Source organism: Paenibacillus sp. FSL R10-2788, from assembly GCF_038003885.1.
Classification (GTDB): Bacteria; Bacillota; Bacilli; order Paenibacillales; family Paenibacillaceae; genus Paenibacillus_AQ; species Paenibacillus_AQ odorifer.
The window spans coordinates 1,326,445-1,383,549 of the sequence record NZ_JBBOQA010000001.1 but is presented as its reverse complement, the minus strand read 5'-3'; the positions used below and the strand labels follow the sequence as shown (position 1 = coordinate 1,383,549).

Below are 57,105 nucleotides of genomic sequence, written 5' to 3'. Positions count from 1 at the left end.
AAAATGCGAGTCGTCGGCTGGCAATCTGCTATCCGTGGGTTGGTTACCACATATTATGCCTACGTCGAAGGAGCTTCCGTAAACTAATTTCGCACGTTAGATCAGGGATCCTGTGCACAGGGAATTCACGGATTCTCCTCGAACCTTTCTCTTTGTCTCCATGCCCCAAGGATTCAAATCTTTTGGGTATGTTTTTATTTTTTTTCGTTTCACCTACGCCATTTTTCGTTCTGCCTCTACCGCAATCGACCAGATAAATCCAATTAACTCACGACCCACTGCTGCCATGGTTAAATTTCGGTGTTTCCCGCGTCTGACTAATTTTAAATACTTGCTGTGTAACCGTTCTTGGGCTTTCCACGACGTTTCATGGACATGAATACTCTGGCCCTCAAGACGCACTGCTAAATCTCCCTTGACGGCAGGGCGGTGACGGTAACTCCATGCGGACTCCACCAGTGCGCGCCGCACTCCGGAATTTCCGACTTTTGTAAGACTCCCTCTTTTGGTACTTGCTCCCGAGGAATATTCCCGTGGCACGAGTCCCAGGTAACTCATGAGCTGAGCCGGTGAACGAAAACGTTCGAAATTTCCAATCTCGACAACTAAAGTCATAGCTGTCAGCAGGGCGATTCCCCTCAGGCCTTGCAACGCTTGAATGACAGGTGCGTAAGGGCAGATCTGTGCTTCTTCTCGCATTGCGGCTTCAAGTCGCTTGATTCGCTCCTCCACTTCCCGGAGCTGTTGCAGGGATTCGGTAAATACCCGTTCTTGAGCTACATTATTAAACTTCAGCATAGAGAGCCATTCCCGGTACCTTTTGGTCCAGCGTTTTTTCATACCCTCTGGCTTGTGAATTTGGTGGCGCAATAGAAAATGAATGAGCCGTTGCCGAGCCCGATGTAGGTCTTGCCTAGCATCTTCTCGTGCACGAATGAGATCTCGTAAAGCTTCGAGTTCTGGCGTTGGCACATAGATCGCAGTCAATTCTCCAGCCCGGTGTAACTGAGCCAGTTTTTCTGCATCCCGTCGGTCGGTTTTTATGGCATCTCCGGGACGCTGTGGCATACGCGAAGGTGCAATTACCACACAGGAAATTCCCATCTTCGTCAACCAGCGGTATAAGTCGTACCCCGTAGGCCCGGCTTCATAGCAGACCTCCAGTGTAATCCCTGAACCTTTGAGTTTCCGAATCATTCGAGCCACTGCATCTGGGGTATGGGGGATGGCTCCATAATATCGTGCGGGTTCCCGACCCTCATCTGCAATCGCCACCGCAATTTTTTCTTTAGACACATCCAAACCGACGTATTTTATGGTATTCTTCATAGTAACAGCTCCTTTCGCATGTAGCTCTGTAATGGTTGTCCTTTTAACTTCCATTTTAACCTACGGTGTGCGAAACAGGGGCTGCCTTTCGTTCATCATAACTAATTAATTCCCGATCAAGATTTTTGCAGCACCAAAGGCAACTCGCTAAATTCCTTATAATTCGTAAAAATATAACTAGGCCTATGATCCGTAGCCGGCTGTCTGCCTCTCGGATTATACCAGCAGACCTTCCAGCCAGCCGCAAGCGCTCCTACTACATCATTAGCCCAGGTATCGCCTATATAAAGTGAATGGTCTGGTGAAGTGCCAGACTTCTGATTTACATGCAAAAAGAGTTGCGGATCTGGTTTGGCCAGACCTACAGCGTCAGAAATAAAAATCATCTCCTCGGGGATCATCTGATCCAGACCTAATCCGCGAATCTTTTTCATTTGATGATCTTTGGGTCCATTCGTAATGATGCCTACTTTATGACCAGCAGCAATGAACCTTTCCAATTGCTCCCGGACTCCATCTATCATTTGAATGGTGTACTGACGGCCAATGTATGCCGCTTGTACCGCCGTGGCTTGGTCACGATCAAGCTGTAGACCATACTCTGCAAAAGCAAGCTCCAATCGGCGTACCCTAGTCTCCTCCAGCGGAATTTCTCCACGTAAATACATAGGCCATAATACATCACTATGATGTCTTACTTTATAAAATAATTCCGCAAAGTCCAGACTGCTCTCATCCGGTTTAAGTACTTGACGCACCGCTTCTTTAAATGGAAGCAAATGATCATATAAGGTATCATCAAGGTCAAAAAAGATTGCCAACTTATTACTTGTATCCACTTTAACGCCCCTTACTCGTCTTTCTCTCTAGCTTTTAGAAAAAAAGGTTATAGGTATAAAAATCATCATCCCGAATGTAGCCATGCGCTTCATATAAACGCTGTGCCCCCACATTCGCCGTCATTGTTGTCATGGACAAGCCCTTCGTATTCGTAGCGAGCGCATGAGCTCTGGCACTTTCCAGCAGCTTGGAGCCGAGCCCATGTCCCCGCAGTTCTGTAGTTACATATAGATCATTCAATATCCAGAGACGCTCCATAGAGACCGATGAAAAAGAGGGATAGAGCTGAGTGAAGCCCCACGCTCTTTTCTCCTCGCCTTCTCCCTCCACCGCAATAAAGATTACCGATTCGTTCAGCTTCAATCGATCTGATAAAAAAGCACGTGCACCATCCAGATCAGAGACTGCCCCATAAAATACTCGATACTCATTAAACAATGGGATAAGCCGTTCCAAATCATCATAGATCACACGTTCAATACGATAGTTGTTCATCCTCATCGCTCACTTTCCGGCTTGGCCGTTTTAACGTTATTGTATATTTCAGCCGTACCGTGCACCATGGAGTGAACGCCAGATCATTTGGACAATTATTCTTATTCTTTGGAATCGTAGAACACATGCCGGGCACTGACTTTACCCTCTTCGATATCCAAGATTCCGAAGGAATACAGTTTCTCACGTCGTTTATCTGTTGGCGATCCTGGATTAAAGAGCAGAATCCCATTCTCTTCCCGCAATAAAGGCTGATGCGAATGACCAAAAAGAATACAATCCACCTTATCGTTCGCAAAAGCAAGCAGCGCATTCCCGTCCGTTCCTTTGCGGGAGTGTGGCGTATGCCCATGGACCATTCCGATCCGGACTCCCTCAAGCGTTAGCAGCTTACGCTCCCCGAAACGCTCAATGATCTCTATTCCATCGTTATTTCCAGCAATCCCTTCCACTGGAGCTAATTCAGCCAACAAATCGTAGATTCCCATACTCACCCAATCTCCAAGATGCAGAATCAAGTCTACATTCCGGAATTCAGCAACAAGCGCTTTGGGCAGAGACTTAGCCATTCTTGTCATATGTGTATCTGATACCACGCCTACTTTCATATAACTCAGCTCCTAATCTATCATACTCATCTCATATTCAAATAATTGTACGATTTGCTTAAACGAGAAGCAAGCTCTGTGACTTCTCCCACACAGAAAAGCCGGGTACACCCCACTAACACAGGGCATATCCGACTGCCATTAAGTAATTACGAAGAAATCATTTACGCTTACTACCTTCTACAGTATTTAGCATCCCAACTCAGTTCTCTCTATCCTGCCAATTCCATAATCTTACTTCTTCAACATGAATATTACTGACCCATTTTTCTTCCTTTAACTTGAGCAACTCTTTAACCGGACCGGTTACGACAGCTCCATACAGCCTAACTCCGTTCTTCTCCAGATAGCTAATGGAGTCATCCAGATCAATAAACGGAATTACCTTGTTGGCGATCGATTTATGCTCCTGCATTAAGTGCAGTGTCTTAAGGAAGTTCGCATTACGCAGTTCACCATCCCCATATGAGTCAACAGATGGAGAAACACTCGTGCGGCTAGTCACCCCTCCAAACCAACCCCACTTTTTCTTTGATTCTTGTGTCACCTTCATATCATCAGCATGCCAGATAGGCATACTTGGAAATCCTAAGGGATCATTTATTACTGGCTCTTGTGTCCTTGGACCTGTATCTGCTGCGAACCATAAAAGTTCAAGATTTTTATGCTGAAACTTCTTCAATAGCTCATCTGTCGTAAAAAATTGTTCAAAAGACAAATAGGCTTCTCCTACCGTACCTTCAGGGAGCTTCTCTAGTTTTTCCCACTCACTGCTGTCATCCATCCTATTTTCTGCAGACTGGTTCTCAATGGGATAGATAAAGTAATTACCTGTCCCACTGCGTTCATATGTCCATGAATAACTATAGATTCTAGGCCAGCCTAATAGAAACTTCATCGAATAATCTCCAACATTAATCCGCGCATCACCAATTTGTTTTATTATTTCACCCTGCAGATTCATACTAAAAAACGGTCCGGAATCGCTACTCAAATGGACGATCGTATTCGGCTGTGAAACAGCAATTGCGGAAGAAACGACATCACGGTAAGTCTCTCCTCTTTCTCCAGTGCTATAAAATACCGCTGTGATGATACTGCTGACAATCAAAAAAATCAAAAACGCAGAAATCACCGTTAAAGTATTCGATATACGTGCTTTCCACTTGCCACGGCGGATGATCTTTTTTTCTTTGCCGGGTCTGTTTCTTTTACCCTTTCCGAATTTTATGCTCTTCTCCTCATCTGGAGCCGGCTTTTCTTCGCCCATGAGTTCATCCAGATAAGCCTGGTAAGCTTCCATCTTCTCTAACTCACGCTCAACCTCATCCCTATCCTCATCAGCAAGAGTGCCTTCGCCATACCTTCTTAACTTCTCCTTAAACTCTTCACTCATGTTCATTTCTCCTCCGCTCTGCCTCACGCAGCTTCTGTCTGGCCCGAAAGATCAATATCTTATATTGGGACAAGCCCACATCCATAATGTCCGATGCTTCCCGATAACTCAGCCCATGAAAATCATGCAGCAGCAGTGCATTTCTCTGATTGTCCGGTAGCTCACTTACCGCTATCCTCATCTCTTCCCAACGTTCCTGATGAAGCAGTGTGCTTTCTGTGGTATCTGGATGAGCAAGCTTTTTGAAATAATCCTCACTCTGAACTGTACTGCGGCCTTCCTTTCGCTTGTAATCTACGAAGGCGTTATAAGCGACACGGAACAGCCATGGTTTAATCTTCTCTTCTTTACAATTCTCCAAATGTAGATAAGCGCGATAAAAGGTTTCTTGCATCAAATCTTCAGCCGCATAATGATCACCACAAAGGGAGCGCAAATAGCGGTAAATATCCATCACATACATCTGATATATTTCATCCAATGAATTTCGCTTCATGCACTCCCCCCTTAACCTAACCACGTATCCCAGCCTGAAAAGTTACAGATAAATTTAGCAACTAGTATGAATATACCAGTAAATCTATGGAAAAAAGCGAAAAAAGCCTGCTGGCAAGGAGTATTACTCCCGCCAACAGGCTTTTTAATTCACCAAGTTACTCTGCTTACAGAACAACTTCAACTTCTTTGAGCATTTCGCTAACGGATATTAAACCGCCACCGGACAAATACCAGTAGTTAGGATCCAAGTAGATGATCTTACCGTTTTTAAAGGCATTTGTATTCTTCACTAGATCGTTTTCAACTGCTTTTTTAGCTGAACCGGATTCACCGCCATCACTCTTCACAACCGCATCTCTGTCTACTACAAACAGATAATCCGGGTTCTTATCCGCTACATATTCGTAAGATACGCTTTGTCCGTGAGTGGATACTTCAATTTTATCATCAGCCTGTGCAAATCCGAACACATCATGGATAATCCCAAAACGGGAACCTGCACCGTAAGCACTGATTTTGCCTTCATTCGCAAGAATAACAAGTGCTTTTTTGCCATCAGCTGTTGCCTTCGTATTCAAAGCTTTGATGGAATCATTGATAGTCGCAAGCTCAGTTTCTACTTCTGCTTCTTTTCCAAAAATTTGACCCAGCATTTTCACGTTATTCGTAAAAGATTCCATATAGTTTGCATTATCTACAGCCACATACAGAGTAGGTGCAATTTTGCTGAATTCTTCATAAGAATCCTGTTGTCTGCCGGAAATGATGATCAGGTCCGGAGAAAGACTGTTTATTTTTTCGAAGTCAGGCTCTTTCAAACCACCAACATTCTCATATTTAGCATCGTTATATTTAGAGAGATAAGCCGGTACATTACTTTGAGGCACTCCAGTCACCTCTACGCCCAGTTTATCCAGCGTATCCAGTGTACCGAAGTCAAAAACAACCACTTTTTGCGGATTGCTTTTGATAGTTGTTTCGCCAAGCGCATGCTTGAAAGTAAGCTCAGTTGGTGCTGTAGTTGCTTCCGTTGTTGGTGCAGTAGTAGCCTCCGAATTGCCTGCCGCTGCTGTGTTGTTATTTGAAGTTGCTGCATTATTGGAGCCGCAAGCCGCCAAGATTACCGCAAGAAATACTGTCATAATCAGTAAAGATAAGTTCTTCTTCAATGTATTCACCCCTAATTTTTATAGTGAAGCTATTTGAATTATTCGCGTATGCGTTAAGAAGCTGGCGCCTTTCACTTCTTACGTTACGTCATAATAATATCCGCATAGTAATAGTTACCTTTTAGAAATAGACACCGATTTTTCGGCCTCCTATAGTTTCAATAGGAATGTCCATGTCATATACCTCTTTAAGAACTGCAGAATCTATAATTTCATCCGCTGTACCCGAGGAAGCTACTCTTCCATTTTTAAGCGCAACAATGTAGTCAGAGTAACAAGAAGCAAAGTTAATATCGTGGATAACGAGCACAATCGTCTTCCCCTTCTCGTCCACCAAGCGGCGAAGCACCTTCATAATTTGGACGGAATGCTTCATATCAAGGTTGTTGAGCGGTTCGTCGAGCAGAATGTACTCTGTATCCTGAGCCATGACCATGGCAATATATGCCCGCTGGCGTTGCCCTCCACTGAGCTGATCAATATATTTATCCTGCATCTCTTGGAGATCCATGTAAGCAATCGCTTCGTCAACGAACGCCCGATCCTCCGGACTCAGCTTCCCCTGTGAATACGGGAATCTCCCAAAAGAAACGAGCTCCTTCACAGTGAGGCGTACGCTAATATGATTGGACTGCTTTAACACCGATATTTTACGAGCAAGCTCATTACTTTTGCAGGTACCGATTTCCTTGCCTTCGATCAGCACCTCTCCTGCGTCTTTGGAGATAAGTCTGCTGATCATGGAGAGCAGTGTACTTTTACCCGCACCATTTGGTCCGATAAACGAGGTGATTGCGCCCTTTTTAATGGACAAGGACACATCATCAACGACGGTTACTCCGCCATAACGTTTGGTTAAATTTTTAACTTCTACCACGACTTATTCTCCTTTAACAGCAGATAGACGAAGTAGACGCCGCCTGCAAAATTGATAATCACACTAACCGTAGTATTGAATCCAAAAACACGTTCGACCAGGAACTGCCCGCCGACAAGCGCAACAATGCTCAACAGAATCGTTCCAGGAATCAGATAAGCATGCTTATAGGTACGGAACAACTGGTGTCCTACATTAGCTACCAACAAACCTAAGAAAGTGATTGGCCCCACTAAAGCCGTCGAGATCGAAACGTAGATAGATACAATAACTAGCAGCCTTTTGACTACATAGTCATAATTGATCCCCAGATTAATGGCTTCGTCTTTTCCAAGCGAAATAACATCCAAATACTTAACAAATCGCAGGAAGTACAACGTAGTTAGCGTCAGAACAATGGTGGAAAGAATCAATAGGTCACTGCTGACATTGTTGAAGCTGGCGAACATTTTCCCCTGTAGAATCAGGAATTCGTTCGGATCAATAAGCACTTCCATAAAAGAAGACGCGCTCTGGAACATCGTCCCCATGATCAGCCCTACCAGCAGCAGGAAATAAATATTTTGTCCTTCCCTACGGAACATTAGCTTATACAATACGCCTGAAAACAGGACCATGAGGCACGCAGAGAACAAGAAGTTGATGTTTTTATTCATAAAGGTCATATTCGATGAACCTAAGGCATAAACACCGAACGTCTGGATTAACATGTACAGGGAATCGAGCCCGAGAATACTTGGTGTCAAAATACGATTGTTCGTGATGCTCTGAAAAACTACGGTAGAGACAGCTATCACAGCTCCGGTAATCAGAATAGCCGCCAGCTTTCTTCCCCGGCTGGGCAGAACGTAGTCCCAATTTCCCAAAGCATGATACGTCATAAACAAGACGATGAGGGCGACAGCACTTATTGATAATATAGTTAGTTTTGTCTTCATCTCTAGTTCGCCTTTCTTCTCATCAGCAAGTAGATAAACAGACCACTACCGATGACGCCTACCGTGAGACTGATTGATATTTCATATGGATAGATAATGAGCCTGCCCAGAATATCGCAGAACAGGAGGAACACCGCTCCGAGAATGGCTGTATGCGCCAGACTTTTTTTGAGGTTATCCCCTATGTACAACGTTACAATGTTAGGTACTACTAGACCCAGAAATGGAATCGTACCTACGGTTAAAATGACAACAGAAGAGATTAACGCTACAATTACCAATCCCACGTTGACCACCGCTTTGTAGTTCATGCCAAGATTGACGGAAAAATCCTCGCCCATACCGGCTACCGTAAATTTATTAGCGAAGAGATACGCCAGAATGACAAGTGGAATGCTGATATAAATTAATTCGTATTGGCCTTTGATAATCGTCGAGAAATCCCCAAGCATCCAAGATGAGATATTCTGAATCAAATCATTTTTATACGCAAAAAATGTTGTAATCGAGCCTACAATGTTGCCGAACATGAGTCCGACCAGCGGGATAAAAATACTATCCTTGAACTTGATCCGATCCAGGATTCTCATAAAAATAAAGGTGCCCAATAGCGCAAAAACAAAAGCAACAAGCAATTTCTGCATTGGCGTTGCGCCTGTGAATAACATGAGGGATACGAGAATACCAAATTTTGCGGAATCCATCGTCCCGGCCGTAGTCGGTGAGACGAATTTATTGCGTGACAGCTGTTGCATAATTAATCCGGCAATACTCATGCTGACTCCAGCGATAATCAATGCGGCTAACCGGGGAATCCGGCTTACCAGCAAGGTCTGTGCTTGAGATTCCGTAAGATGAAAGAGATCTAATGGGGATATATCTTTAACGCCTATAAACAAAGATATAAATGAAAATACTATTAGAAGTAGGGACAAATATTTTAGTTTCATGAGTTGTTCCTTATCTGTTTAATAGTTTACAAATGCGATTTTATGATAATGATTTTCATTCGCAATGTTTTAAATTATACCTAAGCCCACTTTGAGGGTCAACCCTTTCATATACTTAAATTTAAAATAATTAAGACTTAGGCTTATCTGCTTAAGTTACATAAAAAAAGACACCCTAACGGGTGCCTCTTTAATCTCTGCCATATTTTTAGCGCGAAGCCATAGGATTTATTTAAATTTCTTCCAATCCTGATTACTGTTCTCCAGCAGATGTGCAAAATCATTCTCCAACCGCTTCTGCTCAGCCTTGCGCTGATCTTCCACTGCCTTACGGGCAGCTTCTTTACGGTCATTTTCCTCCGCTTTCAACGCATCAGATTGCGCCTTCAGCTTTCCTAGAACATCACTGCTTAGCAGGTCTTTTAACGTAGCAGGGCCATCATTCGTAGCGGCTCTTGGTGTGGTAGGCATTTTCTTTTTTTTAGCCACTGTCCATCATCCTTTCTAGTACTGAATTAAATTGGAATTTGTTTAAGTTATTGGTCTTTTCGTTTATAATGTTTACTAAGAGGTGAGCCCTATGAAGTCCAATGATTTATGTCCCCGGCTACAAAAAAGTATGGATATTATCGGCAGGCGTTGGACTGGTTTAATTATCTACCAGCTCCTTCAAGGACCCCAACGTTTCAATGTAATTGAAGCGGCATTGCCCATCAGTGGAAGACTGCTCTCCGAACGGCTCAAAGAGCTGGAACAGGAAGGGATCGTTCTTCGAGAAGTGTTCCCAGAGACCCCCGTGCGAATCCAATATTCTTTGACGGATAAAGGTCTTGCCCTGGAATCAGTCATCCGAGACTTACAGAGTTGGTCCAAAGAATGGGTCGATTGCGACACCGATAATCTAAATCCAACTCTCAAAATGTAAGCGTTTTATCTGGTATTTTAGACTTTAAGGCCTACAATGACTAAATCGCGCTCTATACCGTCAAGTTCAGCCACACCAGGCAGCATTCCCCACTCTTTAAAACCAAATTTTTTCAGCAAACCAAGGCTTGGATCATTATGTCCAAACACAAAGCCGACTAGATTCTTAATTCCGAGACTAGGGGCTTTCTCAATGGCCTCTGTCAGAAGAATTCTGCCAGCACCACCACCACGGAACTTTTCATTCACGTATACGCTGATTTCTGCTGTTGCATTATACGCTGGACGACCATAGAAGGATTGAAAACTGAACCATGCTGCAATTTCATCTCCTTGCTTCAGTACCCATAAGGGACGGTGATGGCTGTTATGCTCAAGAAACCATTTCTCCCGGTCTGCAACAGTAATGGGTTCCAGATCTGCAGTTACCATCCTCCCAGCAATCGTTGAGTTATAAATATCTACAATAGCTGCTAAGTCTGCAGATGTCGCATCTTCAATTCTGCTGTTCTCCCAATTCATCCCTTAATTCCTCCAAATGTGTTAATTAACTCAGGCCGACCTGCTCCTGGCTCCATTGCCACAGCCGTTCGGCCTCTATTGTATTCTGCGCTCTGGGAGACAGTTGTTTAATCTTTCTTCGATAATAATATTGACCGGTTACCTCTTCAAGATCAGGATCTGTAGCCAAATAAATCGCTGTATCGGCGCCTTGTTCAGGTGTTAAGAAAAAGTATGAGAGTAACTTAAGTACCGACTTGCCGAAGCCTGTCTGCCGGTTTACACCTATATTCGTCCCCACTGCACCTGGATGCAAGCAATTCACCGTCACCCTTGTTCCGTGAAGACGCGAAGCCAGCTCCCGCGTGAACAGAATATTGGCTAGCTTGGATCGGGCATAGGCTTTTGCAGGATTAAAACGGCGAGCCAGGGTTGGATCTTCATAATGGAGCGCACCTATTTTGTAAGCACCGGAGGCAACCACAATGATACGGCCTTGCTCTGCTGCCTGCAACGACTTAAGTAACAGATTTGTAAGTAGAAAATGCCCCAAATGATTTACGCCAAGATCCATCTCAAAGCCGTCCTTCGTAAGCTGACGCTTAATCGTGACTACCCCGGCGTTATTGATAAGTATGTCTAGCATCGGATATTTCATAGTAAATTCCTCAGCAAAGCTGCGAATGCTCTCAAGTGAAGCCAGATCACACAACATGAGCTCGATATCCTCGGAGTGGCTCTTTTGTTTGGCGGCAGCAAGTGCTTCTTCTCCCCGCTGGCGATTACGGCAAACCATAATGACTTTGGCTCCCTTGCGAGCCAGTTCAACTGTTGTAGCCAGCCCCATACCGGAATTCGCTCCGGTAACAAGTGCGATTGTTCCTCTCATTCCAAGAATCACTCCTCTCTCAACAACCGTACCCGAATAAGCTTTAGCCTAACCTTAGGAGAAGTATATTTAAAGATATGTTACACCAACTAGTAGGGTTAAGAAAAGCTTCATGTCATGATCAGCCAACGATAGTTATAGTTCGTCAGGTGCGTCTGGTCTATTTTTGATCTATAATAGGAATATTGCAGTTCTAATCGTGAAGTTGAAAGGGGAACACCAACTATGAATAATGCTCTGACAAGCCTAGAGCAGCAAATGGCGGGCGAAGGTCTGGATGCCCTGCTCGTAACAGATCCCAAGCATGTCTACTACTTAACCGGCTTCGCCAGCGATCCGCATGAACGTTTTCTGGGTCTGCTGCTGATACGCGGAGAAGAGCCTATGCTCATTCTGCCTGCATTGGATGCAGAAGCGGCTCAAGCGGCTTCTTCGGTCACCAAAATCCTAACTCACAGTGACACTGATAATCCCTATAACCTGCTAAAAGATTGTTTCGGCAGCAGCAAGCTTGGAACTCTTGGCATAGAGAAGGAACATTTCTCAGTAGCCCGTTTTGAACACCTAACCGCTGCTGTTCCAGCTGAACGGTTTAGTGATATTGGTCCATTGCTGCGCAGCATGCGCTCCAAAAAGACCCCGGATGAAGTTAAGCGCATGAAACATGCCGCTGAGCTAGTTGAGGAAGCCTTGCGCCGCGTTCTTACCCACGTAAAAACAGGTGTTACAGAAAACGATCTAGTAGCGGAGCTAGAATATCTAATGAAAAAGGTTGGCGCTTCCGGTCCTTCCTTCGACACTATGGTGCTTTCTGGTCCGAAAACTGCCCTACCTCACGGTGTTCCTGGCAACCGGGTCATTCAGCCAGGCGATTTCCTGATGTTTGATATCGGGGTGTATGCCGATGGTTATGCTTCTGATATTACACGTACCTTTGCAATTGAATCCGTGGACGACAAGCTAATCACTATTTATAACACTGTGCTGGCTGCCAACGAAGCTGGGATCGCTGCCTCCAATCCTGGAGCACCTTTCGGCTCAGTCGACAAAGCTGCACGTGATGTAATTGAGGAAGCTAGATTCGGGGAATATTTCTTGCACCGTGTCGGACACGGACTGGGTATGGATGTTCATGAATATCCATCACTTCACGGACAGAACGATGACATTATCGAGATCGGCAATGTGTTCACCGTTGAGCCAGGAATTTATGTGCCTGGACTAGCGGGTGTGCGTATCGAAGATGATCTGATTATTACAGCTGAAGGCGCAGAGACCTTAACAAGCTTCCCTAAGGAACTGACTATTCTTCATTTGTAGAAAAGAATTACAAGCCACGGTCAAAAACACAGAGCAGCGATTCCTCCAATAATGAGAGAATCGCCGCTCTGTGTTTTTTTAAATTCAAACCTGTGTTCCCCACATCCCGCGAACCAACTTAGCCTCTTTCACCATCCTGCCGATCAGCTCCGCGACTGTAGGAATATCTTGGATCATTCCTGTCACTTGACCTGCCCAGCCGATGCCCTCTTCTTTGATATCATCATAGATCCAGCGCTTGTTGGCTGCACCACTGATATATTCTTTTAATGCTTCATAGGTCGGTGTCACGCGCTCGATTTCAAGAATTTGATCAATGTAGTCACTACGCAACACTCGTGCGGGTGCTCCAATAGAACGTTTGATTACAACCGTATCCGACTCTGAGCTTTCTACTAAAGCTTTTTTATAAGAAACAGCCGCGTGCACACATTCCACTGTAGCAACGAAACGAGTGCCCATTTCGATTCCCTCAGCCCCAAGCGCATGAGCAGCCATCCATCCACGGCCATCTCCGATCCCTCCTGAAGCAATCACAGGGATATTAACCGCATCGACCACTTGAGGAACGAGCACCATGGTTCCAACATCGTCACGCCCTAAGTGACCCCCGCCCTCTTGCCCAACAACAATAACCGCAGAAGCGCCTAATTGTTCGGCCTTTTGGGCTTGTCTGCGTGAGGAGACGAGCACGAGCGTTTTAATATCGGTGGGCAGTAACATTTCCAGTATAGGGGCTGGATTCCCTCCAGTGAGGCTCACCACGGGAACCTGCTCGTCGATGGCGACCTGCACCCGGTCTTCATAACCAATCCCATGCATGCCGATAGCAAAATTAACACCAAATGGCTTGTCTGTTAGTGTTCGTACCCGCCGTATTTCTGCACGTAAGGCCTCAGCATCCGGAAGACTCATTGCTGTGACCTGACCCAGTCCACCGCTATTTGAAACCGCAGCCGCGAGGTCTGCATAACCTAAATAAGCAAGTCCTCCTTGAATAATAGGATATTCTATGTGCAATAACTCCGTAATACGGGTGTTCCATTTCATCTTCATCTACACCTTTCCTATCTTTAAGCAAAGCAGAATCACGGCAAATAAAAGGGCAACTCCCCCTGCCAGATAATCTATCTGCTGAAATTGCAGTCTTTTAAAAGAAGTCCTTCCTTTACCATTACCATAAGCACGCGCATCAATTGCATAGCTCAGCTGTTCAGCACGTTGAATCGTTGTGAAGAGCAGAGGAATAATGATCGGAATGTACGCGTATATCCGTTTAGGCAGTGACAATACTGTAAGATCATAACCTCTAGCCTTTTGTGCGAGAAGGATACGATCAAGCTCCTCCTTGAGGGTAGGGATAAAACGGATCGCAATCACTATCATTAAAGAGAACTGTTCTACGGGTACCCCCAATTTGGATAGAGGGGCAAGCAGCTTTTCCAGACCATAAGCTAAGTCCAGCGGCTTAGTAGTTAAGGTTAGAACTGAGGCTAACAAGATGAGCAATATAATACGCCATACAAAACGTAATCCTGTTCGCAGTCCCTCTTCAGTCACCTCGATAAAAAACCATGACCAGAGAACCGTCCCTTTGGTGAACACGGCATTGTAAACAAAAGTAAACAATAAAATAAATAATACCGACCGCAGCCCTCGCCAAAAAAAATGCACAGGAACTTTCGACAGTAACAACATTCCCAGTACAAAAAAGGTTGCAACAACATAACTAATCCCCGTTCCAAGCATCATAAAGCTAAGCATGAGTATCACGATACTTACAAGCTTTGTACGAGGATCTAAACGATGAAAAATCGAATGTGTCTCCACATATTGACCGACTAATACGGAATCAGCCATGCCCTTGCCCCCTCGAATGCCAAATCGGCAAAATCGCTTCGAGGATATCCTGCTCTTTACAGCTGGCAACTTCAATCTTCTGGTCAGATAATTCCTCCATTAGCTTCAAGAGCTGTACGGGTTCAGGCAAGGATAGTCCAAGTTCCAGCAGTAATTCTTCCTTTTCCAGAAACAATGTTCTGATATCATGATGCCCTTTTAACTGACCTTCATGAAAAACAATGACCTCATCCGAGTATTCGGCAACATCATCCATCTGATGCGAAACGAAGAGGATCGTGTGATTGTCTTGTTGCTGCCATTCCTTTAGTAGCTTCAGCAAAGACACTTGGCTAGCAGGATCGAGACCCGCTGTCGGTTCATCCAAAATCAGCAGCTTCGGATTTGTCATCAGTACAGAGGCAATAGCTACACGGCGCTTTTCACCACCGCTTAACTGGAATGGATTTAAGGGGAGAATTCCCTCAGGCAAACCCACTTGCGGCAAAATCGTTTCAATCGCCTCTGTAATTTGCTGACGTGAAGCGCCCTGTTGATTCAGAGCAAAAGCAAGCTCCTTATACACCGTTGTTTCGAATAGCTGATGCTCAGGATATTGAAAAACGAAACCCAACTCAGGGACAACCTTTAAGCGCCCTTTGGCATCTCTGCTGGCAGGCTGCTGATTAATCCAATAGTCTCCTTTTACGGTGGGAATCAAGCCCTTCAGCACTTTGACAAAGGTAGACTTTCCTGCGCCTGTTGGACCGATAATAGAAATCCATTTGCCCTCAGGAATAGTGCAGTTTATATTGTGCAAAGCCACATGATCGGCATAGTTCACACTTAGATTTTTTAATTGGTAGACCATTGTGATCGAATTATCCCCTTCCAATCGGCTGTTAGCGGTGCTGCTGAATGGAGCAATGTATGTACACGCACTGCGAAGGGCAGATGTAATTGATAGTCCGCAACAGGCATGGTTTCAAAAAAAGTCAGTGGATCGCCGTCAAACTCAAGTCGTCCTTGGTGCAGGAGCAATACGCGTTCTGCTGCAAGCACTTCCTCCATATGGTGGGTGATATGAATAAGGGTCAGGCCTTGACGATGCAGCTCTTGCATGATGGAAAGAACCTGCTGTCTTCCCTGAGGATCAAGCATTGAGGTAGCCTCATCAAAAATAATGACTTGCGGGCGCATCGCCAATATAGCTGCGATAGCGACACGTTGCTTTTGACCTCCAGATAGCTGATGTGGCATAGCCTCCAGATAATCCTCCATTTGAACGGCCTGCAAGGCATGATCCAATCGGCTGCGCATTTCTTCCCTCGGCACACGGATATTCTCCAAACCAAAAAGCACCTCATCCATAACGGTTGTGGTGATAAACTGATCCTCTGGATTCTGAAAAACAAAACCGATTTGCTGATGGATCTCCGCAAGATCCGTTGGTTTTGCCGTGTCCAAGCTCTTAAATTGTACAGCCCCTTTTCGTGGCAGCAGCAGTCCGTCCATGAGCTTTGCAATAGTGGATTTGCCAGAACCATTCGCGCCAACTATCGCCACAAACTCCCCTGCTTCTATCGTAAAGCTAATATCCTCCAGGAGAGGTTGTCCCTTTTTATAATAAAAACAAACTTGATCGAAGGTAAGCATTTATTCACTCCCCTTTTGAAGGTGCCAAGCAGCAAAAAATGCCTCAATGCTGTTCTCGGAAAATGCAGGTGCAGGCTTCTCCCATTTTGTCACTTTTGATCCATTCACAGCAAAGATTTCACCGGTTAAATCCGCGTCGGACTCCCTCAATAATGCAGTCACGAAGGAAGCGATAGCCTCCGGGTCACCTATTCTCCAAAAGTCAGGCAAAGGTTCATTCCGACTGGCATGTTTTTCCCTCAGATGGTCAATTATAGGTCTGGTCATATCCGTTAACGCCGCTGGAGAAATCGCATTGACCCTAATCTGGTCACGTTTCAGCTCTGCTGCGAGCGTCCACATCATGCCGAGTATTCCAGCCTTGGCTGCACTATAATTCACCTGACCCACGGAACCTGCTAGTCCAGCAGCAGAGGTCATCAACAGGATATCCCCACCTGTTTCACGCATATGCGGTAATACTCGTTGAATGCAATAATAAGTACCATTTAAATGCACATCCAGAACAGTCTTCCACTGTTCATCCGTCATACGTTGACATTTCTGATCCTGCACAATTCCCGCGTTAGCTATCAATACCTCGATACGACCGTATCGGGCAATGACCTCACCTACCATAGCAGTGACTGCGACTGGATCGGCTACATTAGCAGCGTACCCTAGTGCCTCTCCGCCTGCCTGGCGGATCTCGCGCACAACCTCATCAATTAAGACTTGTTTCGTACCATTTACAACCACTATATAACCTGACTTGCCAAGCTGCATGGCAATACTACGTCCGATCCCTCTTGTTGCACCAGTAATTAAGGCTACTCTATTCATCACTACACCTCTTTCACTGCAAAAGCTCCCGCAGCAATAACATCGCCAGCTTCTGTTGTAAGGATCACTTTCACAAAGCAGTCGTCAGCTGCAAAATCAAAAATCACGACACTATCGACCTCTATAGGCTTATGAAATTTCATATCATATTGAGTGATCCACTGTGTAGGGTGCTCAGCAATATACAAGGATTGAGCTAATCCCATAAGATACATCCCATGTGCGATGGGTCGCTCCAAACCAGCCTTAGCTGCGGCCTCTGCATCTAGATGTATAGGCGCCAAATCTTGGGAAGCAGCTGCATATTGCCGGATAGCCTCAGCAGTTATGCACTTTTTTATCATGATCATCACCTACCCGAATTAACACTGTTTCTGCGGTGACTATAAGCTCACCCTCACACCTACAAACCAGCGTATGTGTGTAAAAAGTCAGTTTACCCTGTCTTCCTTCTTTTTGCACCTCGCCCGTTAACGCTAATTCACAATCCAAAATCATCCCCGCCGTAATCGGCGCCCGATATGAAAATTTCTGAGTGCCGTGAAGCAAGGGTTCACCGATGATTAACCAAGGAATATCGAAGTCTTGCCAGAAAATAATAGGCATCGTCGTAGGAGCGATCAGCTTTCCATTTATCGTCTGCAAGGGTGCTTCAATACTCTGTGCGTAGTCCGAAATCCATTCAGCAGTCATATGGATCTGATGTCGGACACTGTTCATTCTATAACCTCCACGAGTGTTGCCAGACCTATCCCACCGCCGATTCCCAGAGTAGCAAGCCCTCGTTGGTAAGGGGCATTTTGCATTTCAGCACATAAGCGAGTCATTAAAATAGCCCCGGAAGCTCCGTATGGATGGCCTATTGCTAATGCCCCCCCGCCAAGATTGACCTTTTCCTGTGGAATTTGAAGCTCGTTCAGTGATGCCAATACTTGTGAAGCAAAAGCTTCGTTAAACTCTACAATATCTAAATCGGCAATGGTAAGCTTTTGGCGTTTTAACACCTTTTGCACAGCTGGTACAGGCCCCATCCCTAAATAGTTCGGATCTACACCCGCAGCTTGCGCATCCACGACCCGCAAAATAGGGGTAAGCTTAAGCTGCTGGCATTTCTCACGAGACATCATCAATAGAAGCGCTGCGCCATCATTAATAGGACAGGCATTTCCAGCAGTGACGGTACCCTTTTCTTCAAAAATTGGCGGCAGCTTTTGCAGCTTGTCCAGACTCGTATTTGCCCGAGGACATTCGTCGGTGTTCACCCACTGCCCCTCTACCTGAAGAGGTACTATCTCCTGCTGAAACCGGTCACTTTGCTGAGCATGAACCGCCTTTTGATGGCTTTTTAAGGCATATTGATCCTGCTCTTCTCGAGAAATCCCGTATTTCCTAGCTACATTCTCTGCAGCAATTCCCATATCCGGATCACCGTAAGAGCTAGGCGTAAAATGTGCACGGGTATACAGCTGTGGAACCCCCATTAACGTCTGTGGTTTAGCCATTTTCCATGGAGCACGGCTCGTACTTTCGACACCACCCGCTAAATAAATCTCACCAGCGCCGCTTTGAATCAGTCTTGCTGCTATATTAATTGCCTCTAGCCCAGATCCGCACTGACGATCCACGGTGACTCCCGGAACCGAAACAGGCAGCCCCGCTTCAAGCGCAGCTACCCGGGCAATATTACCTCCTGGGCCCACAACATTCCCAATAATGACATCATCGATCAGTTTTTTAGGCAAGTTCGTTTCGGCTACAATATGCTGAATAAGCGGCGCCAGTAATGCTTCCGGCTCAAGTGTACTTAATAAGCCACCCATTCTGCCAATCGGTGTACGTTTTGCCATGACAATTACTGCTTCTATCATACCATCGCTCTTTTCACATAGTCTTTCATCGCTTGCCGGGCAATTTTGCCACTGCTTGTATAGATAAATTCATCCAGGGTTAGCAGCTGCTTCGGCGCTTTGTAGCTTGCTAAATACTGGCGGCAATAATTCTTAATTTCGTCGACAGATAAGTGCTGCTCTCCGCTCCACTTCACGAGGGCTATCAGCTGTTCTCCCCAGTAATCGTCAGGCACGCCAAGCACCATCACTTCATCTATTTCCGGAAGAAACTCTAGCACCCTCTCTATTTCTTCTGGATAAACGTTCAGGCCTCCGGATATGATTTTATTCTTCAAACGTCCCGCCATATATAAATAACCAGCTTCGTCCTGATAAACATAGTCTTCTAAAATAAGCCATCCCTCTCTAAAAGCTGCTGCTGTCTCATTCGGCAATTGATGGTAGCCTAAAAATATCATATCACTACGCACATATAGCTGCCCAATCTCCCCAGGAGGGACTTCCCGGAACTGGTCATCACGAATGGAAATTTGCACCCCGGGATAAGGTTTGCCTACAGAGGTCGGATTATGCTCGGTCAGAACATTCAAATAACTAATATAACTCGCTTCTGAAGAACCGTAGGATTCATAAAGGCGCGCTCCACCAAACACTTCCATGCCCCTTTTCTTGGACAACTCCGACCACTTTGCACCTGAGCTAATAATCGCATCAATCTGTATCTGCCCAGGTACAGCCTGCAACATCATGGATTCGATCATTGTTGGTACGACGAACAGCACCACGCCCGGAATTTGCCGGCACAGCTCTAACACCTGCGTGGCACTAAATTTTTGTGTGATATGAAAGGTTGCTCCACAATATAGACTCTGCATTACGGCGAATAAGGATAGGGAATGCACAAATGGACCTGGTGCCAAAACATCCTTCATAGCTTCCAATTCAAAAGCTATATTCGAGACCTCAAAGCTTTTTAACCATGATAAATGGGTACGCATATAACCTTTAGGCAATCCGGTTGTGCCTGAAGTAAAGCCAATAAATAATAATTCATTCGTCTCATCCAACTCAGCCTCCGGCTTCAAGGCAGCCAGCCACTGATCATAGGAACCTGTTCGTTCATTTGAGAAGGTCAATGTTTGGATTACTTGATCCTTGAAAACCAGATTCTTTGCGGCTTCCGGCTCGGCAAAAATCATTGTCGGCTGGCACTGCTCTATAATAACCTGCAGTTCATTAGCACTCCATTTGGGATCTAAGGGAATGGGAACACAGCCCGCATAAATCGCCCCCAAGAAAACCTCAACAAATTCAATACGATTCGTAGACAAAATCGCGATTTTGTCATGCCTCAGACCCTTTTGCTGTAAGCCATTCGCGATTCTCCGCATCGTTTCTACTAATGTTGTATAGGTATGACTTGCTTGGTCATGGGTTAAGGCAATGCTGTCGGGCTGCTGTGCTGCATGACGCAGTATAGGAACTACTAGATTCATCCTTGATCACACCTGTTCGTAATTTCTGTGACTACCAATTATATACATTTTCTTCAATCGGACTGCCCCGCAAGTCCAGCCCAGACTAAAGTATATGTGTTAAGCGCCATCGCAGGCGCTCCTGTTAGACTAACCCGCTAGAATTGCTATGATAGCTTATTTTAGCTTTATATTATTTTTATGTACACATTTTCATGTAACTATTAAGTCCATCTTACAACTAAAAAAATAGCCAGCACGCATCGATTATGATCGGTACGCGCTGGCTGTATTGTTGTTTAGTCCTTCTTTTGAACGATCGATGGTGTACCCTCTTCAGCAAAAGTAAAGGTTCGGGCGATATATAAGATAGGTGTGCTTACTGCGGTTAGTAAGAACTTCGCTAGATAAGTTGTAAGCAAAATTTCAAGCCATACATTCCAGTCATACAAGCCCGCAAACGCAATGGTGCAAAAGATAAGTGTATCCACAAAGGAGCTAATCATCGTACTGCCGTTGGAACGAATCCACAGCTGACTTGAGGTGCTGTAATATTTACGAATCCAAGAGTACAACCGAACATCTAGGAACTGACTAATGAAGTAAGCAGTAAGACTACCCACAGCTAGTCGAGGCATCAGCCCAAAAATCGTCTCCAAAGAAGACTGAGCGATATCGGTCTCCTGTGGCTTAAATACTAGTACCATCTGCATAATGACTGTAGTCATAAGCAAGGTGAAGAAACCAAACCAGACCGCTTTACGTGCTTCCGCTCTTCCGTACTTCTCATTAAGCAAATCGCTGGTCATATACAAAGTGACATACATCGTATTTCCGAGTGTCATCACAATATCAAATGGCATAGCAATCGTCTTAGCTACCTGAATGTTAGCAATTACAGTAGCAATACCTACCCAGGCATACATTCCACTTTTCCCGAACAGGCGGTAACAGAGTAGAAAAAAGGCAAAATTGACAATAACAAATAAAACTCCCCACAACAAATTAAACATATTACTGAAACTCCTCCTAGTTTTGTTTACGCGGGATGGTTACGAACCGCGGCTTACATTATTAAATTTTTGGAACAAAACATTAATACTCTATCACAATAGCGCTTAACAATCCATAAAAATAATATTTTTATATGAAATTGGTAGTTCTAGTTCTTTTTTTTCGACAATTATCTAAAATAGTCAGCAATAATTCATTTTTTTCAGAAAAAAATGCTCTATAGGACAAAACTTTCACTATTCATCCAGAGGTTAATTCTATAGAATAGTATCAAACACCTTATTCCCGATCCATTTAGTAGAAATATGACATAACTATGGAATATATCTCGGGTCGCCAATTTCCAGCAGTTGGCATGGAGTATCTAGTGAAGACCAAAAAAAGAAATGACCTCACCGTCCATAAAAAAAGGAGAGAACGATATGTTTCGTATCAAGCATTCGATCAGTCGCAAATTCACGCGTTTATTATTTGTTGTTCTGTTGCTCACGTCTCTTTTGTTAAGCACCAGCTTCTACTTTATCTCCATCAATATCTTCAACAGCTATGTTATGCCACAGATTAACAAAATCCTTACTGCCGCTGCTCAGGACGTATATAAGAATCTCAACGTAATGCACGCCCAGCAAACCCTAAATAAGAACGATCAGTCTGCCACCAATCTCGAGTTCTATTTTCAGGAAAAGAGGAAACAACATGGAGTGGAAACCATTTTTCTGGTCAATCTGAAAGGGAAAGAAGCTGAGATTCTATCCGCAGATCACGATGCAAAATTGCAACGGGCAGAAAGTGTCACCGTATCCTCTGCAATGCAACAAGCCTCTAAAGGAAAAACTGGACTAAGCGATACATATAGCGACGCACATGGTATACATAAAACAGCTTATATCGGTATTCCCGGAAGTACGATGGTTATCGGTGTAAGCAGTGACGTAAGCTTCATTCAAGAAAAAACAGACAGTATTCTATGGACAAGTGCCGGAATCACACTTCTGACGTTGATCATCGGTCTAACTGGTGCATGGTTTATGAGTGTGCGTATAACACGTCCAATCTCAAAACTGGCAGCTTATAGTGCCCGGCTCGCAGAGGGAGATTTCACCGAAGAATTATCAGTTAAAGGAAATGACGAAGTTGCACAGTTGTCCGTAAGCTTCCAAGCGATGACCCAACGCCTGAAAGAAATGATCGGACATGTACTGGTAACCTCAAATACTGTCGTTGCAGATTCCAACTCTTTAAAAGAACGTGTTGAGATTCTCAATGATATGGCGGATCACTCCAGCTCATCGGTAGTAGAAATCGGCAAAGGTAGTACGACTATCGCTAGCAGTGCATCAGATAACTCGAGAGCAATGGAAGAAATCAATTTAGGCATTCAAAGTATTGCCTCAGCAGCGAATGAAGTCACGGAGCAAATCAGTGAGGCTTCCGCTGAAGCAAGTGGCGGTAATGAAATTGCCCAAAGTGCCGTGCTGCAAATGCGCCAGGTTGAACGTGCTTCCCTACAGTCGCTGGATCAATTACAAATCATGAATGAGCGTTCAGTAATGATCGGAGAAGTCGTTCACAGCATTACTGAAATTACGAAACAGATCCAAATGCTGTCGCTGAATGCTTCAATCGAAGCTGCACGTGCAGGAGAGCATGGACGCGGCTTTGCTGTTGTTGCGGGAGAAGTACGCAAGCTGTCTGAACAATCCCGTAACGCAAACGAACAGATCCGTGACTTCCTACTTGGGCTTCAAGAAGATATGAGCCGCTCCGTTACCGAGATGAACCACGTGAATTCTGAGGTTGCCTCTGGAGTCGGCAAGGTAGCAGAAGCAGGTGATGCCTTTAATCACCTCTTGATCCTTATCCAAAGCATCAATCACAGCATCCAATCCGTATCTGCGGCTACACAGCAAATCTCGGCAAGTACAGAAGAAGTCAGTGCTTCCGTCGAAGAAACTGCACAAATTACATCAAGATCGCAAGAAAGTGCGGACACACTCGCTGCTAACTCAGAGCGGCAGCGCGTCGAACTGGAAGGCCATGCAGAAACCGTAAAACATCTGTATGAGCAAGCCAAGAAACTCCAAGAAGCTGTGCAGCAATTTAAGATTTAACGCTTGTAAACTAAAAACCCCCGTTCACACGAAAGTGTTGAAGGGGGGTTTTTAGTTTATGGCTCGCTAGCGCTTGCTGAGGTCTCGTTTAGACTCGGCTGCATGCGCTAGGCTTGCGCGGAGCTCTCGCTTAGACTCAGGGTGCATGCGCTAGGCTTGCGCTAGGCTTGCGCGAAGCTCTCGCTTAGACTCGGCTACATGTACTAGTTTGCGCGAAGCTCTCGCTTAGACTCGGCTGCATGCGCTAGGCTTGCGCAAAGCTCTCGCTTAGACTCATCACGCCATTTGCTGCTGGCTTGCGGACTCAGATGCCGCTATTACTCGAAAAACTGCCATTTGGAGGCTTTTTCGGACTCGAGAGACGCTATGGCCTCATAATCAACCCAGACTCAGCCTTTTTTGTTCAAATAGCGCCTCTGGTGTCCGAAAACGCTCCAAAATAACCCTTTTTTCGCAAATAAGGTCTCCTGAGTCCGGAGCCAAGTTACTCACAGCAAATTACTTAAAGTTCATCCGTGGTGCTACCTACTGCAAATTACTCTAAGTTCCTCCGTGGATGCTACCTACTGCAAATTACTCTAAGTTCCTCCGTGGATGCTACCTACTGCAATAGAATCAGCTACATGCACTAGCTTGCGCGAAGCTCTCGCTTAGACTCATCACGCCATTTGCCGCTGGCTTGCGGACTCAGATGCCGCTATTACTCGAAAAACTGCCATTTGGTTACTTTTTCGGACTCGAGAGACGCTATGGCCTCATAATCAACCCAGACTCAGCCTATTTTGTTCAAATAGCGCCTCTGGTGTCCGAAAACGCTCCAAAATAACCCTTTTTTCGCAAATAAGGTCCCCTGAGTCCGGAGCCAAGTTACTCACTCAGTAAAAACTAGGTTACTCAGCTTTCATTCAGCTTTTATGGCTAAGCAAACATCACTCAACTTAGTGTCGCGGTGCCCAGAGGATGACCGATACACCGATCACACAAATACCTGCTCCGACCCAGTCATATACGTCTGGTGTCTTCTTGTCTACAAGCCATCCCCATAAGACCGCGAGCACGATAAACACCCCGCCGTAAGCCGCATACACTCTGCCGAAGGAAGGGAATTTCTGCAACGTAGGGATAATCCCATACGCTATCAGAATCAAGGACCCCACTAAGCCGTACCAAAGTGGCCTTGATTCTCTCAACCATAACCACACTAAATATCCGCCACCGATCTCAGCAAGGCCAGCAATTATAAATAGCAGAATGGCAAATAACATGTCATCCCTCTTCCCTGTCAATCTCCTTAAAACGCAAAGGTTACTCATAACAAATTGTACTCAAGGTTCACCCGTAGAGCTACCTACAGCAAATTACTCAAGGTTCATCCGAAGTGCTACCCACAGCAAACTATTCAAGGTTCACCCATGGAGCTACTTACACCAAATTACTCAAGGTTCATCCGTAGTACCACCTACACCAAATTACTCAAGATTCACCCGTGGAGCTCACATTAAATTGTGCTGGAGCAGCAATAAAACTAGCAGCAGCGCAACCTCCAGCAGCTCGTTCAGCGCGCCGTACACGTCGCCGGTGAGCCCGCCGAGCCGGCTGCTGATCCGCCGCGCAGCTGCGGTGCCGCAGGCCAAGGCCGCGACCGGCAGCAGCAGAGCTGCCGCCAGATGCAGCGGCCACGCGGCTAAGCCAGCGCCGAGCGCCAGTGGCGCAGCGGCGGCGGCCAGCGAGAGCAGCGCGGCGACTGCCAGCGCGCGCCGCTCATGCGAGGAAGCAAGGCCGGCGAAGTTCGCGGCCAGCCCCTCGTCTCCACGGGCAATGGGATAACGCACCATTGCCCGCACCATATACCAGCGGCTCCAGACCGCTGGTACCAAGAGCAGCGGCAGCTCGTAGTAGGCGTAGCCTTCGATTAGAGCTGCCAGCAAAGAAACTTTAAACAGCAGGAGCAGCACGCAGGCGAGTACGCCCATCGCACCCACACGGCTGTCCTTCATAATCTCCAAGGCACGCTCCCGTGGCCGATAGCTGAGCAGACCATCTGCGCTGTCCATCCAGCCATCAAGATGCAACCCGCCAGTGAGGCCTACCCACAGAATCAGAGTGAGCACAGCAGCTGGCCAAGCAGGTAAAAGCAATCCCGTCAGGGCTGCTCCAGCAGCTACACACAGCCCAATTGCTGCGCCTACCATGGGATAGAAGATTACACTGCGGCGCAGCAGTTCAGGAGAGAATCCCGGATCACCTTTTACAGGAAATCGGGATAAGAACTGAAAGGCAGCTACGGCCGCATCCCTGCGCTCCCTCATAAACGATACTCCCTGCTCTTAAGCTCAATCGGAATTCCAACAGTTACTAGAAAGACCTGTTCGCATTGCCGAGCGATCAGGGCGTTCATTCGTCCCGCCAGATCACGATACAATCGGCCAAGCGCATACTCCGGAACAATCCCGTCGCCAACCTCATTAGTGACCAGAATAAGCGTCCCTTGAAAAGAACGCACACTGTCTTCAAGTCTTGCTATCTCACTCTCAACAAGCTCTTGCCTATTTTCAAAACCTTCCACGGCCAATAATGCATTGGATAACCATAAGGTTAAACAATCTACGAGCACCGCTTTTTCACCCGATAATCGCTTTAGCAGATCTGGTAAATCATACGGTTCCTCAAGCGTCTCCCAAGCGTAACCACTTTCCATTCGTTGATGCTGATGCAGAGCAATCCGTTCCTTCATTTCGTCGTCAAAAGCCTGTCCGGTTGCTACATAGAAGGCCTGATCTGCCAGTGAATGCATCAATTTTTCTGCAAAACCACTTTTACCGCTACGTGCGCCTCCCGTTACAAGAATGCTCATCGTTGACCAGCTCCAGAGATGCCTGCACTTTCAAAGGTTGCCATTTCGCTCAAAATGCGGCAGATCGCCTCGATTAAATGAAGGCATAATACTCCCCCTGTTCCCTCACCCAATCGCAGACCGAGATTAAGCAGCGGTTCAAGTCCAAGCTGCTCCAGCATTAGCTTATGACCCCGTTCTCCTGATACATGAGAGGCTATCATATAAGCGATGGATTCAGGTGCAAGGGCTTTTGCCACAAGCGCTGCCGCCCCCGAAATAAAACCATCCAAAATGATAGGTGTCCGATTAGCAGCCGCACCAAGAATCAGTCCCGCCAAGCCAGCGATTTCCAGTCCGCCAACTTTAGATAATACATCCAACGGATCTGCTGAATTCGGTTGATTTACCTTTAAGGCGCGTTCCACCACTGCAATTTTATGTAGTAAACGTTCATCATCAATTCCCGTTCCTCGTCCCACAGCTACTTCAGGGGCTATTCCTTTGAGAGCACATAGAATGGCAGCACTAGCCGTAGTATTCCCAATGCCCATTTCGCCTGTTATAAAAATCTCCGTTCCGTTCTTAACCGCTTCCTGCGCAACTCTTATCCCAACAAGAAGAGCATTCATGGCATCCTCACGACTCATCGCAGGTCCCACAGCCATGTTATCCGTTCCCCGGCGCACTTTACGATCAATCAGATCGACATGACTAAGATCGCCGTTTATGCCAACATCAACAAACTGTACCTCTGCCCCAGCTTGACGTGCCAATACATTTACAGCCGCTCCACCGCTGAGAAAGTTATGGGCCATCTGCAGCGTGACTTCCTGTGGAAATGCGCTCACCCCTTCGCAGCACACCCCATGATCAGCAGCCATCACAACAACTGTTCGTTTGGTGAAACTAGGCTGCTCCGTACCCGAAATTCCAGCGAGCTTAACAGCTAGAGGTTCCAATTGTCCCAAACTGCCCGGAGGTTTGGTCAGAATGTTCAGCCGATGCTCCGCCTTGAGGATGGACTGATCATCAGCCGGAATGATTTGTTTAATTACGTCTTGAATATCTGAAAGCATATAATTACGACCTCCTATTAAATGTATCCGTATAACCTATTCTATCTCATATTCGCAGAAAAGCCCCCATCTATGATAGAGGGGGACTTCTAGAATTACAACTTCACTTTCATAAAATCTTCGATTCTCTCCAGCGCCTCCGTCAATTTTTGTAAGGAAGCGGCATAGGAGCAGCGGATATACCCCTCTCCGCCTGCTCCAAACACATGACCCGGAACCGCAGCGACACCGACCTCCCTGAGCAGCTGCAAAGCGAAGTCTTCTGATTTCATTCCGGTATGAGCGATGGAAGGAAAGGCATAAAAAGCGCCCGCCGGTTCGTGGCAAGGTAGTCCGATGGATCGAAATCCACTAACCAGCAGCTTTCTCCGCTCATCGAAGCATTGCTTCATGTGTTCCTTATGCTGCATTCCGTTGCGCAATGATTCAATCGCAGCAATTTGACCGAGCACCGGGGCACACATCGCAGTGTATTGATGGATTTTTAGCATCGCAGCAATTAATTCTCGATCGCCACAAGCATAACCAACTCTCCAGCCAGTCATTGCAAAAGCTTTGGAGAAGCCGCTAATCACAATCGTCCTTTCCAGCATCCCGGGAAGAGAGGCGATGCTGACATGCTGACTGTCATACGTAAGCTCGGCATAAATTTCATCTGAAATGACCAGTAGGTTATTCTCTTTTACAATCTGTGCAATAGGCAGCCAGTCTTCATAAGTCATTACTGCACCTGTAGGATTAGTCGGAAAATTCACCATAAGAAGCTTGGAACGCGGGGTAATCACCTTCCGTAACGCTTCAGCAGTAAGCTTAAACCCCTGCTCGGCCGAAGATTCTACCTCCACCGTAACCCCCCCGTTCAAATGGGTAATCGGCGAATATGCGATATAGCTCGGAGAAGGGACGATAATCTCATCCCCAGGTGTAATGAAAGCTCGTAATGCCAAGTCCACAGCCTCGCTGCTTCCCACCGTAACCATAATCTCATCGTTTGGCTCATAGCGAAGCTTGAAACTTGTGTGCAGATAAGAAGCGATCTCCTCTCTAAGCTCCAGTAAACCGGAATTTGGCGTATACATCGTTTCCCCATTGTTCAAGGCACGAATACAGGCAGCTCTTACATGCTCCGGTGTAACGAAATCTGGTTCCCCTACACCCAGCGATATAATATCCTGATTCCCCGTACTTAGGTCAAAAAAAGCCCGAATCCCCGATGGCGCAATCTCCCGCACTCGTGGAGCAATCCATTCATTATGCATGGCTGTACACCTCTTCTTTTGCACTCTTTTCCGTTAGGGAAAGGGAGATGATTTCGTCCAGTAGTCCGCTGAAGGTGTAGCCTGCCGCTTGCGCGCTTTTGGGTAAAAGACTGGCCTTCGTCATGCCTGGTAACGTATTCACCTCCAGCACATAAGGAATACCCTCTTTAAGCAGCATATCAACCCGTGCATACACGCTACATTTTAGTGCTTTATAACAGCTCAAGGCAGCCTCGCGTACCCGCTCATGCACTTCAGTAGGCAATTCAATGACCCGTTCATCTGCTCCGCCTTCTTCGTACTTAGCACTGTAATCGAACCACTCGGCATTTGCTGAGGTAATTCCCAGAATAGGCAGCAGCTCTCCGTTTAGAATAGAACAGGTGATTTCTTGGCCTTGAATGTAGCTTTCAATCAAAATCGCCTGATCACAGGCAAAAGCCTTCTGCACTGCGCACAACAGCTCCTCGCTGCTGCTCACTTTTTCCATTCCGATACTCGAGCCGCCTGAACATGGCTTCACCATAACCGGATATCCGAGCCGTTCCACCGCTTCAGCCGAATAATCCTTCATGCTGTCCCAGCATAGCCAATCTGCTGTGTTGACGCCTGCGCAGCGCATAAGCTTTTTGGAGAGATCTTTATCCATGCAAATGCTGCTAGACAAAACCCCGCTGCCCGTATACGGAATCCCCATCGTCTCCAGCGTTCCCTGAACCGTACCATCCTCGCCGTAAGCTCCATGAAGTGCAAGCAGTGCGATATCGATCCCTTTTGCCTGCTCAATAAGCTCCTCACGCTTGGTGATCACAATTGGAATAATTTCATATTTATTGGGGTCTAGATTCTTCAATATTTCTCTACCGCTATTCATGGATACCTCATACTCTGAGGATACCCCGCCCATAATTACGCCTACTTTCATCTCAAGCACCTCTTTATCCCATTAGTTGTCGAGCTGTTCTGCCAATAACCTCGATCCCCTTGCGGATATCCTCATCCGTCACTCTGGAGAAACCGATCCGTATCGTATTTTGCCCTTTACCGTCTGTGAAGAATATATCTCCTGCTGTAAAAATAACCCCTTGCTCATGACAGGCCGCCAACAGCGTCCTTGTATTAAAGCCCTCCGCGAAGGTTACAAAAAGATGCAGGCCACCGTCCCCTGACAGCGCCGTATAAGGAATAAAATCCTTGCAGCATTGCAGGGTTAATTCATACTTTCGTTTGTATTCCGCTCTGGCTTTTTTCAAATATTTCTCTAAATGGCCACCCAATAAATACTGATATAAAATGGATTGATCCAGCGTCGAGGTGTGAATGGTACGGGCGCGCTTGACGCTTTCGAGGGAATTAATCAACTCCTGATCCGCCAGCACCCAACCTACACGTAGTCCCGGAAATAATACCTTGGAGAAGCTGCCGAGATAAATCACGCTGTTGCCGCTGCCTGCTGCTGCGATAAGTGGAGCCACATGTGAGCCCGAATATCGTAATTCCTCGTTAAAACCATCCTCAATCACCGGGACTTGGTAGCGATTCATCAGCTTCATTAGCCGCTGTCTTTTCTCTGGAGACATTACAATTCCGGTCGGATTATGGTAAGAAGGGACGAAGTATGCACAGTCAAAAGCTTGCTGTTGCAATGCTTTCTCCAGCTCCGCCAAATCAATCCCATCACGCTCCATCGAAATCCCGGTGATCTCAAAACCGTTCAGCTTCAAATTTTTGATCGCTGTATGATGCGTCGGATTCTCACAAATGACCGAACCATTTTTTTTACTCAGAGCAGACAATACAATATCGAACCCCTCTGTAAAACCATTGGTGATCAATATATCCTTGCCCCTCATTTCAACGCCCTTGTGCTCCATATACTGCTTCAAATAGTCTATTAAAGGCTTATACCCTTTGGCATAGCCGTAATTTAGCAGAACGTTGCCTTCTACCGACATCCGATCCATAAAGGACCGCTTCACATTATCCAGATCAAAAAGACTCTCATCAGGCGCTATGCTGGTGAAGGAGATCGTCCCCTTCTCCGCTCGAATCCCGCGCTTCATGATATCCAGTTCCTCCGCCAGCACCGCGCGATCATTGAGACGTGACTTCCAGTCCATCGTCCAGGAAGAGATCGTTTCACTGCCGGGCGGCGTAGCTGCAACATAACTTCCTTGCCCTTGCACGGCATAAGCAAAGCCATCATCCTCAAGCCCTGCATAAGCAGAGATTACGGAGTTGCGGCTAACCTTAAGCAATGTGCTGAGCTCTCGTGTGGAGGGCAGCTTTTGATTGCCTTGCAGACCGCCTTTTATGATTAAGTGCTTCATATAGTCTTTAATTTGTATATACACCGGCCGTCCGGCTATGAGCTTAAAATCCTTAAACATCTCTCAATCGCCCCCATGACTATCATGGCACAATCACTCGCTTAAAAAAAGAACCACAGCCATGGGATTTTAATCCGGCTGTGGTTCTATGAGGGGACAAATGCCCAAAAATCAAGTTACAGATCTATGCTTCGATCACAAGCTCCCCTTCTCCAGCAGGGATCTCAAAACCATTTAAAAACCGGGTTAATATGTCCTCAGTAATCGGAAATGCGGCATTGGCGTCAAAACGTTCACTCCGGATAAGCAGTCTCTGACGTAATTCATCCGGCTGAACCTTTAAGTGAATCAGTTCCCACACGCCAGCATAATCCTCAATAAGTTGCTTGTAATCGTTCCGTCTCTGACGTTGCCAGAAGCTGAAATCGATGACAACATGATGTTTTGCCTGAAGCAGATTCACCAGCTCCCCCCGCAGTTTTATCTCCGACTCTTCTTTATAGAACTCATAATTCTGCTCTGGATAATCCACCCCGAAACGGCCGTGCGTGGCCCAAATATCTTCATCTATCGAAAGTCTGGCGAATCCCTCTTTCTCCAGCTTTTTAGCAAAAGTTGTTTTACCCGACCCCGCTACACCGCACATCATCACTACGATGGAAGCAACACTCGTACGCTTTTGCTGAAGCAATTTTTCAATAACTAACTTTTCGCTCAGCATTATAAATGCATCTCCCTTCCAATTGATGGTATACTCATCGTTACAAAATACTTTCTCAAGGGATAGTGATAAGGATATGGTGAAATCAGTCCAGCAGACCTCCTAAAATGAAAAACGAAATAATTTTAGGAGGTCATAATAAATGATTTTTAACCCGATTGTCATTGATAACTGGAGTAGAAAACCCTATTTTGAACATTATTTAAACAATGTCAGATGCACCTATAGCATGACCGTAAATATTGATATCACCCTTCTACTGTCAGAGCTTAAGCATAAGGGAATTAAGCTGTACCCAGCACTAATCCACATGATAACTACGGTGGTGAACCGTCATAGTGAATTCCGCACATGTTTTGATTCTGAAGGTAGATTAGGTTATTGGGATAGCTTGTCACCTAGTTTTACAATTTTCCATGATGATGATAAAACTTTCTCAAGCATCTGGACTTCGTACGGTGAACAGTTTAATGATTTCTATAACCGTTATCTCGATGATATGAAAATGTACGGAAGTGTGAAACAATTTATCGCTAAAGCAAACGAACCATCGAACACCTTCCCTATTTCCAGCATTCCGTGGGTCAGCTTCACGAGCTTTAACCTGAACGTGTATAACGAGGGAACCTACCTACTTCCCATCTTTACGATAGGGAAATATTTTCAGCAAGACAAAAAAATACTATTACCCATCTCGGGGCAATTCCACCATGCTGTGTGCGACGGTTACCATGCCAGCATGCTGTATAATGAATTACAATCACGTGCAGATACCTATACGGAATGGTTACCTAACCTCTAATTAACCACGTTATTCTGCTGACAGCAAACGATAGTTCAAACATAAAGGGTTCCACCTATTAGGTTTTCCTAATGATGTGGAACCCTTTTTTCATGTAATCATCCTTTTTCCACAATATCAGCTTTATCAGCTGACCATTGTCCATGCTGCCAGAGTATTTTTAGTACCATTACATTCCCTGGAGAAGGAGCCACTGCACTGTAGAATGTGAGGTCAGGAACTAACTGTGCAAGTAAATTCCTGATTACCCCCCCATGCGTCACTACCATTACTCTATTCGATGTAACCTCACTTTTTTTCTCCTTGATAGCACAGCATCCAAATGCAGCCATAGCAGCTTGACCTAGATCTAACAGGAAACTACGCAACCGTGCATCGAATTCTGTCCACGATTCTCCTTCTGGCGGTGTAACCTTTGAAGGATCATCAATCCAATGTCTATATAGAGAGTTATCTTTCAACTGCTCATAGGTGCAGCCTTCCCAAGCTCCGAAGTTCATTTCACGAAGCCGCTGATCGTAAATAGCGTCCTGCTCTAGTGAAGGTGCTACGAAAGCCAAGGTCTCCTGACATCTTAGCAAATCGCTACAGAACACACGCCAAAAACCACCTGATAACTCAGCCTGCATGCAGATCTGCTGCTGAAGTTGGGATAGCCGCTCACTTGCGTCAGGAAGCAATGGAAGATCCGTATGTCCCAGGTAACGATGCTCAACATTCCATTTCGTCTGCCCGTGTCGGATAAGCACTAGCTCAAGCTCTATAGAGGGAATTGCCATACCGACGCTCAGCCTCCAATCCATATCCATGCCGCAACCGCGCATAGACCTACAAATATTGAAGAGCAGAGCATCATCATCCGCGAGGTCTGGATAATATCATTTGGTTCCATCGTACGTACCGGATCACCCATATAAGCCCGAAAAGAAGCGACGCCATGATACACATTTTCGCCTCCGAGTCGGATGCCAAGTGCGCCAGCCACAGCTGATTCTGGATAACCGCTGTTAGGGCTTGGATGTAGATGTGCATCCCGCTTCACCATTTGCAGGCAACTACGCCAATCCAGACGAAGCATCCCTGCACATAGAGCCAAAAGTAATGCCGTAATCCGTGCCGGGATGAAGTTAGCAACATCATCGAGCCGGGCAGATGCCCAGCCGAGATCACGGTATTTATCGTTCTTATAACCAACCATTGAATCGAGTGTATTGACCGCCCGATAAGCCATAGCAAGCGGCGCACCGCCAATCAGCGCGTAGAAAAGTGGAGAAATAATCGCATCGACAATATTCTCTGCTACGGTCTCCACCGTTCCACGGACAATTTCAGGGGCGTCTAGCGAAGTCGTATCACGTCCCACGATCATCCCCAAAGCCTTGCGGGCAGCAGGGAGATCGCCCTTCTGCAATTCCACGTACACCGCCATTCCTGCATCTTTTAGTCCCTTGGAGGCAATCGTGGTTGAAATCAACCAAACCTCGGCTATCCAGACGAGCCAAGGTGAGATATATGACAGCAGCCATAGCAGGATGGCTGTCAGTGCCCAAGCACCGCCCGCCACACATAGCGGAAGTAACACCCCAGCTCTGCGCAGGCTTTGCGGGCGGGACCATAAACGACGGATCGCCCACTCCAGAGCCGTAATTGCTTTGCCCATACCAATTACGGGATGAGGCAGGTTACGCGGATCACCTACGATCCGGTCAATCACATAAGCCGCAAGCAACACCAAAGCGATTGTCACAGGCAATCACCTCTGAACAATCTTCTACTTCTCCAGCTATCCATTGTCATTAGCTGTCCTTCCTTGCCTGCACCGACAGCAGGCTGCCCGTCACAGCGCTATATATAAGCCGGCCGATAGCGCCTCCGAGATCGGTTGCTGTTCCGGCGTAGACATGCTCGGCGCTGTATCTCCCGCTTTGGCTCACAGCGAGTACAATAGCATCCGTAGTTGTGCCGGTTGCGATTAGGCCATTCTCCGGATCGGTAATCCCGAGATCTGCCAGCGCAGCAGCTTTGGCTTCGACAGCTGTCTGCACAGCATTGACCATGGCCGCCGGTGTCAGGCGGCCATCAATGCAGAGCATGATGTTAATCGTACCCGGCCGATACACAGCCAATACATTGCGTTCCACGCCTGAGCGCGCAGCATTTCCTGCGGCGGCTGTAACGCAAACAAAAATCCCCGCTGAACCCGTGTCCTCTTCAGCTACCGCTGCATGCTCTAGCGGTACAGCCGTCATCAGACCGGCACAGCCGGATAAAGGATAACCCCAATCGCGCAGCTTATTCTCCATATCCTGGACAGGATCACTACATTCGTAATTGCGATCTACATATAAATTAACCGCCCGCTGCAGCCGGTTCATTCCTCCGCCGTAGAACGCGCTCGATAAACCATCCGCTGCTGCTGGCAGCTCCAGCAGCAGATGCTTATCCTTCCACTGCAGAGCAAGCCCTGGCCAGACGGCCGGATGATACTCCCTGATTCCCCCTGCAAGATTAAATGGAATCTTCACTTCCACCATAGCCGATCCCGCTCCTTTCACCGCTCATTTCTTTCATTGAATACTTACAACCATCCTCGAAAGGATGCCCCGCCAATAGCGCTGTCAGCTCCCTCCGCACATCATTAAGGAATACGTGCACCTGTCACTTAGTCGCTAGAATCTCCGCCATCTGCAGCAAAAGGCGGGCATTATCCTCATGTCCCTTAACAGCAACTCGAATATGCCCTGAACCTAACCCTGCATACATAGCGCAGCTGCGCACAAGTATACCTACGCGGCCAAGCCTAGTCTGCAGCTCAGCCGCACTCCACGGTGACGGCAAGCCACAGAGCAGAAAATTGGCTTCTCCCGGTGGGACATCGCAACCCAGCTGCACTAGACCCTGCCGCAGCGTTTCGCGTTCTGCTGCAATAAGCTCACGCGTGCGCTGTTCATAGTCACGTCCGCTTGTAAGGCAGGCTTCCCCTGCCAGCAGCGCCAAGCCGTTCACACTCCAGGTGACCTGCTTTCCGCTCATCGCCTTCGCCAGCTTCGGATGCGAAATCGCAAACCCGAGACGCAGTCCGGGAATCGCATAAAACTTCGTCATCGACCGCACCAGAACCGTATGCGGAAACTGCTCCAGCTCCGGCAGGAGTGTATTTCGCTCTGACTCCGGGATAAAGTCAATAAAAGCTTCATCCACAGCCAAATAAGTCCCGCAGCTTTCAGCCTTCTGCGCTAACAAGCGCAGTTCCTCCACAGCATACTGAACTCCATTGGGATTATTCGGCTGTCCGAGAAATAACAGCTCCACCTGTTCCAGCAGCCCGGCAATCTCCTCCACTCCAGCGCGAAAATGCTGTTCCCTAGTCCCCTGGACCGACAATACTTCAGCACCAAATTGCCCGGAAAGCTGCCTATACTCAGAGAAACAAGGTTCCACGATGCCAACCTTTTGCGGAGCTATCGCCAACAGCAGCAAAGCCATAGATTCCGCTGCTCCGTTACCCACGGTTAACCAGCCACTATCTACGCCAAGATTTTCCGCCAGTAGTTGTTTAAAGCGTCGGTGTCCAGGGTCCGGATATGTAACCACCGTTGACAGTGCTGTTCTAAGCAGCTCCAAAACTTCCGGTGGAGGACCGAGTGGATTGATGTTGGCACTATAGTCGAGAAATGTGCCCCCAGCTTCTCCATAGAGCTCCGCTGCCGTCAGCAAATCACCGCCATGTCCATATTTTTCAAGCATAATTACACTCCCTCTATCTACTTTCTCTAGCACGATATGTATGTCATTGCCACCATTATTGACTCTTTGCCGGAAGAACGTCAATGCTTTCGCAGAAGGAACCAGCTAAATCCCCTGCTTCCCCCAAACCGACATGAATCTCAAAGATGTGATCTCTTTTGTTAAAAAACCGCTTTTGGTTTAAAATGAAGGTTGTAATCAATTTTGCTGCGACGGAGGAATTCACTATGCTTTTTATTGATAACACAGGGATTACTGACGCATCCATCAATTTGGCGATTGAGGAATATGCGCTGAAGCACTTGCCGATGGACGAGAGTTACCTGCTTTTTTATATCAACAGCCCATCCATCATCATCGGGAAACATCAGAATACTATCGAAGAAATTAACCAAGAGTATGTAAAAGATAATAATATTCAGGTCGTACGTCGTCTATCCGGCGGTGGAGCTGTTTATCACGATCTTGGAAATTTGAACTTCAGCTTTATTACCAAGGATGACGGCCAATCCTTTCATAACTTTTTGAAATTCACCCAACCGGTCATCGATTACCTGCAAAGCATGGGCGTTAACGCCGAGCTAAGCGGAAGGAATGATCTGCAAGTTGGTGAGCAAAAGATTTCCGGTAACGCTCAGTTCTCCACACGCGGACGTATGTTCAGCCATGGTACCTTGATGTTCAATCTTAATTTAGATGATGTACAAGCCTCTCTAAAAGTGAATCCAGAGAAGTTTAAATCAAAGAGCACCAAATCCGTACGCAGTCGTGTAGCGAATATCAAAGAGCTGCTGGGTACAGATATGACGATCGAGGAGTTCCGCGCCGGCCTGCTGCGTTCGATCTTTGGCATGGATTCTTCTGAGGTTCCTCAGTACAAGCTGCAACAAGCCGACTGGGACAAAATTAACGAGATCTCCAAGGAGCACTACCAGAACTGGGACTGGAACTACGGTCTGTCACCAAAAAGCAACGTTAAGCACACGCGCAAATTCCCTGCCGGAATTATTGATATTCGGATGGATATTGAAGATTCCCTCATTAAAGACATCAAAATCTATGGTGACTTCTTCGGAGTCGGTGACGTAGTAGATGTTGAAAATGCACTTCGTGGCAAACGTTATGACGAGGCTGAGGTTAGAGAAGCATTAGCTGATCTCGATTTGAAGCATTATTTCGGTCGTATTGAGCCGGAGGATTTTATCGGATTGGTCTTCCTAGAGGAATAGGATGAATTCACTGGTCATGATTTGAATCAAAAAGAGGACTCCTGCGCATTCGCCAGAAGTCCTCTTTTGCATGAATTAATACTCTTCGCTTTATCCTTTTACAGCAGATCCAACTGTCATTGCCCGTTCCACCTGCTCACTAAAGAACAAATAGACAATAACCATTGGCAGACTCGCCATCGTCATAACCGCCCCCATGCCACCCCAGTCTGTGCTGTATTGGCCTTGGAAGAACAATAGACCCAGCGGCAGTGTTTTCATCCCCTCATCAGAGATCAGAATATAAGCCAGCAAAAATTCATTCCAGTTGTTCAGAAATTGAAAAATGGCTACTGTTGCGACAGCTGGCGTTACAACCGGCACAATAATCTGCAGAAACATCCGGTATACATTCGCGCCGTCCATACAAGCGGATTCCTCCAGCTCCCCAGGGATACCCTTCATAAAGCCGTAGAATACCAGACAAGAGAACGGCAATCCAATGGCGACATAAGGAACAATCAGCCCACCGTAGGTATTAGTCAGATGTAAATCCCGTACGAGTATGGCAAGTGGAATCATAATTACCTGCAGCGGCATGAACATTCCGATCGTCATATACAATCTGACCCCTTCACGGAATCTCCACCGCAGCCGGGAAATTGCGAATGAGAACATCAGCGATAATATGATAATAAGTAGCGTTGAAATCGTAGAGACTACCAAGCTATTCGTAAAATATCGCGGTATATTGAACTGTGACCAAGCGGCCACATAGTTTTCAATCCGGAAATTAGTCGGAAATCCGAAAGGGTTGGTGACAAAAATCTCATCATTATTTTTCAGAGAATAAGAAATCATCCATAATAGCGGATAGATGGAAATGATAAAATAAATCCATAAGGGAAGCTGTATGAGCAATGCTCTCACTTTTTTCATAACGTTCCTTTTCCTTTCCGGCGTACTGCCTTATGCTTCATTTCGGTCAAATGTCTTGTTGATAATAATGGTGGCCAGAAGCGACAGAAGGACAAGCACAACCGATACCGCACAGGCATAGCCGTAGTTGCTTTCCAAGAATGCATAACGATAAATCATAAAGGTAAGCGTATAGTTACTCGTTCCCGGTCCGCCGTTAGTCATAATCAACATTTGTACAAAAGCACCGATTCCTGAAGTAATGGCAATGATCAGACAGAATTTGAACGTCTCCTTCATCATTGGAATTGTCACCTTACGATGCGCCATCCATTTGGAGCAACCGTCAATCGTGGCAGCTTCCATGTACTGCTCAGGGACAGATTTAACCCCCGCATATAAAAGACTGAACTGGTAACCCATGAACTGCCAGGCATTAACAAAGGCAATCGCAATTATGGATGTGGTTGGAGAAGTAAGCCAGTTTTGTTGATAAGGAATATGCAAAATTTCAAAAAGCCTATTGATCAATCCGTTATTCGGATCGTAGATGGCAATCCATAGCTGACAAACAACCGTAACCGACAGAACTACGGGAATAAAATAAGCTGTTTTCAACAACTTACGCCCTTTGATTCGCGGATCGGCACAGGCAAGCGCAAGAATGGTTCCCAATCCGATCTGAAATACAGCGAGTACCAGTGCAAAAATAAGGCCGTTACGAAGGGATGTCAAAAGCAATGGATCATCAAACATCTCTACATAGTTGGACAATCCGTTAAAAGTAGCCGTACTGAGCCCGTCCCACTCGAAAAAGCTACGATAAAAGGATTGAAGCACTGGATAGATAATCACTACGCTATAAATCAACAGAGCGGGAAGCAGAAACAGCATTATGGCTTTCTTATTACCTAAGTATTTATGCATGCGGTAAGATTCCACTCCTTCCTTGCCAAGCTGCTCACCCGATATAAGGGCTCGATCCGGGTGAGCTGCAGGGCATGGACCAATTTTTATTTATTTTATTTCTCTAATTATTTATTTTCTTTGTTCAGCACTCGGTTCATGTTATCCGTGAACTGCTTAGCCGAGAATCCTTCGATCAACATATTTTGTGTATTGTCGTCCAGTGCATTTTTAATTTGAACACTGCTTACCGCATTGGCGTACCCCTTCACGTTTGGCAGCACTTCTTCAGCGATTCTTTTCATCATGGCAGGCACTTCACCGGTCATTTCTTTATCCACTTTAGTCGCTACGATCGGGCTACCCAGCTGTGTATATTTGTATTCGCTATATTTTTGTGCGATGAAACTAGCTACTTTCACTGCAGTCTCTACATTCTTGCTGCTTGGAGAAACGGCAAAGCCACCAGGACCTCCTGCACCGTTAATGTACATTTTGTTGTTCTCATAAGTCGCTTCGTCCTTAGCTGGCCAGTACATCCAATCCACTTTATCCCCAAGCTTCTCAGCACTGCTGTAGATTTCCCACTGACCGTTGACGAACATGCCAGCTTTTCCTTGGTAGAACAAAGATGAAGCTTGATCATAATTGGTATTCGTAGCATTGACGTCGAACAAGCCTGCTTCTTCCAGCTTCTTCATTTGTTCTGCTGCTGTTACATAAGGCGAAGGCAATGTTGTCGTTCCCTTCGTTTCAAGTGGGCCAAACCCTTTCGTCTCCTCACGAGTCACAAGTCCGCTATAAAAAGAAGTAGTGATCCATTTCTCCTTCGCGAAAATTGAGAGCGGTGTATACCCTGCTGTAGAAAGCTTCTTAGCCGCTTCAGCCAGCTGATCGATCGTCTTGATCGGCATCTCGATGCCTACCTCTTTAAAGATATCCTTGTTGTAAAACAACATTTGGAATTCAATTCCCGTATATGGGAATGCGTATACATGACCGTCTGGGGCAATTAGACGGGACTCATTCCCTGTGTTTAGATTCGCTTTGAAATCTTTGGTGGCTTGGTATTCATCAAGCAGCTCGACATTTTTAGATTTGGCGAAGGTTTGCAGCGTAGGCCAGTCTGTTTCATAAATATCCGGCATGTTCCCAGTTGCGGCATATGTTTTCAGCTTCTGGTAGCCATCTTGAACAGCCTCATCCAGTACAATCTCCACCTCCGGCATTTCCTTTTTTAATTCCTCTACGGCATAATCAAATGGCTTTGAAGTATCTTCGTCAAAATGCTGTGCATAAATTTTTATTTGAATTTTCTTATCGGTATTCCCAGCGGTCGTATTGGAACCTTCAGAGGTTGAACCACCGTTTCCGGCATTGTTACCACCACAGGCTGTAAGTGAGAAAGCTAAGGATAAAACGGTTGCAACCCCCAGTGTTCTGAATAACTTGTTGCTCATAATGAATCCCCTTTCTGATGCTCTATTTAGTGGAGCTAGTTGAATCCGCTATTTGTTAGCGTTTTCATCGTCCTGTTTCTATTATATTTGAGCCTTGAAGACCCAAAAAGAGCCATATCGGGCACAATCGGTAATAAACAGGACAAAATGAAAGCGGCCTCACCAGAGAGCCGCCACCAAATATGTTTATTAAATTTCATTATTAACGCCAATATGGCGGGAACGGGCAGCCAGCTGCTCAAATTCAGACGGCGGCATGCCATAGTGTTTTTTAAAGCATTTACTGAAATAATTCGGGTCATTATAGCCCACTTTACCGGCGATTTCAGACAGTCTCACATTTCCTCCAGCAAGCAGTTCCTTGGCCTGCTTCATACGAGTATAGGTAATGAAATCAAGTACAGAGATTCCACCTTCTTTTCGAAAAACCTTCCGTAAATAGCTGGTATCTACATAAACGCCATTCGCCACCTGGTCAACTGTCAGCTCACAATCGGAATAATGCTCCCGGATGTACTCTTTGGCGGCAATGAATAAATTGTACGACTTAGAGGGGCGGTGCTCACGACCTTGATCAATGACTTTACTGTACAAGCCTTTTATCCAGCTTTCAGTCTCATCCCAGTTATCCATCTCCCGTAGCCGCTGCTCCGGTGAACCTGCTGGTTTCCAGAGACTTTCCGGATTGATCCCTCTTTCTCCAGCATAGGCAAGGCAAAGGGATACTATACTCATTAATAGAGTAAAGGAATAGCTGCCTCCCCCTCTCTGGCGTCGTAGAATCTCAATTAATTTGCTTATGTCCTTCGCCGCTGCATCGCCATCCCCCATCTTTAACGCCATCAGCATGGCATCCTGAATTCCAAGATGAGTGATTTCTTTGGATGGAAAGGAGAACTCCTCTATCCCTTCAGAGGAATTCTGCTCGTCCATTTGGAGTGGAAAGAGCTTATTGGAAGCCGTTCCTTCTGCAATTATTTCCGGCTTCCCAGCTTTGCGTGCACCTATTTTATGTGACTGAAGGCGCTGCTTCACCTTGATCATCATCTCGTTAAACTCTTGCTGGTTAAACGGTTTCAATAAATAATCTTGTACACCTAAGCGAATCGCTTTTTGTGCATAATCAAATTCATTGTGCCCTGTTACAAAAACAATAAGCATATCAGGAGCATTGGCCTGTAACCGGGTAACCAGCTCCATACCGTCCATATAGGGCATACTAATGTCCACTAAAGCCAAATCTGGTTTCGTCCGTTCCGCTTCTTCCAGCGCTTCTCTGCCATTTGACGCTTCACCACAGACACTGAAATCATATTTACTCCAATCCAGCTTGGTCCGCATATAATAACGAAACAGCGGCTCGTCATCTACAACCATCACTTTATACATCTACGCTGCCCCCCTGCGCTTCCGTACCGGGAATCGTCATTTTCATAACAGTACCTTTTCCCAGTTTACTTTCTACCGATAGGCCATATGGTTCTCCAAAATACAGCTTAATCCGTTCATGAACGCTGTAAATGCCAATGGATGCCGGTTTTCCTTCTCGTGAGCGGTATTCTACAATCCGCGACACCTGCTCCCCGGACATGCCAACACCGTTATCCTCCACGGTAATGATAACTTCTCTTCCGTGTGTATAAGCCTCTATTGAGATTAGCCCCTGACTGCCCTTTGTTTTTAATCCATGGTAGATTGCATTCTCGATGAGCGGCTGCAGGGACAATTTGGGTACCTTGACTCCTTCGAGAAATTTCGGGATATTAATCTCGTAACGTAATACGTCGGGGTTGCGAACCTGCATAATAGCCAAATAATCAGCTGCGTTTGATACTTCCTCGGACAGTGGAATAACCTCGTTCCCTTTGCTAAGAACAACCCGATAGAAATCTGCCAGTGCCTTGGTCGTATCCCGAGCTGCTTCATTAAGCTCCAAATCGTTGAGTACATAAATCGTATCCAGTGTGTTGTACAGAAAATGGGGTTTAATCTGGGCATGGATCAGAGCTAGTTCATATTCACGTTTCCGGACTTGTTCGTTTGTAATCGTCCGCATCAGCTCCTGAATACGACCAACCATGGAATTGAATACGGTGGAGATTAGCCCAGTCTCATCCTCTGTAGTCACTGGTGAGGTGACATTCAGATCGCCTTCCCTTACTTTACGCATCGCCTTCGTCACTTGAAGAAGCGGATTTACGATAATCTGTGACAGCTTTCCTGCAAGCAGCAGAGACAGTAACAGGCATCCTATTCCCACGAATATAGTTAACGTTATATTACGGTGAATATCCGCAGTTAACTTCTGCAGCGAAATCGTATTCACAAGCTTCCAATTCAGCTTATCATAATACGTCACAGTGACCAGCTCTCGCCCGCTCCCCTTGCCGATAATTTCCGAGACAGAGCTTCCCGTCTTCCTAAGACTGCCGTTGAGTCTGTCCTCAGGCTTCAGTAGAAGCTTTGATTTATCAGGGGTAGACACGGTCCTTTGCGTTCCGTCTACTATAAAATATTTCTTGTCCGAAGAGGTTTCTCTAGCGGTTTCCAGAAAAGCAGAGAGAGCATCTTCTTTTACGTTCACAAATAATGTACCTATTAGGTTGCCCGTTTTAAGATTGTACACGACTTTACTCAGTGTGAGCACCGGAACTGCCGGATCACTAACCAGATAATCTCTCTGCTCCATGGGAAGCCAACGGTTAACTCCGTAGCTGCCTTTTTCTTTAGCCTTCTCCAGCATATCGCTGGTGAATACCTTCTGCTCGTTAGGATTACCGTAGGCGTAAGAGGAATATATCTGCCCTTCCGTATCCACAAATACAGCAGAGTCGACATCCGGAAAAATAATCAGATCGATAGAAAGCTGGCTCTGCATTAAATTGCGAAACCGCGTCTGCTCCACTGTCGAGGATAACAACGGACGTTCAGCATACATCCGATGGATGTCGGTAGTTATAATGTTGGCACTACTCTCCGTATTTTTTACAATCGTATCTATTTGCTGCATGATGAGCTTGGATTCATCTTTAAAATTGTACTTAGCCTTTTCGATCATCGAACGGCTGAACATCTGCCCTGAGAGCAAGCCTAAAGCAAGCAATGGAAAAATGATCAACGGTATAAAAATAAGGATTATTTTATTACGAATCTGCAATCTTCCAAACCACTTCACTAAGGAATCCCCCCGCATAACAGCCGCCTCCTGTGTGTTCTAGCGGTAATTCATTATGTGCTTCATATCCGTAAATCTCAAGGAGAAAGTATAAATACATATACAACTAGGGCGAGTGTGAGCAGGATAAAAACATTCTCTACAGCTCCACCTTTTTTCGTGCCTGTACTCATTAGCTTTAGACGCAGCTTAAATGGAATGGGCGGCAGGGGCGTAATTCCCCTTTGGGTGAGAGAGTCGGCCAATAGATGAAGCGCATAAGACATGCCGCCTGCTATCCATAGACTACCACCATCCTGTATACCCGATGAAGCAAAATACAATAAAGTGCTCCAGCCTGCAACAGCATATAAGGTATGAGTCAATCCACGATGCGGGACAAGTGATGTAACTACGAGTATACAAGCTACTATGTAGTTCCAAGGATCATACGCCCCTCCGTATGCAAATACCGCAGTAGCGATTAGTACCATCACCAGATGCCGCAGCTTTCTTCCCGGCAGGAAAGTTACACTCCCCACAAGTAGGGCCAGTACAATATTCCACGGGCTTTCAACGATTCCTGCAAAATAAAGATAAATCGCTGCTCCTATCAAAGCAACCTGTAGTATCCTGAGCAGAAAGTCAGGAATCGCCTTGCGTACCAGTAACGAATTCGGTTCATCAATGTCTGGCAGGAGCGAGCTTAATGCGGCGACGGCAATAACCGGGATTGTAATCTCATGGGCCATCAAACTCATAACAGATAGGGTAACCCCGGTGCTGATAATTAAATGGGATCTGCCCATCATAGTGAAACCGCTCCTTTCTAAGATGCAAAAACAAGAACAAATGTGCGGTTATCGAAGTATATCAAGACCCGGTTTTTTTGTCTACATAAAACGCTGAAATCGCTTAGTATATAAGCCTTTGCGCGATTTCTATCTTGTCCTCCCCATGAATATACGATACAATTTGGACAACTTGACCTTGTCGTCTACATAGAGACGGCAGCTGCTGAAGAAAGGATGACCTAAGTAGTGAAGCGTTCCCGTATAGCCGATTTTAGCCTGCTATTGGTGGCGATGATGTGGGGATGTACCTTTCTGATTGTACAAAATGCTGTCAAGGTGCTGCCACCACTCGCGTTTAATAGCATCCGCTTTATGGGCGCTGCCCTGTTGCTGGCTCTAATCACAGTTATTTTTTACCGCAAGGATTGGAAACAGCTAAGTTTCCGCATGGTACGCGATTCTCTGCTGCTTGGCCTTTTTTTGTTTTTGGGCTATGGCTTTCAGACTATGGGACTTCTATATACAACAACCTCTAATACCGGCTTTATTACCGGGCTATCAGTTGTCCTAGTTCCCTTTCTGTCTCTAGCCCTATTGAAGCATGCGATTTCACGATACACTTGGTTCAGTGCAGCACTCGCCGCAATCGGGCTTTATCTGTTGACGTTCACGGGCTCTGCATTATCCTTGAATAAAGGCGATGCCTTGATTCTTCTATGTGCCATAGCTTTTGCGTTACAGGTAGCCTATACTGGCGTTTATGCACCTCATTATCCGGCGTTGCCGCTAGCTACTCTGCAGCTTGCTTTCGTTGGGCTGTTCAGTATTGCTGCCTCGCTTATTTTTGAAGGGGCAACACCGCTCGCCCACAGCGGGGAGCTGATTAAGGACCCAGATGTGCTTTGGGCTCTGCTGATCTCCATTGGGCCAACCAGCGCTTTTGCCTTCTGGATTCAAACCGCCTGTCAGAAATATACTACCCCATCGCGGGTAGCCATTATTTATGCCACAGAACCGGTATTTGCCGTTCTGACGGGTTTAGCCTTTGGCGGGGAAACACTCGGGTTGTCCGCTCTGCTCGGTTGTGGTTGTATTCTGGGGGCTATGCTTATGGCAGAGCTGAGCCCGGAACCGGGTCAGAATCAACATAAGAAGAGTTATTTTTCCAAATTACATCTATTTAGAAAGAGATAAGGAGAGAGACAAATGTACAAATTGATCGCGATTGATATTGATGACACTCTGATTAATGATGACAAGGAAGTAACACCCGCTACCCAAACTGCGCTTGAAGAGGCAGTTGCCGCAGGTGTTGTTGTAACCCTTGCTACAGGCCGTGCTTACGCTTCCGCTCAAGCCATTGCCCGTCAAACTGGACTAAACGTACCTATCATTACTTACCAGGGTGCACTCGTTAAGAACTTGCTCGATGAAAAAGTACTGTATGAGCGTTACGTCCCGCAAGATGCAGTCCGCAAGCTGTTCACTTACTGCGTGGAGCATAATCTGCATCTGCAAACTTACATTGACGACAAGCTATATGCCCGTGAAGACAACCAAAAGATCAAAGACTATACGGACTTGAATAAAACGCAATATTTTATTGAGCCTGACTGGGAAAAGCTTGTCCCGCAAAAAACACCAAAAATGCTAATTATCGATGATCCTGATTTCTTGGATGAACTGGCTCCAATCCTGCATGAATTGCTTGGTGATTCCGTGCATATTACCAAATCCAAACCACACTTTCTGGAAATCATGCATCATGAAGGAACCAAGGGCATTGCACTTGAATTCCTAGCCAAACATTACGGCTGTGATCTTTCCGAGACCATCGCTGTAGGCGATTCTTGGAACGACCATGAGATGCTTGAAGCTGCCGGACTTGGCGTCGCTATGGAGAATGCTATTCCTGCTCTGAAAGAAATTGCTGATTTCGTGACCTTAAGCAACAATGACGATGGCGTGAAATATGCGATTGATAAATTCATTCTTAATAAAGTAAACTAAATTTCCTTAAGCAAAAGGGTGCAGCAACGCCATATTTCATGACGTTGCTACACCCTTTTTTATTCCAAAACTCAAACTCCTGTAGAAGCTAATTCCACTTTCTCGGGTCCCATTCCACTCTCTTCTTCCTGCTCTAGCTGAGAATAGTACAGATCATTATATCTTCCTCCGGCAGCAAGCAGTACATCATGCATTCCACTCTCCACAATTTCACCATTCTCCATCACGAGAATGATATCAGCGTTCTGAATCGTAGATAAACGGTGCGCGATAACGAGTGTAGTTTTGTCTCCCATTAGTTTACGAATGGCCTGCTGCACCAGTTTTTCTGATTCATTGTCAAGTGCAGCAGTAGCTTCATCCAACAGCAGAATAGGAGCGTTTCTCAGAATTGCTCTTGCAATGGAAAGCCGCTGACGTTGTCCCCCGGACAGTCGTGAGCCTTCCTCACCAATATCAGTATCCAGTCCCTCAGGCAATTCCATTACAAAATCATAGGCATTCGCTTTTCGCAAAGCTTCCAGAATTTCTTGCTCATCCGCCTCTGGATTTCCATTCCGGATATTATCACGAATGCTTCCCGTATAAAGACCTGCCTCTTGCGGCACATAGGAAAAATAACTTCTAAGCTTAGCCAGACTCATCTCGTTGATCCGCTGCCCATTGATTATTACTTCGCCTTCATCGGGTTCATACAATCCCAGCAATAGTTTAAAAAGCGTAGATTTACCTCCACCACTCGGTCCCACAACCGCCATCTGTGTTCCCTTTTGAAGCTCTAAGCTAATCTTGTTTATACTTTGTCTCTCTGCTCCCGGATACGAGAAAGAGATCGACGACATAACCATACTCTCAAATTCTGGTTGCTTAGTCTCCACTTCTGGAAGGGTCTCAACCTCCACCGGGCTATCCAACACCTCAAAGATCCGTCCCGCCGCCCCAAGTGATTGCTGCATCGAATTGATCAGTCCCGGCAATGACGAGAACGGCATTACTAAATAATTCATGAGCTGGATGAAAGCAATCATCGCACCGACCTCAAGTGATCCTTTTGCCACAAAATAACCAGCCACGACCAGCGCCAGAAGAAACGTAAAGTTTCCCAAAAAAGAGGAGAACGAGCCAGTAGCTCCCTCAATTCTTCCCCGTTTTAATTCTTCAGAAGTAATATTCTCACTATGCTCCTGATATTGCTTCATTAGTCTGCGTTCAATGCTAAAGGATTTAAACACCATACTACTGCCTAGAATGTCATGTAAAAAGGAAGTAATCTTGCTCATATTAGTCTGAATCTTCACACTGTTCTCACGCATCGCTGAACCGAAGATTTTTCCCGTAAGGAACATCAAAGGTCCCATTGCAAAACAGATCAATGCCAGTAACCAGTTAATATAGAGCAAATAACCAAAAGCCGCGAGGGCTAGTAAAGGGTTACGGATTAGATCAATCATTACCTCGCCTGCAGCATTACCAACAGATTGATTATCATTAGTAAAGCGGGACAATAAATCCCCGGAATGATTACGGTCAAAATAAGACTGAGGAAGAGCTAAAGCATGCCGCATCATATCCAACCGCAGCTCATTTCTGATCTTGGCAGAGATTTTATTTTTGAAATATCGATCGATGAAACCGTTAATTGCACTCACTAATAAGTAGATTAATCCGAAAATAACCAGCCCTTTAAAAGCTTTCACATCGAGTCTAACCGCAGCATCCGTAATTACTGAGAGCAGCCAAGCAATCGTTAAATCCAGAACAATCCCAAATAAAGTCGTAAATAATAAAATCGTATATAAGAGCTTGTGCCTTAACATGTATGTACTTAATCTTGAGAAAACGCCTTTCTGCTTCAAAGAACCAGCCCTCTCACTTAAAATTCTATACCTCTAACCTTAGCGAACAACTTATTATCATGCCGTTCCCCGTCATACCCAAGACTCGCACTGCGCAGCATCCCTTCCAGTGTAAAACCCGCACGTTCGGCTACCGCGGCACTTTTGGTGTTTCGTTCACTACAAAAGATTTCGAGACGATTCACCCCTAGTTCCCGTATGGCAAAATTGGTGATTCCATTTACGGCTTCTGTCATATATCCTTTGCCTGCACAGGCGCTCCGGATCCAATAACCAATCTCAAAATTGCGGAGTTCCCAGTTTAGATGATGCAGGCTAATGCAGCCGATAAAACCCTCCGTATCCCTTCTAAAAATACGCATATGTAGCTTATACCTTTTTAGAAACTCCAGTCTGCCTTCTCTAGTAACTTTCTCTGATTCTTCTAATGTGGGTATTACTACTTGAGCAAAAGCCATCCAAGGTCTCAATTCATCTATACTTTCACGGATAGCCTCATTCATGCTAACTCCATCTCCCCATAAAGGGGCACGAATGAGCAGCCTCTCTGTTTCAAAACTCTCGGGAAAATCAAGCAGGATTGGATCCTTGGAGTCAGCCACTTCGTACTCCTCCTCTGGCGATGATAATTATTCTAAATATGTAAAAATAATACGATATGCTTTTTGATTATATAGTATATATCGGGATCTGAATACTGAATGCAATAGAAATCACAAAAGGAACATCAACAGGCTGAAGTTGCCCGAATGATGTCCCTTTTTGATTTAGTGAATATCTCAACTAAAGCGGACCACTCCATTTATTGGCTTGAAGAGTTAATTAAACAGATTCAACAAGGCGGAATATAACAGGTTTAAATAAGATCAAGAAAACTCCCTTCCAGCAAATGAAGGGAGTTTTCTTTTTACCTAAATTTCATCTGAAGATCCTAAGGGTATTCTCATCCCCGTCTCGGCCAGCGTAACATTTTCCGGTAAAATATATGATTTTCTCATATCCACATCATGCGACATATGGGTATAGATTGCCTTTTGAGGCTTCACAGTTTGCAGCAGCTCCGCAGCTTCCGTCATATCATATACAGAACGAGTGGATAACTCCGCTGCTTCGTAATAGAAGCTTGTACCTAATACCAGCAAGTCAGCTCCATGCATCAGGCGTGTCTCTTCAGCTCCAAGAGAAATGGAATCTGGACAATACACCCATACATAGCCCTCCTTCTCCAGACGAAAAGCATACGAGTATCCATTCTTGCCATGGTTCACTTTCCAGATATCTATTGTCCAGCCGTCTAGCTCTATGCCTTCATCACAAGGAATCATCTCGATCTGATTGCGCAGCCATGGATATTGCCGCTCAATAATCGGAATCACTTCTGCTGGGGCATAGAGCTGGCCTTTATATCCCATCCAGCGGCAGGCATCCGCCCATTCCGGCAGCCCACCAATATGGTCAAAATGAGCGTGCGTCACCAGCAGTCTGCGCATATTTCGTACTCCCTGCGCTTCCATCTGACGCCGCCAGTCAGGCCCACAATCGATCACTAAAAAGTCACTGCCATTATCTATAAGTACAGAAGAGCGCAGGCGAATATTTTCCCCCTGTTCCCTTGCCTCTGTACAGGTCTCACAGCTGCAATATACCCGAGGAACCCCCATGGCATCCCCTGTACCCAAAAACACCAACGTATCCATCTGTTATCTCTCCTTCAGGTTCTCTTCAACGAAGTAATAAATCTAAATTACCCTCTCTCTATCTTAAAGAGACCCACCAAAAAAAGCCATCCCCACCACAGAAGAACTGCTGGGATGACTCTTTTGTTATACCTCTACCTTATATTCCGGCAAGTACCTGATACCAAATTCCACGCTTGGAATAAAGTGAGCTTCGCACCTCATCCCAGCCTCCTAAATAGTTAATATCAAAGAGGCCCGCCGGATCAGGGTAATCGCTTTTGTGCTCAGCATAGACTTGTTTATCCACGGGACGAAAGCCATATTTTGCAAAGATCTCTTGTGCCTGTGGGGTTATCAAAAAATCAACCAGTGCTTCTGATGCTATGCGTGTCCCATGCTCATCCGCATATTTCTCTACAACAGCCGCCGGATTCTCAATCAGAATTGTATTTTTAGGAATAATAACTTCGTATTTGACTCCCTGAGCAATCCGCGCCAGCAGTTCGTTCTCATAGGTGACAATTACATCCCCCACTCCATACTCGAAGGCTGCCATAGAAGCGCGGCCACTTTTATCCAGAGACTCTACATTGGCATGGATACTTTCCAAAAAAGCTTTGGCTGCTGCTGGATCCTTTGCGCCCTCCTGCTCCTCTGACAGCTTCAGACCAGCCCCATAGATCGCGTTGATATCCCATTGCGCACCACCAGAGGTCTTAGGGTTGGGATATAACACTTTAATCCCCGGCTTGGCTAAGTCCGCAAAATCGCGAATGCCTTTGGGATTTCCCTCGCGGGTACCAAGAGCAACTACTGAACGTGTCACCATACCTTGTTCACCCTGCTCTTTCCATGTTGACGCTACGAGTCCAGCCTTAACTAGCTTCTCGACATCACCTTCCATGGCTAGCAGCGTCACATCCGCTTCAAATCCACCTACAATCGCTCGTGCCTGTGTCCCTGAAGCCTCATAAGACTCCTGAAAACTAATATCCTGACCCGTATCCGCTTTCCACTTCGCAGCAAATAACGGCAAAATATCCTGCATTGCATCCTTAGCCACACTGTATGCGCCAATTACCAGCGTAACATCCCCTTGCTTCGAAGGCTCTGCCATCGTCGTAACTGCCTTCTCATTCCCGCAACCGACTGCTGTCAGTGTGAGTATAGCCAGCATTAGGGCAGCAAAACATCCGTGCAGTTGTCTGCTCCTTTTGACATTCATTGCGGCCCACATCCTTCGAGGTAATGATTTTTAATATTTCCTTGAAAGTTGCTCTATGGCTGAAACTTAAAATTCAAGTAACCAACGTTCGTTATTTGCCGTAATTACGTGGAATGTTTGGACTTTCGGCCGCTGTTGTTCCCAGATTTATTGATTTTATATTCTCAGCGGATTAAATCCGGAAACAAAGGCGGTCACTCCGCTCCTACAGTTCCAAACTTCCACTTCATTACTTCTTACCTTCACATCAGTTCCTCTAATCCTAGCTCATCACATTCGCTACTATCAAAAAAATTGAAAATCATTTTATTTATTTTTAAATAAAAATCGGCATTGGATCTTCTTTCAGGTTGTTCTCCTGGATCCAGCTGCGCTCATCATTAAATAAATAAGCCCGATGTACCAGTACTGAAATTTCCTGACCCGGCTGCAAGGTTTCTTTCTCCAACGAACGGTAGGTGACCAGCTTGTGGCCATTTACTTCAACCTCAACGAGCCATTCGCTTCCGCGGAAATGCAGATGTTTCACAACACCTTTTTCCGTGGCAGAAGCCATCTTGAACTCATGCAGGTTACCCACTTCAATATATTCAGGACGAATCAGTGCTTTGGTAGGCTTGCCGTCCCCCGCACCTGTAAAGCCTTTAACCTCAGAAGCGTTCTCAATCAGCGTAGATTCACCGATAAATGTTGCCACGAACGGTGTTTTAGGCTCCTTGTAAATATCCCACGGGGTACCCTTTTGTTCCAAGCGTCCTTGATTAATAATCATGATTTCATCCGCTACTTCAATCGCTTCATCTTGGTCATGGGTTACGAAAATAGAGGTGATACCTACACGTTCAATCAGTTCACGCAGCCAAGCGCGCAGCTCCTGGCGGATCTTCGCATCAATAGCGGCAAAAGGTTCATCTAAAAGCAGCAGCTGTGGTTCAGGCGCAAGCGCACGTGCAAAAGCCACACGCTGACGTTGTCCCCCTGATAGCTGATGCGGATAACGTTTCTCGAACCCTTTTAACCCTGTAAGCTCCACAAGTTCCATAACACGATCGCGGATGGCTGTTTTGTTAGCCTTTTTAACCTTTAGACCAAAAGCGATATTATCAAATACAGTCATATGTTTGAAGAGTGCATAGTTCTGGAAGACGAAGCCGATCCCACGTTCTTGAGGAGGAAGATTGTTCACCGTTTGACCATGAAAAATAATCTCTCCGGTATCCGGTGACTCCAGTCCCGCCAGCATACGTAGAATTGAGGTTTTCCCGCCTCCACTTGGGCCGAGCAATCCAATCAGGTGACCTTTTGTAATGGTGAAATTGACGTCCTTGACCGCATGAAAATCTCCAAAATGCTTGTTTAACCCCCGCACTTCTACATGCATATTACTGCACTTCCTTTCTTCTCTTGGTCCATTCCATCAACAGCAGCAGACCTGCGGAAAATGCAGCCAGAACTAGCGCTATTCCTCCAGCAGCCGTTACATTAAAATTCTCAACATCCTGATAGACTAAAGTTGTCGCCGTCTGGGTTTTATTCATAATGTTCCCCGAGACCACGAGCACCGCACCGAACTCTCCAAGTGAACGTGCCACCGTAAGAATGACACCATACACAACCGCCCAACGAATCGAAGGCCAAGTTACCTTCCAAAAAATAGTCCAGCTACGAGCGCCCAATGTCGAAGCCGCTTCCTCCTGCTGTGAACCAATCTCCTGAAGCACCGGCATCACCTCGCGCACCATTAAAGGAAAGGTAACAAATAAAGTGGCAATGATCATTCCGGGAATCGCATAAACGATCTTTAGTCCAATCCCCTCAAAAATCGCCCCCAAGGTACTATCGGGACCCAGCAACAGGACAATCATCAATCCTCCAATTACAGGGGATACTGCGTAAGGCAAATCTACAATACTGTTCAATAATCCTTTTAGACGCTTGCCGATCCAGTTCGCCCGAACAAGATACAGAGCCATCATAATACCGAACAATGTATTTAATAACGTAACTACTATCACAACAAGCCCAGTCATCATTAGCGCATGCAGCGCTTCGGGCCTAGTCAGAGCATTCCAGAAACCACCAAATCCTTCACTAAAAGCACCCATAGCCATTTTTCCTAATGGAGCAGCAATCAGCAAAAAAAACACTAAATAAGTAAGAGCAATCCATAGTTTTCTCATGAGCGTCTCCCCCGCATCTGCAGCATATTAATCAGCCAAAGAATGAGAAAGGATAAGGTCAAGAGAATAACAGAAACCGCAGCGGCGGAGACCGGATTATCACTTTCAACTTCACCAAAAATAAAAACAGAAGATACAAGCGTACGGCCCGGAATATTACCTGCGACGAGTACCACTGCACCAAATTCCGCAAGTGCCCTTGAAAATGCGAGCATCCCACCACTGATCATCCCAGGCGCCATAGATGGAAGAATAACTTGCCAGAATACCCTTGCTCCCTTGGCACCCATTGTATATGCTGCTTCCTCTTCGGATGGATCCAACTCCTCCAGCAAGGGCTGAACCGCTCGAATCACGAATGGAAACGTCACGAACACCATAGCAATTACGATAGCCGGTTGATGAAAAACAATTTCAAATCCAAGTGCCTCAACTGCTTTGCCGATAAGACTACCTGGTCCAAGCAGCAGTAGAATCATCAAACCTCCGACAGCTGTTGGAAGTGCAAAAGGTAAATCGACCAGACTGTTTAGCAGCGCTTTACCAGCAAATTGATAACGAATAAGGACCCAAGCAATCATAGTTCCTAAGAAGACATTAATTAAAGTAGCGATAATCGCCAGCTTTAAGGTTAACAGCACCGACTTCCAAGCAATTGGGTCGCTGACGCTTTCCACAAAATTGCCAAAACCAAGAGAAAAAGAGTTGTAATAGACCCCGAGTATGGGCAACACGATCAATACTACAAAATAGAGCAAAATTGTAGTTCGGAAACCCCAAGTCCAGCCTTTGTGTCTAAGCAGCGAATTCAATGATTTTTGCCCTCCCACCTCCGGATAACCGGTCGGTATACTAACCAAAATCCTCATTAATTATTCCTATTTATATACTTGGTTTTATATTATTACTACTTTACCAAATCCTTCTCACCGCCGTCAATTACTTTCAAGTGAATTTGGGTTAAAATATATGTATCAAAGGTACACTAAAAAATGGCACCTCACAGGAAGGGGAATGATTATGTTGCATACTCTGGAGATCACTACTACAAAGCGGGATGAATTGCGTGATATTACTCGGGAAGTCATTTCTTATGTAAAAAAAAGTGGAGTTCAAGACGGATTGATTGTAGTTTATTGTCCTCATACCACTGCTGGTATTGCTATTAATGAAAATGCGGATCCTGATGTGAAGCATGATGTTCTGATGCGTCTGGATGAGGTCTACCCTTGGGAGCATCCGAAGTATCGGCATGCGGAAGGCAATACTGCCTCTCATCTTAAATCTATTACTACCGGGCCTTCCCAGACCCTGATCATCCACGAAGGTGAATTAATTCTCGGTCGTTGGCAAGGTATTTATTTCTGTGAGTTCGATGGACCTAGACGCCGGCAATGTTTCTTAAAAATAGTAGAGGGATAATAAACATACAAATGGCCGCTTCCGTTATCGCTACGGAGCGGCCATTTAGACTATAACTAGAGTCTAGTAATACTTTCATCAAGCAGAGAAGCAGTGTTATACCAATGCACAGCTTTAAAGTGAAGATCTATAAAAAAAACAGCATGTTAAAGGCTGCGACATAAAACCTTTATATGAGCTAACGCTGCCTCTTTCACATCGTCAAACGATACTTTATCCTGGATATAATAAGAAATAAATCCGTGTGCAGACAAGAACATTGTTAACGGCACATTCTGCCAGTCCTCAGACACATATCCCTCTTCCTTCATATGACGGCGTACAATACTTGAGAATAAATCAAAACATCGTCCCTGTTCTGCTCTACAATAAGCTAGCAATTCCTCATCGCGAATCATGAACATAATTTCATATTGATAGGGATGATCTATTCCAAATCTAATAAATTCCATAATCAGCTGTTCTACCCTTGTCATTCCTTCTTCAGGTGGTTTATTCATTACTTGGCTGAGTAAAGCAGCCACATGATTAAAATCCTCTACAACAATAGCGTAGAACAACTCCGCCTTTTCCTTGAAATGATAATAGAGAGAGCCGTGGCTATATCCCAAATGCTGACCAATACTTCGCATTGAAATTGCCCGATACCCTTTGGTTATAAATAGATGCCTAGCGGCCTCTAGAATCCTTTCCCTCGACAACTCCTGCTCCACTGCTCTCCTTGCCATATACTAATCCCCTTCGCTGTAGTAAATCCGCCGCCCTTCTGTTATCAGGGCTTGCCCTTGGGTTAGATCTGTCATCCATGCCATAAAAGTGTCACCCTCATCATTTCGCGGCAAACATAACAACGTTACCTTGTCGGTGAACAAAGTCTCGCCAGTCTGAATCCCTCTTCCTCGAAGTTCGTTCTCAACCTTGCCCAGCCAAGTGTACTCGATCTCTACGAATACCTCTCGTCTTAGTACACGGGTGATTACTTCTCCTGCTTCAAGCGCAAGCACTGCTCCATCCGTATAAGCTCTAATCAGCCCACCGGCACCCAGCATAATGCCTCCGAAATAACGGGTAACTACGATTGCGACATTTTTAACTCCCTGATTGCGGATTACTTCCAAAATCGGTTTGCCGGCTGTACCACTCGGCTCCCCGTCGTCCGATTGCCTCTGGATTTCGTCTCTCTCCCCAATCACATAAGCAGAACAGTTATGCGTTGCGTTCCAATGTTTCTTCTTGATGTCCTCGATAAACAACAAAGCTTCTTCTTCATTCTCCACTGGCATAACATGACCAATGAAGCGGGATTTACGGATCACAACTTCCTTTGAGCCGGAAGAGCGGACCGTTTGATATTGTTCTAACATAATTATTCCAGTCCTTATTTACATATGATGTCTTCATATAATGTCAGGAGCAGTCCCGGTATTGGATTACCTATGGACTGCTCCTGGTGACTTACATTAGTATGAATGTTCTGTGATTAATAGCCATTGTAAAACCTACTGCAATACTATTCAGTAAGTCTTGCTTCCAGCTCTGCTTTTTCTTTTTCGTAACCTGGTTTGCCAAGCAATGCGAACATGTTTTTCTTGTATGCTTCTACGCCTGGTTGGTCAAATGGGTTAACACCGAGCAAGTATCCGCTGATACCGCAGGCTTTTTCAAAGAAGTACACCAAATATCCAAAGGTGTATGGTGTTTGATCAGGAATAGTAACGATAAGGTTAGGTACTTGACCATCTGTATGTGCAAGCATTGTACCTTGGAAAGCTTTCTTATTCACGAAATCCATAGTCTTACCTGTTAAGAAGTTCAAGCCGTCCAGATCATCCGGATCATTCTCAATCGTAACATGATGAGCTACTTGATCTACTTGGATAACCGTTTCAAAAATGTTGCGGTTACCTTCTTGGATAAATTGACCCATGGAGTGTAGATCTGTGGAGAAATCAACGGAAGAAGGATAAATTCCTTTGAAGTCCTTACCTTCACTTTCGCCAAACAATTGTTTCCACCACTCA

The 57,105-nt window shown here is 45.7% G+C and carries 59 protein-coding genes and 1 riboswitch (1 of these 60 only partly in view); of the genes, 8 read left to right on the top strand and 51 right to left on the bottom strand.

Features of this window, described 5'->3' with window-relative positions; translation table 11 throughout:
- Positions 1-213: 213 nt before the first annotated feature.
- The 11 genes from NSQ50_RS06105 to NSQ50_RS06055 form a co-directional block, all read right to left on the bottom strand.
- Entirely contained in the window at positions 214-1,329 is a 1,116-nt protein-coding gene (locus tag NSQ50_RS06105) for an IS110 family transposase (protein WP_036683961.1), read from the bottom strand.
- Positions 1,330-1,445: 116 nt separating this feature from the next.
- A complete protein-coding gene (locus tag NSQ50_RS06100) occupies positions 1,446-2,168 on the bottom strand; it encodes an HAD family hydrolase (protein WP_076224729.1) in 723 nt (240 codons plus the stop codon).
- Between the two features lie 34 nt (positions 2,169-2,202).
- Positions 2,203-2,664 carry a GNAT family N-acetyltransferase gene (locus NSQ50_RS06095; protein WP_076224728.1) on the bottom strand — a complete coding sequence of 154 codons (462 nt, stop codon included), beginning with the start codon at positions 2,662-2,664 and terminating at the stop codon, positions 2,203-2,205.
- A gap of 101 nt (positions 2,665-2,765) precedes the next feature.
- Entirely contained in the window at positions 2,766-3,272 is a 507-nt protein-coding gene (locus NSQ50_RS06090; protein ID WP_036681852.1) for a metallophosphoesterase family protein, read from the bottom strand.
- Between the two features lie 202 nt (positions 3,273-3,474).
- Entirely contained in the window at positions 3,475-4,668 is a 1,194-nt protein-coding gene (locus tag NSQ50_RS06085) for an anti-sigma factor (protein ID WP_038569190.1), read from the bottom strand.
- The gene (locus tag NSQ50_RS06080; protein ID WP_038569189.1) at positions 4,661-5,164 is read right to left on the bottom strand and encodes a sigma-70 family RNA polymerase sigma factor; all 504 of its coding nucleotides are present in this window, start codon (positions 5,162-5,164) and stop codon (positions 4,661-4,663) included. The genes NSQ50_RS06085 and NSQ50_RS06080 overlap by 8 nt, the downstream gene beginning before the upstream one ends.
- A gap of 166 nt (positions 5,165-5,330) precedes the next feature.
- Positions 5,331-6,335 carry a siderophore ABC transporter substrate-binding protein gene (locus tag NSQ50_RS06075; protein ID WP_303396593.1) on the bottom strand — a complete coding sequence of 335 codons (1,005 nt, stop codon included), beginning with the start codon at positions 6,333-6,335 and terminating at the stop codon, positions 5,331-5,333.
- A gap of 121 nt (positions 6,336-6,456) precedes the next feature.
- Positions 6,457-7,212: an iron ABC transporter ATP-binding protein gene (locus NSQ50_RS06070; RefSeq protein ID WP_036681845.1), complete on the bottom strand. Its 756-nt coding sequence runs from the start codon at positions 7,210-7,212 to the stop codon at positions 6,457-6,459.
- The gene (locus tag NSQ50_RS06065; RefSeq protein WP_036681842.1) at positions 7,206-8,150 is read right to left on the bottom strand and encodes an iron chelate uptake ABC transporter family permease subunit; all 945 of its coding nucleotides are present in this window, start codon (positions 8,148-8,150) and stop codon (positions 7,206-7,208) included. Before NSQ50_RS06065 ends, NSQ50_RS06070 begins: the two co-directional genes overlap by 7 nt.
- A gap of 2 nt (positions 8,151-8,152) precedes the next feature.
- The gene (locus tag NSQ50_RS06060; RefSeq protein WP_036681839.1) at positions 8,153-9,100 is read right to left on the bottom strand and encodes an ABC transporter permease; all 948 of its coding nucleotides are present in this window, start codon (positions 9,098-9,100) and stop codon (positions 8,153-8,155) included.
- Positions 9,101-9,328: 228 nt separating this feature from the next.
- A complete protein-coding gene (locus tag NSQ50_RS06055) occupies positions 9,329-9,589 on the bottom strand; it encodes a YqkE family protein (RefSeq protein ID WP_076104810.1) in 261 nt (86 codons plus the stop codon).
- Between the two features lie 91 nt (positions 9,590-9,680).
- On the opposite strand from NSQ50_RS06055, the gene NSQ50_RS06050 reads away from it, so the two are divergent.
- Positions 9,681-10,025, top strand: a complete 345-nt coding sequence (locus NSQ50_RS06050; RefSeq protein WP_036681832.1) for a winged helix-turn-helix transcriptional regulator — start codon at positions 9,681-9,683, stop codon at positions 10,023-10,025.
- Between the two features lie 17 nt (positions 10,026-10,042).
- Here the strand turns inward: NSQ50_RS06050 and NSQ50_RS06045 are convergent, their stop codons facing one another.
- The gene (locus NSQ50_RS06045) at positions 10,043-10,546 is read right to left on the bottom strand and encodes a GNAT family N-acetyltransferase (protein ID WP_036681829.1); all 504 of its coding nucleotides are present in this window, start codon (positions 10,544-10,546) and stop codon (positions 10,043-10,045) included.
- 25 nt (positions 10,547-10,571) lie between these two features.
- The gene (locus NSQ50_RS06040; protein ID WP_036681828.1) at positions 10,572-11,414 is read right to left on the bottom strand and encodes an SDR family oxidoreductase; all 843 of its coding nucleotides are present in this window, start codon (positions 11,412-11,414) and stop codon (positions 10,572-10,574) included.
- Positions 11,415-11,639: 225 nt separating this feature from the next.
- Between NSQ50_RS06040 and NSQ50_RS06035 the strand changes: the two genes are divergently transcribed.
- Positions 11,640-12,734 carry a M24 family metallopeptidase gene (locus tag NSQ50_RS06035; RefSeq protein WP_340949311.1) on the top strand — a complete coding sequence of 365 codons (1,095 nt, stop codon included), beginning with the start codon at positions 11,640-11,642 and terminating at the stop codon, positions 12,732-12,734.
- A gap of 84 nt (positions 12,735-12,818) precedes the next feature.
- Here NSQ50_RS06035 and NSQ50_RS06030 read toward each other — a convergent pair whose 3' ends face one another.
- From NSQ50_RS06030 to NSQ50_RS05985, 10 genes are all read right to left on the bottom strand, one after another.
- Positions 12,819-13,784: an NAD(P)H-dependent flavin oxidoreductase gene (locus NSQ50_RS06030; protein ID WP_076224733.1), complete on the bottom strand. Its 966-nt coding sequence runs from the start codon at positions 13,782-13,784 to the stop codon at positions 12,819-12,821.
- Positions 13,785-13,790: 6 nt separating this feature from the next.
- Positions 13,791-14,594 carry an energy-coupling factor transporter transmembrane component T family protein gene (locus NSQ50_RS06025; protein ID WP_076224725.1) on the bottom strand — a complete coding sequence of 268 codons (804 nt, stop codon included), beginning with the start codon at positions 14,592-14,594 and terminating at the stop codon, positions 13,791-13,793.
- Complete coding sequence (locus tag NSQ50_RS06020; RefSeq protein ID WP_076099021.1) at positions 14,587-15,444, bottom strand: ATP-binding cassette domain-containing protein; 858 nt, start codon at positions 15,442-15,444, stop codon at positions 14,587-14,589. Before NSQ50_RS06020 ends, NSQ50_RS06025 begins: the two co-directional genes overlap by 8 nt.
- Positions 15,429-16,229 (bottom strand): energy-coupling factor transporter ATPase, encoded by an 801-nt coding sequence (locus NSQ50_RS06015; protein ID WP_036681818.1) that lies wholly within the window; start codon positions 16,227-16,229, stop codon positions 15,429-15,431. Before NSQ50_RS06015 ends, NSQ50_RS06020 begins: the two co-directional genes overlap by 16 nt.
- The gene (locus NSQ50_RS06010) at positions 16,230-17,051 is read right to left on the bottom strand and encodes an SDR family NAD(P)-dependent oxidoreductase (RefSeq protein ID WP_081386965.1); all 822 of its coding nucleotides are present in this window, start codon (positions 17,049-17,051) and stop codon (positions 16,230-16,232) included.
- Positions 17,052-17,053: 2 nt separating this feature from the next.
- The gene (locus NSQ50_RS06005; RefSeq protein WP_052096837.1) at positions 17,054-17,395 is read right to left on the bottom strand and encodes a MaoC family dehydratase; all 342 of its coding nucleotides are present in this window, start codon (positions 17,393-17,395) and stop codon (positions 17,054-17,056) included.
- A complete protein-coding gene (locus NSQ50_RS06000; protein WP_076224722.1) occupies positions 17,370-17,771 on the bottom strand; it encodes an FAS1-like dehydratase domain-containing protein in 402 nt (133 codons plus the stop codon). Before NSQ50_RS06000 ends, NSQ50_RS06005 begins: the two co-directional genes overlap by 26 nt.
- Positions 17,768-18,919, bottom strand: coding sequence for a thiolase family protein (locus tag NSQ50_RS05995; protein ID WP_076224720.1), 1,152 nt, complete (start codon positions 18,917-18,919; stop codon positions 17,768-17,770). Before NSQ50_RS05995 ends, NSQ50_RS06000 begins: the two co-directional genes overlap by 4 nt.
- Positions 18,916-20,397 carry an AMP-binding protein gene (locus tag NSQ50_RS05990; RefSeq protein ID WP_076224717.1) on the bottom strand — a complete coding sequence of 494 codons (1,482 nt, stop codon included), beginning with the start codon at positions 20,395-20,397 and terminating at the stop codon, positions 18,916-18,918. Before NSQ50_RS05990 ends, NSQ50_RS05995 begins: the two co-directional genes overlap by 4 nt.
- A gap of 278 nt (positions 20,398-20,675) precedes the next feature.
- Positions 20,676-21,389 carry a queuosine precursor transporter gene (locus NSQ50_RS05985; protein ID WP_076224714.1) on the bottom strand — a complete coding sequence of 238 codons (714 nt, stop codon included), beginning with the start codon at positions 21,387-21,389 and terminating at the stop codon, positions 20,676-20,678.
- A 10-nt stretch (positions 21,390-21,399) separates the two neighbouring features.
- Positions 21,400-21,445, bottom strand: a riboswitch (PreQ1 riboswitch).
- A 367-nt stretch (positions 21,446-21,812) separates the two neighbouring features.
- Between NSQ50_RS05985 and NSQ50_RS05980 the strand changes: the two genes are divergently transcribed.
- On the top strand, positions 21,813-23,501 hold the full coding sequence (locus tag NSQ50_RS05980; protein WP_076224712.1) for a methyl-accepting chemotaxis protein: 1,689 nt from the start codon (positions 21,813-21,815) through the stop codon (positions 23,499-23,501).
- A gap of 938 nt (positions 23,502-24,439) precedes the next feature.
- Here NSQ50_RS05980 and NSQ50_RS05975 read toward each other — a convergent pair.
- The 8 genes from NSQ50_RS05975 to NSQ50_RS05940 all read right to left on the bottom strand — a co-directional run bounded on the left by NSQ50_RS05975 (position 24,440) and on the right by NSQ50_RS05940 (position 31,723).
- Entirely contained in the window at positions 24,440-24,766 is a 327-nt protein-coding gene (locus NSQ50_RS05975; RefSeq protein WP_036681801.1) for a YnfA family protein, read from the bottom strand.
- A gap of 228 nt (positions 24,767-24,994) precedes the next feature.
- Positions 24,995-25,810 carry an adenosylcobinamide-GDP ribazoletransferase gene (gene cobS, locus NSQ50_RS05970; protein WP_076224709.1) on the bottom strand — a complete coding sequence of 272 codons (816 nt, stop codon included), beginning with the start codon at positions 25,808-25,810 and terminating at the stop codon, positions 24,995-24,997.
- Positions 25,807-26,355 carry a bifunctional adenosylcobinamide kinase/adenosylcobinamide-phosphate guanylyltransferase gene (gene cobU / locus NSQ50_RS05965; RefSeq protein ID WP_076224707.1) on the bottom strand — a complete coding sequence of 183 codons (549 nt, stop codon included), beginning with the start codon at positions 26,353-26,355 and terminating at the stop codon, positions 25,807-25,809. Before cobU ends, cobS begins: the two co-directional genes overlap by 4 nt.
- Positions 26,352-27,413 (bottom strand): nicotinate-nucleotide--dimethylbenzimidazole phosphoribosyltransferase, encoded by a 1,062-nt coding sequence (gene cobT, locus NSQ50_RS05960; RefSeq protein ID WP_076104822.1) that lies wholly within the window; start codon positions 27,411-27,413, stop codon positions 26,352-26,354. The genes cobU and cobT overlap by 4 nt, the downstream gene beginning before the upstream one ends.
- A 95-nt stretch (positions 27,414-27,508) precedes the next feature.
- On the bottom strand, positions 27,509-28,672 hold the full coding sequence (locus tag NSQ50_RS05955) for an aminotransferase class I/II-fold pyridoxal phosphate-dependent enzyme (protein WP_036681793.1): 1,164 nt from the start codon (positions 28,670-28,672) through the stop codon (positions 27,509-27,511).
- Positions 28,665-29,597: a D-alanine--D-alanine ligase gene (locus NSQ50_RS05950; protein ID WP_076224705.1), complete on the bottom strand. Its 933-nt coding sequence runs from the start codon at positions 29,595-29,597 to the stop codon at positions 28,665-28,667. Before NSQ50_RS05950 ends, NSQ50_RS05955 begins: the two co-directional genes overlap by 8 nt.
- A 13-nt stretch (positions 29,598-29,610) precedes the next feature.
- Positions 29,611-31,062, bottom strand: coding sequence for a MocR-like pyridoxine biosynthesis transcription factor PdxR (pdxR, locus tag NSQ50_RS05945; RefSeq protein ID WP_076104824.1), 1,452 nt, complete (start codon positions 31,060-31,062; stop codon positions 29,611-29,613).
- Positions 31,063-31,186: 124 nt separating this feature from the next.
- Positions 31,187-31,723 carry an AAA family ATPase gene (locus NSQ50_RS05940; RefSeq protein ID WP_036681786.1) on the bottom strand — a complete coding sequence of 179 codons (537 nt, stop codon included), beginning with the start codon at positions 31,721-31,723 and terminating at the stop codon, positions 31,187-31,189.
- A 142-nt stretch (positions 31,724-31,865) separates the two neighbouring features.
- Here NSQ50_RS05940 and catA point away from each other — a divergent pair, with 142 nt between their 5' ends.
- Complete coding sequence (catA, locus tag NSQ50_RS05935) at positions 31,866-32,525, top strand: type A chloramphenicol O-acetyltransferase (protein ID WP_038569162.1); 660 nt, start codon at positions 31,866-31,868, stop codon at positions 32,523-32,525.
- Between the two features lie 98 nt (positions 32,526-32,623).
- Here the strand turns inward: catA and NSQ50_RS05930 are convergent, their stop codons facing one another.
- The 4 genes from NSQ50_RS05930 to NSQ50_RS05915 form a co-directional block, all read right to left on the bottom strand.
- A complete protein-coding gene (locus tag NSQ50_RS05930; RefSeq protein WP_052096836.1) occupies positions 32,624-33,304 on the bottom strand; it encodes a histidine phosphatase family protein in 681 nt (226 codons plus the stop codon).
- Between the two features lie 8 nt (positions 33,305-33,312).
- Entirely contained in the window at positions 33,313-34,272 is a 960-nt protein-coding gene (gene cbiB / locus NSQ50_RS05925; protein WP_038569160.1) for an adenosylcobinamide-phosphate synthase CbiB, read from the bottom strand.
- Between the two features lie 49 nt (positions 34,273-34,321).
- Complete coding sequence (locus NSQ50_RS05920) at positions 34,322-35,059, bottom strand: adenosylcobinamide amidohydrolase (protein ID WP_038569158.1); 738 nt, start codon at positions 35,057-35,059, stop codon at positions 34,322-34,324.
- A gap of 124 nt (positions 35,060-35,183) precedes the next feature.
- Entirely contained in the window at positions 35,184-36,272 is a 1,089-nt protein-coding gene (locus NSQ50_RS05915) for a pyridoxal phosphate-dependent aminotransferase (RefSeq protein WP_038569156.1), read from the bottom strand.
- A 227-nt stretch (positions 36,273-36,499) separates the two neighbouring features.
- Here NSQ50_RS05915 and NSQ50_RS05910 point away from each other — a divergent pair, with 227 nt between their 5' ends.
- On the top strand, positions 36,500-37,501 hold the full coding sequence (locus NSQ50_RS05910; RefSeq protein ID WP_036681778.1) for a lipoate--protein ligase: 1,002 nt from the start codon (positions 36,500-36,502) through the stop codon (positions 37,499-37,501).
- A gap of 90 nt (positions 37,502-37,591) precedes the next feature.
- Here the strand turns inward: NSQ50_RS05910 and NSQ50_RS05905 are convergent, their stop codons facing one another.
- The 6 genes from NSQ50_RS05905 to NSQ50_RS05880 form a co-directional block, all read right to left on the bottom strand.
- On the bottom strand, positions 37,592-38,419 hold the full coding sequence (locus tag NSQ50_RS05905) for a carbohydrate ABC transporter permease (protein ID WP_036681776.1): 828 nt from the start codon (positions 38,417-38,419) through the stop codon (positions 37,592-37,594).
- Between the two features lie 30 nt (positions 38,420-38,449).
- A complete protein-coding gene (locus NSQ50_RS05900) occupies positions 38,450-39,325 on the bottom strand; it encodes a carbohydrate ABC transporter permease (RefSeq protein ID WP_038569153.1) in 876 nt (291 codons plus the stop codon).
- A gap of 107 nt (positions 39,326-39,432) precedes the next feature.
- The gene (locus NSQ50_RS05895; RefSeq protein ID WP_052096834.1) at positions 39,433-40,764 is read right to left on the bottom strand and encodes an ABC transporter substrate-binding protein; all 1,332 of its coding nucleotides are present in this window, start codon (positions 40,762-40,764) and stop codon (positions 39,433-39,435) included.
- 189 nt (positions 40,765-40,953) lie between these two features.
- Entirely contained in the window at positions 40,954-42,153 is a 1,200-nt protein-coding gene (locus tag NSQ50_RS05890; RefSeq protein ID WP_051491207.1) for a response regulator transcription factor, read from the bottom strand.
- Positions 42,146-43,957 (bottom strand): cache domain-containing sensor histidine kinase, encoded by a 1,812-nt coding sequence (locus NSQ50_RS05885; protein WP_076104832.1) that lies wholly within the window; start codon positions 43,955-43,957, stop codon positions 42,146-42,148. The genes NSQ50_RS05890 and NSQ50_RS05885 overlap by 8 nt, the downstream gene beginning before the upstream one ends.
- Positions 43,958-44,016: 59 nt before the next feature.
- Positions 44,017-44,730 carry a metal-dependent hydrolase gene (locus NSQ50_RS05880; RefSeq protein WP_038569151.1) on the bottom strand — a complete coding sequence of 238 codons (714 nt, stop codon included), beginning with the start codon at positions 44,728-44,730 and terminating at the stop codon, positions 44,017-44,019.
- Positions 44,731-44,958: 228 nt separating this feature from the next.
- On the opposite strand from NSQ50_RS05880, the gene NSQ50_RS05875 reads away from it, so the two are divergent.
- Together NSQ50_RS05875 and NSQ50_RS05870 are read left to right on the top strand one after the other, a co-directional pair.
- Positions 44,959-45,906, top strand: coding sequence for a DMT family transporter (locus tag NSQ50_RS05875; RefSeq protein ID WP_076104833.1), 948 nt, complete (start codon positions 44,959-44,961; stop codon positions 45,904-45,906).
- 12 nt (positions 45,907-45,918) lie between these two features.
- Positions 45,919-46,722 (top strand): Cof-type HAD-IIB family hydrolase, encoded by an 804-nt coding sequence (locus NSQ50_RS05870; protein ID WP_036681768.1) that lies wholly within the window; start codon positions 45,919-45,921, stop codon positions 46,720-46,722.
- Between the two features lie 71 nt (positions 46,723-46,793).
- Here NSQ50_RS05870 and NSQ50_RS05865 read toward each other — a convergent pair whose 3' ends face one another.
- From NSQ50_RS05865 to cysT, 7 genes are all read right to left on the bottom strand, one after another.
- Positions 46,794-48,539 (bottom strand): ABC transporter transmembrane domain-containing protein, encoded by a 1,746-nt coding sequence (locus NSQ50_RS05865; protein ID WP_143760537.1) that lies wholly within the window; start codon positions 48,537-48,539, stop codon positions 46,794-46,796.
- Positions 48,540-48,595: 56 nt separating this feature from the next.
- Positions 48,596-49,180 carry a GNAT family N-acetyltransferase gene (locus NSQ50_RS05860; protein ID WP_076224701.1) on the bottom strand — a complete coding sequence of 195 codons (585 nt, stop codon included), beginning with the start codon at positions 49,178-49,180 and terminating at the stop codon, positions 48,596-48,598.
- A 309-nt stretch (positions 49,181-49,489) separates the two neighbouring features.
- Positions 49,490-50,275, bottom strand: a complete 786-nt coding sequence (locus NSQ50_RS05855; RefSeq protein ID WP_036681762.1) for an MBL fold metallo-hydrolase — start codon at positions 50,273-50,275, stop codon at positions 49,490-49,492.
- 139 nt (positions 50,276-50,414) lie between these two features.
- Positions 50,415-51,482 carry a sulfate ABC transporter substrate-binding protein gene (locus NSQ50_RS05850; RefSeq protein WP_038569145.1) on the bottom strand — a complete coding sequence of 356 codons (1,068 nt, stop codon included), beginning with the start codon at positions 51,480-51,482 and terminating at the stop codon, positions 50,415-50,417.
- A 316-nt stretch (positions 51,483-51,798) separates the two neighbouring features.
- Positions 51,799-52,863, bottom strand: coding sequence for a sulfate/molybdate ABC transporter ATP-binding protein (locus NSQ50_RS05845; protein ID WP_076104838.1), 1,065 nt, complete (start codon positions 52,861-52,863; stop codon positions 51,799-51,801).
- A gap of 1 nt (position 52,864) precedes the next feature.
- Positions 52,865-53,662, bottom strand: coding sequence for a sulfate ABC transporter permease subunit (locus NSQ50_RS05840; protein ID WP_036681745.1), 798 nt, complete (start codon positions 53,660-53,662; stop codon positions 52,865-52,867).
- Positions 53,659-54,474: a sulfate ABC transporter permease subunit CysT gene (cysT, locus tag NSQ50_RS05835; protein ID WP_076224698.1), complete on the bottom strand. Its 816-nt coding sequence runs from the start codon at positions 54,472-54,474 to the stop codon at positions 53,659-53,661. Before cysT ends, NSQ50_RS05840 begins: the two co-directional genes overlap by 4 nt.
- A 208-nt stretch (positions 54,475-54,682) precedes the next feature.
- Here cysT and NSQ50_RS05830 point away from each other — a divergent pair, with 208 nt between their 5' ends.
- Complete coding sequence (locus NSQ50_RS05830; protein ID WP_076099035.1) at positions 54,683-55,084, top strand: secondary thiamine-phosphate synthase enzyme YjbQ; 402 nt, start codon at positions 54,683-54,685, stop codon at positions 55,082-55,084.
- A gap of 146 nt (positions 55,085-55,230) precedes the next feature.
- On the opposite strand, the gene NSQ50_RS05825 is transcribed toward NSQ50_RS05830, so the two are convergent.
- The 3 genes from NSQ50_RS05825 to NSQ50_RS05815 form a co-directional block, all read right to left on the bottom strand.
- Positions 55,231-55,812, bottom strand: coding sequence for a TetR/AcrR family transcriptional regulator (locus tag NSQ50_RS05825; protein WP_036681739.1), 582 nt, complete (start codon positions 55,810-55,812; stop codon positions 55,231-55,233).
- Between the two features lie 3 nt (positions 55,813-55,815).
- Positions 55,816-56,448: a YigZ family protein gene (locus NSQ50_RS05820; protein WP_038569136.1), complete on the bottom strand. Its 633-nt coding sequence runs from the start codon at positions 56,446-56,448 to the stop codon at positions 55,816-55,818.
- A 146-nt stretch (positions 56,449-56,594) separates the two neighbouring features.
- Positions 56,595-57,105 carry the 3' portion of a glucose-6-phosphate isomerase gene (locus NSQ50_RS05815; RefSeq protein WP_036681734.1) on the bottom strand. Its footprint extends 845 nt past the window's final position, so only the last 511 of its 1,356 coding nucleotides appear in the window; its start codon lies beyond the right edge, outside the window — the gene reads right to left on this strand; its stop codon occupies positions 56,595-56,597.

Excerpts from the sequence above, each read along its gene's own strand:
- NSQ50_RS06060 (WP_036681839.1), bottom strand. The coding sequence starts at position 9,100 with ATGAAACTAAAATATTTGTCCCTACTTCTAATAGTATTTTCATTTATA.
- NSQ50_RS05995 (WP_076224720.1), bottom strand. The coding sequence starts at position 18,919 with ATGATAGAAGCAGTAATTGTCATGGCAAAACGTACACCGATTGGCAGA.
- NSQ50_RS05855 (WP_036681762.1), bottom strand. The coding sequence starts at position 50,275 with ATGGATACGTTGGTGTTTTTGGGTACAGGGGATGCCATGGGGGTTCCT.
- NSQ50_RS05840 (WP_036681745.1), bottom strand. The coding sequence starts at position 53,662 with ATGAGAAAACTATGGATTGCTCTTACTTATTTAGTGTTTTTTTTGCTG.
- NSQ50_RS06015 (WP_036681818.1), bottom strand. The coding sequence starts at position 16,229 with ATGCTTACCTTCGATCAAGTTTGTTTTTATTATAAAAAGGGACAACCT.
- NSQ50_RS05885 (WP_076104832.1), bottom strand. The coding sequence starts at position 43,957 with ATGCGGGGGGATTCCTTAGTGAAGTGGTTTGGAAGATTGCAGATTCGT.
- NSQ50_RS05865 (WP_143760537.1), bottom strand. The coding sequence starts at position 48,539 with ATGTTAAGGCACAAGCTCTTATATACGATTTTATTATTTACGACTTTA.
- NSQ50_RS05985 (WP_076224714.1), bottom strand. The coding sequence starts at position 21,389 with ATGTTTAATTTGTTGTGGGGAGTTTTATTTGTTATTGTCAATTTTGCC.
- cobU (WP_076224707.1), bottom strand. The coding sequence starts at position 26,355 with ATGAGCATTCTTGTAACGGGAGGCGCACGTAGCGGTAAAAGTGGTTTT.
- cobS (WP_076224709.1), bottom strand. The coding sequence starts at position 25,810 with ATGAGGGAGCGCAGGGATGCGGCCGTAGCTGCCTTTCAGTTCTTATCC.
- NSQ50_RS05895 (WP_052096834.1), bottom strand. The coding sequence starts at position 40,764 with ATGAGCAACAAGTTATTCAGAACACTGGGGGTTGCAACCGTTTTATCC.
- NSQ50_RS05845 (WP_076104838.1), bottom strand. The coding sequence starts at position 52,863 with ATGCATGTAGAAGTGCGGGGGTTAAACAAGCATTTTGGAGATTTTCAT.
- NSQ50_RS06010 (WP_081386965.1), bottom strand. The coding sequence starts at position 17,051 with ATGAATAGAGTAGCCTTAATTACTGGTGCAACAAGAGGGATCGGACGT.
- catA (WP_038569162.1), top strand. The coding sequence starts at position 31,866 with ATGATTTTTAACCCGATTGTCATTGATAACTGGAGTAGAAAACCCTAT.
- NSQ50_RS05940 (WP_036681786.1), bottom strand. The coding sequence starts at position 31,723 with ATGCTGAGCGAAAAGTTAGTTATTGAAAAATTGCTTCAGCAAAAGCGT.
- NSQ50_RS06020 (WP_076099021.1), bottom strand. The coding sequence starts at position 15,444 with ATGGTCTACCAATTAAAAAATCTAAGTGTGAACTATGCCGATCATGTG.
- NSQ50_RS05870 (WP_036681768.1), top strand. The coding sequence starts at position 45,919 with ATGTACAAATTGATCGCGATTGATATTGATGACACTCTGATTAATGAT.
- NSQ50_RS06025 (WP_076224725.1), bottom strand. The coding sequence starts at position 14,594 with ATGGCTGATTCCGTATTAGTCGGTCAATATGTGGAGACACATTCGATT.
- NSQ50_RS05880 (WP_038569151.1), bottom strand. The coding sequence starts at position 44,730 with ATGATGGGCAGATCCCATTTAATTATCAGCACCGGGGTTACCCTATCT.
- NSQ50_RS06030 (WP_076224733.1), bottom strand. The coding sequence starts at position 13,784 with ATGAAATGGAACACCCGTATTACGGAGTTATTGCACATAGAATATCCT.
- NSQ50_RS05930 (WP_052096836.1), bottom strand. The coding sequence starts at position 33,304 with ATGGCAATTCCCTCTATAGAGCTTGAGCTAGTGCTTATCCGACACGGG.
- NSQ50_RS05900 (WP_038569153.1), bottom strand. The coding sequence starts at position 39,325 with ATGCATAAATACTTAGGTAATAAGAAAGCCATAATGCTGTTTCTGCTT.
- NSQ50_RS06065 (WP_036681842.1), bottom strand. The coding sequence starts at position 8,150 with ATGAAGACAAAACTAACTATATTATCAATAAGTGCTGTCGCCCTCATC.
- NSQ50_RS06035 (WP_340949311.1), top strand. The coding sequence starts at position 11,640 with ATGAATAATGCTCTGACAAGCCTAGAGCAGCAAATGGCGGGCGAAGGT.
- NSQ50_RS06090 (WP_036681852.1), bottom strand. The coding sequence starts at position 3,272 with ATGAAAGTAGGCGTGGTATCAGATACACATATGACAAGAATGGCTAAG.
- NSQ50_RS06005 (WP_052096837.1), bottom strand. The coding sequence starts at position 17,395 with ATGATAAAAAAGTGCATAACTGCTGAGGCTATCCGGCAATATGCAGCT.
- NSQ50_RS06095 (WP_076224728.1), bottom strand. The coding sequence starts at position 2,664 with ATGAACAACTATCGTATTGAACGTGTGATCTATGATGATTTGGAACGG.
- NSQ50_RS05850 (WP_038569145.1), bottom strand. The coding sequence starts at position 51,482 with ATGAATGTCAAAAGGAGCAGACAACTGCACGGATGTTTTGCTGCCCTA.
- NSQ50_RS05955 (WP_036681793.1), bottom strand. The coding sequence starts at position 28,672 with ATGCATAATGAATGGATTGCTCCACGAGTGCGGGAGATTGCGCCATCG.
- NSQ50_RS05950 (WP_076224705.1), bottom strand. The coding sequence starts at position 29,597 with ATGAAAGTAGGCGTAATTATGGGCGGGGTATCCTCAGAGTATGAGGTA.
- NSQ50_RS06105 (WP_036683961.1), bottom strand. The coding sequence starts at position 1,329 with ATGAAGAATACCATAAAATACGTCGGTTTGGATGTGTCTAAAGAAAAA.
- NSQ50_RS05975 (WP_036681801.1), bottom strand. The coding sequence starts at position 24,766 with ATGTTATTTGCCATTCTGCTATTTATAATTGCTGGCCTTGCTGAGATC.
- NSQ50_RS05910 (WP_036681778.1), top strand. The coding sequence starts at position 36,500 with ATGCTTTTTATTGATAACACAGGGATTACTGACGCATCCATCAATTTG.
- NSQ50_RS05920 (WP_038569158.1), bottom strand. The coding sequence starts at position 35,059 with ATGGTGGAAGTGAAGATTCCATTTAATCTTGCAGGGGGAATCAGGGAG.
- NSQ50_RS05825 (WP_036681739.1), bottom strand. The coding sequence starts at position 55,812 with ATGGCAAGGAGAGCAGTGGAGCAGGAGTTGTCGAGGGAAAGGATTCTA.
- NSQ50_RS05830 (WP_076099035.1), top strand. The coding sequence starts at position 54,683 with ATGTTGCATACTCTGGAGATCACTACTACAAAGCGGGATGAATTGCGT.
- NSQ50_RS05915 (WP_038569156.1), bottom strand. The coding sequence starts at position 36,272 with ATGCTTGAAAAATATGGACATGGCGGTGATTTGCTGACGGCAGCGGAG.
- NSQ50_RS05990 (WP_076224717.1), bottom strand. The coding sequence starts at position 20,397 with ATGAATCTAGTAGTTCCTATACTGCGTCATGCAGCACAGCAGCCCGAC.
- NSQ50_RS06000 (WP_076224722.1), bottom strand. The coding sequence starts at position 17,771 with ATGAACAGTGTCCGACATCAGATCCATATGACTGCTGAATGGATTTCG.
- NSQ50_RS06045 (WP_036681829.1), bottom strand. The coding sequence starts at position 10,546 with ATGAATTGGGAGAACAGCAGAATTGAAGATGCGACATCTGCAGACTTA.
- NSQ50_RS05905 (WP_036681776.1), bottom strand. The coding sequence starts at position 38,419 with ATGAAAAAAGTGAGAGCATTGCTCATACAGCTTCCCTTATGGATTTAT.
- NSQ50_RS06080 (WP_038569189.1), bottom strand. The coding sequence starts at position 5,164 with ATGAAGCGAAATTCATTGGATGAAATATATCAGATGTATGTGATGGAT.
- NSQ50_RS06040 (WP_036681828.1), bottom strand. The coding sequence starts at position 11,414 with ATGAGAGGAACAATCGCACTTGTTACCGGAGCGAATTCCGGTATGGGG.
- NSQ50_RS05980 (WP_076224712.1), top strand. The coding sequence starts at position 21,813 with ATGTTTCGTATCAAGCATTCGATCAGTCGCAAATTCACGCGTTTATTA.
- NSQ50_RS06050 (WP_036681832.1), top strand. The coding sequence starts at position 9,681 with ATGAAGTCCAATGATTTATGTCCCCGGCTACAAAAAAGTATGGATATT.
- NSQ50_RS05890 (WP_051491207.1), bottom strand. The coding sequence starts at position 42,153 with ATGTATAAAGTGATGGTTGTAGATGACGAGCCGCTGTTTCGTTATTAT.
- cobT (WP_076104822.1), bottom strand. The coding sequence starts at position 27,413 with ATGCTTTCAGATATTCAAGACGTAATTAAACAAATCATTCCGGCTGAT.
- pdxR (WP_076104824.1), bottom strand. The coding sequence starts at position 31,062 with ATGTTTAAGGATTTTAAGCTCATAGCCGGACGGCCGGTGTATATACAA.
- NSQ50_RS05820 (WP_038569136.1), bottom strand. The coding sequence starts at position 56,448 with ATGTTAGAACAATATCAAACGGTCCGCTCTTCCGGCTCAAAGGAAGTT.
- NSQ50_RS06085 (WP_038569190.1), bottom strand. The coding sequence starts at position 4,668 with ATGAGTGAAGAGTTTAAGGAGAAGTTAAGAAGGTATGGCGAAGGCACT.